Source organism: Campylobacter sp. MG1, assembly GCF_026616895.1.
Taxonomy (GTDB): Bacteria; Campylobacterota; Campylobacteria; order Campylobacterales; family Campylobacteraceae; genus Campylobacter_E.
The window spans coordinates 1-57671 of record NZ_JANYME010000002.1; the positions used below are offsets into that span (position 1 = coordinate 1).

The 57671-nt window shown below is 26.3% G+C and carries 56 protein-coding genes, 1 tRNA gene and 1 pseudogene (1 of these 58 running past the window's edge); 22 read left to right on the plus strand and 36 right to left on the minus strand.

The genetic code is table 11. The features are described 5' to 3' along the window. The 3 genes and pseudogenes from NY022_RS01430 to NY022_RS01440 all read right to left on the minus strand — a co-directional run. Nucleotides 1-688: pseudogene (locus tag NY022_RS01430) on the minus strand (hypothetical protein); the annotation flags it as partial. 119 nt (nucleotides 689-807) lie between these two features. Then, nucleotides 808-1770, minus strand: coding sequence for a tetratricopeptide repeat protein (locus NY022_RS01435; protein WP_267523240.1), 963 nt, complete (start codon nucleotides 1768-1770; stop codon nucleotides 808-810). Nucleotides 1771-1965: 195 nt separating this feature from the next. After that, nucleotides 1966-3480 carry a phosphoethanolamine transferase gene (locus NY022_RS01440; protein ID WP_267523241.1) on the minus strand — a complete coding sequence of 505 codons (1515 nt, stop codon included), beginning with the start codon at nucleotides 3478-3480 and terminating at the stop codon, nucleotides 1966-1968. A gap of 55 nt (nucleotides 3481-3535) precedes the next feature. On the opposite strand from NY022_RS01440, the gene NY022_RS01445 reads away from it, so the two are divergent. The 3 genes from NY022_RS01445 (at nucleotide 3536) to NY022_RS01455 (ending at nucleotide 5856) form a co-directional block, all read left to right on the plus strand. Continuing rightward, on the plus strand, nucleotides 3536-4294 hold the full coding sequence (locus NY022_RS01445; protein ID WP_267523242.1) for an exodeoxyribonuclease III: 759 nt from the start codon (nucleotides 3536-3538) through the stop codon (nucleotides 4292-4294). Next, nucleotides 4291-4671 carry a pyridoxamine 5'-phosphate oxidase family protein gene (locus tag NY022_RS01450; protein ID WP_267523243.1) on the plus strand — a complete coding sequence of 127 codons (381 nt, stop codon included), beginning with the start codon at nucleotides 4291-4293 and terminating at the stop codon, nucleotides 4669-4671. The genes NY022_RS01445 and NY022_RS01450 overlap by 4 nt, the downstream gene beginning before the upstream one ends. 75 nt (nucleotides 4672-4746) lie before the next feature. Next, nucleotides 4747-5856 (plus strand): glycerate kinase, encoded by a 1110-nt coding sequence (locus NY022_RS01455; protein ID WP_267523244.1) that lies wholly within the window; start codon nucleotides 4747-4749, stop codon nucleotides 5854-5856. Nucleotides 5857-6497: 641 nt separating this feature from the next. Here NY022_RS01455 and NY022_RS01460 read toward each other — a convergent pair. The 16 genes from NY022_RS01460 to NY022_RS01535 all read right to left on the minus strand — a co-directional run bounded on the left by NY022_RS01460 (nucleotide 6498) and on the right by NY022_RS01535 (nucleotide 21930). Next, a complete protein-coding gene (locus tag NY022_RS01460; protein WP_267523245.1) occupies nucleotides 6498-7340 on the minus strand; it encodes a 1-aminocyclopropane-1-carboxylate deaminase in 843 nt (280 codons plus the stop codon). A gap of 45 nt (nucleotides 7341-7385) precedes the next feature. Beyond that, the gene (locus NY022_RS01465) at nucleotides 7386-7961 is read right to left on the minus strand and encodes a hypothetical protein (RefSeq protein WP_267523246.1); all 576 of its coding nucleotides are present in this window, start codon (nucleotides 7959-7961) and stop codon (nucleotides 7386-7388) included. After that, nucleotides 7958-10312, minus strand: a complete 2355-nt coding sequence (locus NY022_RS01470) for a type I restriction endonuclease subunit R (RefSeq protein ID WP_267523247.1) — start codon at nucleotides 10310-10312, stop codon at nucleotides 7958-7960. The genes NY022_RS01465 and NY022_RS01470 overlap by 4 nt, the downstream gene beginning before the upstream one ends. Then, nucleotides 10313-11557, minus strand: a complete 1245-nt coding sequence (locus NY022_RS01475; protein ID WP_267523248.1) for a restriction endonuclease subunit S — start codon at nucleotides 11555-11557, stop codon at nucleotides 10313-10315. 4 nt (nucleotides 11558-11561) lie between these two features. Further along, nucleotides 11562-11969 carry a hypothetical protein gene (locus tag NY022_RS01480; RefSeq protein ID WP_267523249.1) on the minus strand — a complete coding sequence of 136 codons (408 nt, stop codon included), beginning with the start codon at nucleotides 11967-11969 and terminating at the stop codon, nucleotides 11562-11564. A gap of 425 nt (nucleotides 11970-12394) precedes the next feature. Then, a complete protein-coding gene (locus tag NY022_RS01485; protein ID WP_267523250.1) occupies nucleotides 12395-14029 on the minus strand; it encodes a type I restriction-modification system subunit M in 1635 nt (544 codons plus the stop codon). Nucleotides 14030-14118: 89 nt separating this feature from the next. Beyond that, complete coding sequence (locus NY022_RS01490; protein WP_267523251.1) at nucleotides 14119-14610, minus strand: pyridoxamine 5'-phosphate oxidase family protein; 492 nt, start codon at nucleotides 14608-14610, stop codon at nucleotides 14119-14121. A gap of 27 nt (nucleotides 14611-14637) precedes the next feature. Further along, complete coding sequence (locus NY022_RS01495) at nucleotides 14638-15417, minus strand: mechanosensitive ion channel family protein (protein ID WP_267523252.1); 780 nt, start codon at nucleotides 15415-15417, stop codon at nucleotides 14638-14640. A gap of 20 nt (nucleotides 15418-15437) precedes the next feature. After that, entirely contained in the window at nucleotides 15438-16958 is a 1521-nt protein-coding gene (locus NY022_RS01500; RefSeq protein WP_267523253.1) for a YifB family Mg chelatase-like AAA ATPase, read from the minus strand. Between the two features lie 11 nt (nucleotides 16959-16969). Further along, nucleotides 16970-17857 carry a homoserine kinase gene (gene thrB, locus NY022_RS01505; protein WP_267523254.1) on the minus strand — a complete coding sequence of 296 codons (888 nt, stop codon included), beginning with the start codon at nucleotides 17855-17857 and terminating at the stop codon, nucleotides 16970-16972. Nucleotides 17858-17866: 9 nt separating this feature from the next. Next, on the minus strand, nucleotides 17867-18283 hold the full coding sequence (locus NY022_RS01510) for a tRNA threonylcarbamoyladenosine biosynthesis protein TsaB (RefSeq protein ID WP_267523255.1): 417 nt from the start codon (nucleotides 18281-18283) through the stop codon (nucleotides 17867-17869). A gap of 8 nt (nucleotides 18284-18291) precedes the next feature. Beyond that, entirely contained in the window at nucleotides 18292-19185 is an 894-nt protein-coding gene (gene lpxC / locus NY022_RS01515; protein WP_267523256.1) for a UDP-3-O-acyl-N-acetylglucosamine deacetylase, read from the minus strand. Nucleotides 19186-19194: 9 nt separating this feature from the next. Beyond that, entirely contained in the window at nucleotides 19195-20550 is a 1356-nt protein-coding gene (locus NY022_RS01520) for a M23 family metallopeptidase (RefSeq protein ID WP_267523257.1), read from the minus strand. 9 nt (nucleotides 20551-20559) lie between these two features. Beyond that, nucleotides 20560-21291, minus strand: coding sequence for a hypothetical protein (locus NY022_RS01525; protein ID WP_267523258.1), 732 nt, complete (start codon nucleotides 21289-21291; stop codon nucleotides 20560-20562). Beyond that, nucleotides 21288-21527, minus strand: coding sequence for a FliM/FliN family flagellar motor switch protein (locus tag NY022_RS01530; RefSeq protein WP_267523259.1), 240 nt, complete (start codon nucleotides 21525-21527; stop codon nucleotides 21288-21290). Before NY022_RS01530 ends, NY022_RS01525 begins: the two co-directional genes overlap by 4 nt. Beyond that, the gene (locus NY022_RS01535) at nucleotides 21520-21930 is read right to left on the minus strand and encodes a hypothetical protein (RefSeq protein ID WP_267523260.1); all 411 of its coding nucleotides are present in this window, start codon (nucleotides 21928-21930) and stop codon (nucleotides 21520-21522) included. Before NY022_RS01535 ends, NY022_RS01530 begins: the two co-directional genes overlap by 8 nt. Nucleotides 21931-22015: 85 nt before the next feature. Here NY022_RS01535 and NY022_RS01540 point away from each other — a divergent pair, with 85 nt between their 5' ends. Both NY022_RS01540 and uvrA read left to right on the plus strand, forming a co-directional pair. Next, on the plus strand, nucleotides 22016-22798 hold the full coding sequence (locus tag NY022_RS01540; protein WP_214118121.1) for a sulfite exporter TauE/SafE family protein: 783 nt from the start codon (nucleotides 22016-22018) through the stop codon (nucleotides 22796-22798). Next, on the plus strand, nucleotides 22791-25586 hold the full coding sequence (gene uvrA, locus NY022_RS01545) for an excinuclease ABC subunit UvrA (protein WP_267523261.1): 2796 nt from the start codon (nucleotides 22791-22793) through the stop codon (nucleotides 25584-25586). Before NY022_RS01540 ends, uvrA begins: the two co-directional genes overlap by 8 nt. 197 nt (nucleotides 25587-25783) lie before the next feature. Here the strand turns inward: uvrA and NY022_RS01550 are convergent, their stop codons facing one another. Genes NY022_RS01550 through NY022_RS01585 form a run of 8 tightly spaced genes read right to left on the minus strand, consistent with a single transcriptional unit; the run spans nucleotide 25784 to nucleotide 33373 of the window. Further along, nucleotides 25784-26095 carry a thiamine-binding protein gene (locus NY022_RS01550; RefSeq protein WP_267523262.1) on the minus strand — a complete coding sequence of 104 codons (312 nt, stop codon included), beginning with the start codon at nucleotides 26093-26095 and terminating at the stop codon, nucleotides 25784-25786. Nucleotides 26096-26105: 10 nt separating this feature from the next. After that, the gene (locus tag NY022_RS01555; RefSeq protein WP_267523263.1) at nucleotides 26106-26753 is read right to left on the minus strand and encodes a nitroreductase family protein; all 648 of its coding nucleotides are present in this window, start codon (nucleotides 26751-26753) and stop codon (nucleotides 26106-26108) included. Beyond that, a complete protein-coding gene (locus NY022_RS01560; protein WP_267523264.1) occupies nucleotides 26743-27342 on the minus strand; it encodes a LysE family transporter in 600 nt (199 codons plus the stop codon). Before NY022_RS01560 ends, NY022_RS01555 begins: the two co-directional genes overlap by 11 nt. After that, complete coding sequence (locus tag NY022_RS01565) at nucleotides 27335-29431, minus strand: polyribonucleotide nucleotidyltransferase (RefSeq protein ID WP_267523265.1); 2097 nt, start codon at nucleotides 29429-29431, stop codon at nucleotides 27335-27337. Before NY022_RS01565 ends, NY022_RS01560 begins: the two co-directional genes overlap by 8 nt. After that, the gene (locus NY022_RS01570; protein WP_267523266.1) at nucleotides 29415-30092 is read right to left on the minus strand and encodes a phosphoribosyltransferase family protein; all 678 of its coding nucleotides are present in this window, start codon (nucleotides 30090-30092) and stop codon (nucleotides 29415-29417) included. The genes NY022_RS01565 and NY022_RS01570 overlap by 17 nt, the downstream gene beginning before the upstream one ends. Beyond that, nucleotides 30082-32115, minus strand: coding sequence for an LPS-assembly protein LptD (locus NY022_RS01575; protein ID WP_267523267.1), 2034 nt, complete (start codon nucleotides 32113-32115; stop codon nucleotides 30082-30084). Before NY022_RS01575 ends, NY022_RS01570 begins: the two co-directional genes overlap by 11 nt. Next, nucleotides 32108-32578 (minus strand): RDD family protein, encoded by a 471-nt coding sequence (locus tag NY022_RS01580; protein ID WP_267523268.1) that lies wholly within the window; start codon nucleotides 32576-32578, stop codon nucleotides 32108-32110. Before NY022_RS01580 ends, NY022_RS01575 begins: the two co-directional genes overlap by 8 nt. Nucleotides 32579-32635: 57 nt before the next feature. Then, the gene (locus NY022_RS01585; protein ID WP_267523269.1) at nucleotides 32636-33373 is read right to left on the minus strand and encodes a pyrroline-5-carboxylate reductase dimerization domain-containing protein; all 738 of its coding nucleotides are present in this window, start codon (nucleotides 33371-33373) and stop codon (nucleotides 32636-32638) included. Nucleotides 33374-33522: 149 nt separating this feature from the next. Between NY022_RS01585 and bamD the strand changes: the two genes are divergently transcribed. Next, on the plus strand, nucleotides 33523-34185 hold the full coding sequence (bamD, locus tag NY022_RS01590) for an outer membrane protein assembly factor BamD (protein WP_267523270.1): 663 nt from the start codon (nucleotides 33523-33525) through the stop codon (nucleotides 34183-34185). A gap of 252 nt (nucleotides 34186-34437) precedes the next feature. On the opposite strand, the gene mnmE is transcribed toward bamD, so the two are convergent. From mnmE to rpmH, 6 genes are read right to left on the minus strand one after another with little or no spacing between them, the layout of a single operon-like run. Then, nucleotides 34438-35763 (minus strand): tRNA uridine-5-carboxymethylaminomethyl(34) synthesis GTPase MnmE, encoded by a 1326-nt coding sequence (gene mnmE, locus NY022_RS01595; RefSeq protein WP_267523271.1) that lies wholly within the window; start codon nucleotides 35761-35763, stop codon nucleotides 34438-34440. Then, nucleotides 35763-36389: a protein jag gene (locus NY022_RS01600; protein ID WP_267523272.1), complete on the minus strand. Its 627-nt coding sequence runs from the start codon at nucleotides 36387-36389 to the stop codon at nucleotides 35763-35765. The genes mnmE and NY022_RS01600 overlap by 1 nt, the downstream gene beginning before the upstream one ends. Next, nucleotides 36376-37914 carry a membrane protein insertase YidC gene (gene yidC / locus NY022_RS01605; RefSeq protein ID WP_420707971.1) on the minus strand — a complete coding sequence of 513 codons (1539 nt, stop codon included), beginning with the start codon at nucleotides 37912-37914 and terminating at the stop codon, nucleotides 36376-36378. The genes NY022_RS01600 and yidC overlap by 14 nt, the downstream gene beginning before the upstream one ends. An 11-nt stretch (nucleotides 37915-37925) precedes the next feature. Beyond that, a complete protein-coding gene (gene yidD, locus NY022_RS01610; protein ID WP_267523273.1) occupies nucleotides 37926-38255 on the minus strand; it encodes a membrane protein insertion efficiency factor YidD in 330 nt (109 codons plus the stop codon). Nucleotide 38256: 1 nt separating this feature from the next. Next, nucleotides 38257-38595, minus strand: coding sequence for a ribonuclease P protein component (gene rnpA / locus NY022_RS01615; protein WP_324287463.1), 339 nt, complete (start codon nucleotides 38593-38595; stop codon nucleotides 38257-38259). Beyond that, nucleotides 38583-38720, minus strand: a complete 138-nt coding sequence (gene rpmH / locus NY022_RS01620) for a 50S ribosomal protein L34 (RefSeq protein ID WP_214116499.1) — start codon at nucleotides 38718-38720, stop codon at nucleotides 38583-38585. The genes rnpA and rpmH overlap by 13 nt, the downstream gene beginning before the upstream one ends. Before the next feature lie 86 nt (nucleotides 38721-38806). On the opposite strand from rpmH, the gene NY022_RS01625 reads away from it, so the two are divergent. Both NY022_RS01625 and NY022_RS01630 read left to right on the plus strand, forming a co-directional pair. Beyond that, on the plus strand, nucleotides 38807-39400 hold the full coding sequence (locus NY022_RS01625) for a hypothetical protein (RefSeq protein WP_267523274.1): 594 nt from the start codon (nucleotides 38807-38809) through the stop codon (nucleotides 39398-39400). Continuing rightward, complete coding sequence (locus NY022_RS01630) at nucleotides 39369-40556, plus strand: hypothetical protein (RefSeq protein WP_267523275.1); 1188 nt, start codon at nucleotides 39369-39371, stop codon at nucleotides 40554-40556. Before NY022_RS01625 ends, NY022_RS01630 begins: the two co-directional genes overlap by 32 nt. Nucleotides 40557-40590: 34 nt before the next feature. Here NY022_RS01630 and thiD read toward each other — a convergent pair whose 3' ends face one another. Further along, on the minus strand, nucleotides 40591-41379 hold the full coding sequence (gene thiD / locus NY022_RS01635) for a bifunctional hydroxymethylpyrimidine kinase/phosphomethylpyrimidine kinase (RefSeq protein WP_267523276.1): 789 nt from the start codon (nucleotides 41377-41379) through the stop codon (nucleotides 40591-40593). A gap of 95 nt (nucleotides 41380-41474) precedes the next feature. Here thiD and mraY point away from each other — a divergent pair, with 95 nt between their 5' ends. From mraY to NY022_RS01700, 13 genes are all read left to right on the plus strand, one after another. Next, the gene (gene mraY / locus NY022_RS01640; protein ID WP_267523277.1) at nucleotides 41475-42521 is read left to right on the plus strand and encodes a phospho-N-acetylmuramoyl-pentapeptide-transferase; all 1047 of its coding nucleotides are present in this window, start codon (nucleotides 41475-41477) and stop codon (nucleotides 42519-42521) included. A 5-nt stretch (nucleotides 42522-42526) separates the two neighbouring features. Continuing rightward, complete coding sequence (murD, locus tag NY022_RS01645) at nucleotides 42527-43714, plus strand: UDP-N-acetylmuramoyl-L-alanine--D-glutamate ligase (RefSeq protein WP_267523278.1); 1188 nt, start codon at nucleotides 42527-42529, stop codon at nucleotides 43712-43714. Then, a complete protein-coding gene (locus tag NY022_RS01650; protein WP_267523279.1) occupies nucleotides 43707-44093 on the plus strand; it encodes a hypothetical protein in 387 nt (128 codons plus the stop codon). Before murD ends, NY022_RS01650 begins: the two co-directional genes overlap by 8 nt. Nucleotides 44094-44139: 46 nt before the next feature. Beyond that, nucleotides 44140-44215, plus strand: a tRNA-Phe gene (locus NY022_RS01655). Between the two features lie 102 nt (nucleotides 44216-44317). After that, nucleotides 44318-45085 carry a 16S rRNA (adenine(1518)-N(6)/adenine(1519)-N(6))-dimethyltransferase RsmA gene (gene rsmA / locus NY022_RS01660; protein ID WP_214117348.1) on the plus strand — a complete coding sequence of 256 codons (768 nt, stop codon included), beginning with the start codon at nucleotides 44318-44320 and terminating at the stop codon, nucleotides 45083-45085. Further along, on the plus strand, nucleotides 45075-46979 hold the full coding sequence (locus tag NY022_RS01665) for a ribonuclease J (protein WP_267523280.1): 1905 nt from the start codon (nucleotides 45075-45077) through the stop codon (nucleotides 46977-46979). Before rsmA ends, NY022_RS01665 begins: the two co-directional genes overlap by 11 nt. 9 nt (nucleotides 46980-46988) lie before the next feature. Continuing rightward, on the plus strand, nucleotides 46989-47912 hold the full coding sequence (locus NY022_RS01670) for a KpsF/GutQ family sugar-phosphate isomerase (RefSeq protein WP_214117346.1): 924 nt from the start codon (nucleotides 46989-46991) through the stop codon (nucleotides 47910-47912). After that, nucleotides 47912-48676 carry a pseudouridine synthase gene (locus tag NY022_RS01675; RefSeq protein WP_267523281.1) on the plus strand — a complete coding sequence of 255 codons (765 nt, stop codon included), beginning with the start codon at nucleotides 47912-47914 and terminating at the stop codon, nucleotides 48674-48676. Before NY022_RS01670 ends, NY022_RS01675 begins: the two co-directional genes overlap by 1 nt. Beyond that, the gene (locus NY022_RS01680) at nucleotides 48676-49842 is read left to right on the plus strand and encodes an amidohydrolase (RefSeq protein WP_267523282.1); all 1167 of its coding nucleotides are present in this window, start codon (nucleotides 48676-48678) and stop codon (nucleotides 49840-49842) included. The genes NY022_RS01675 and NY022_RS01680 overlap by 1 nt, the downstream gene beginning before the upstream one ends. Before the next feature lie 152 nt (nucleotides 49843-49994). Beyond that, nucleotides 49995-50996, plus strand: coding sequence for a Fe(3+) ABC transporter substrate-binding protein (locus NY022_RS01685; RefSeq protein ID WP_267523283.1), 1002 nt, complete (start codon nucleotides 49995-49997; stop codon nucleotides 50994-50996). Continuing rightward, entirely contained in the window at nucleotides 50987-52582 is a 1596-nt protein-coding gene (locus tag NY022_RS01690; RefSeq protein ID WP_267523284.1) for an ABC transporter permease, read from the plus strand. Before NY022_RS01685 ends, NY022_RS01690 begins: the two co-directional genes overlap by 10 nt. Beyond that, nucleotides 52579-53196, plus strand: coding sequence for an ABC transporter ATP-binding protein (locus NY022_RS01695; protein ID WP_267523285.1), 618 nt, complete (start codon nucleotides 52579-52581; stop codon nucleotides 53194-53196). The genes NY022_RS01690 and NY022_RS01695 overlap by 4 nt, the downstream gene beginning before the upstream one ends. Before the next feature lie 533 nt (nucleotides 53197-53729). Beyond that, complete coding sequence (locus tag NY022_RS01700; RefSeq protein WP_267523286.1) at nucleotides 53730-54455, plus strand: hypothetical protein; 726 nt, start codon at nucleotides 53730-53732, stop codon at nucleotides 54453-54455. Nucleotides 54456-54995: 540 nt separating this feature from the next. Here the strand turns inward: NY022_RS01700 and NY022_RS01705 are convergent. Next, nucleotides 54996-55703, minus strand: coding sequence for a transporter substrate-binding domain-containing protein (locus NY022_RS01705; RefSeq protein ID WP_214117787.1), 708 nt, complete (start codon nucleotides 55701-55703; stop codon nucleotides 54996-54998). A 232-nt stretch (nucleotides 55704-55935) separates the two neighbouring features. Here NY022_RS01705 and NY022_RS01710 point away from each other — a divergent pair, with 232 nt between their 5' ends. Further along, entirely contained in the window at nucleotides 55936-57498 is a 1563-nt protein-coding gene (locus tag NY022_RS01710; RefSeq protein WP_267523287.1) for an amidohydrolase, read from the plus strand. Nucleotides 57499-57512: 14 nt separating this feature from the next. On the opposite strand, the gene NY022_RS01715 is transcribed toward NY022_RS01710, so the two are convergent. Continuing rightward, nucleotides 57513-57671, minus strand: the final stretch of a protein-coding gene (locus tag NY022_RS01715; RefSeq protein WP_239803086.1) for a substrate-binding periplasmic protein. Its footprint extends 549 nt past the window's final position; the window shows 159 of its 708 coding nt (coding positions 550-708); the start codon falls outside the window, past its right edge — the gene reads right to left on this strand; the stop codon is at nucleotides 57513-57515.

The window sequence follows — 57671 nt, forward strand, 5'->3', positions numbered from 1 at the left end:
CTGTAAATAATTTAGTAGCTGGGTTTAATGGAGTAGATGGGATAACATTATCAACTGGTTTATCTTCAGGTTCTACTGGAGTTGGTTCAGGTTTAGGTTCTACTGGAGTTACTACATCAACTGGTTTGTCATCTGTGTTATCAGGGGTAGCTACATCAACAGGTCTACTTTCAAGAACAACAGGTGTTTCAACATTATTTGCAACAACATTATTAGCAAATAAATTACCACCAATATATTCATCTTTAATCATTACATCAGCATCAATATTTCTATCTAATACATCAGCATAAATTTTACTTTCGCTACCTGATTTATCAAACATAATATCATTTAAAGCTACACCATTACTAGCAACACCAGAATCTCCAGCTGCGGTAGCGTCTAATTCAAGATTTCCATTATTCATAAGATTATTGATTAAATTATTGATTTGATCATCAATAGCAGCCTCATTTTCAAAACTTTCACTTGTTAAAATACTATTATCAATCTTAGCAAGATTGTCACCTTCTAAATGAATAATTTTACCATTAACTAATCTAATATCGACACTAGCATTAACACCAATAGTTTTGATTATATCGCCAACTGATATAATACTACCATTAACTAAAGCTTTTTCGCCATTAGCATTTAAAATTTTTACATCACCTGTAAGTTTTACAACTTTCCCAGCTTCTGCCATAATTTCTCCTTAAAATAAATTTTATTGAGATATTAAAACAAAAATAAATTAATTTGAAATTTCACTGAAGTTCATTTTTATAAAAATATAAAAATATTTAGAGTATTAAACTCTAAATATTATTTTTCACAAGATTTTGTAAATCCTAATTCGCAAGATTTTTGAAAGTATTTTTTAGATTTTGATAAATTTTTATCTATTTTCATGCCTTGAGTATTTAAACCTTCTTCATATATATAACCTAATCTAGCACAAGCAAAACCATCATTTAATTTATCACAAGAATATTCAAAATTTTTTACACTATCTTCTACTTTTTTTAATTCCATATACAAAATACCTAAACTAGTACATGATTCTTTATTGTCTAATTTACAAGAAATATTATAATATTTTTCTGCCTGTTCTACATTATTTAAATATCTATAAAAATTAGCCAAAGAATAACAAGCTACTGAATTATTTTTATCACATTCTTCTTCGCTTATTTTTGTAAATTCATCAATATTTTTTAAGGCTTCTGTTGATATAACATAGCTATTTGACCCTTGTTGACAACCATACACATCGCCTAAACTACAAGCTCTTAAATAGAATTTAAGTCCATCAATAGGATTAATATTTTGTGCTAATTCTATACAAGAATTTGATACACCACCTTCACAAGCTTTTAACAATTCTTCTTGTTTAAATTTTTTATACTCTTTTTTATATAAATATGCATAATCATCACAAGCCTCAAAAATATCTTTATCGCACGCTTGTTTAAATAATTGTTCAGCTTTTTTAATATTTTTACTAGTACCTAAACCAAGAAAATACATTTTTCCTAAATTTGCACATGAAATATCATCTTTTAAATCGCAAGCCATATTGTAATATTTATAAGCATAAGTATAAGATTTGTTAGTTCCTAGTGCAAGCTCATTCATTTGTCCTAATCTATAACAAGCTTTAGCATCATTATTTAAACAAGCTTTTTTAAAACTTGGATAAGCTTTTTTGAATTCCCCTTTTTGAAATAACGCCTCACTAGCAAATAGTGTTAAAGTAAAAGATAATATTAATAATAATTTATTCACTTAAGCTCCTTAATTAAATTTGTAACCATTATATAATCTAAAAATTAAAACAAGGGTTGCATCTGTAGGAGTATAGTTGAAAAATGATTAACGATTATAAAGCAACCCTTAAAAAACAAGGAATGACAAAATTATACAAAATAATTATTAAAATTTTATTAAAATAATAAATTTTATATAAAATTTTAAGAATAATTATTTATTTTTATTTAATTTTGCATTAAAAATATCATATTCACTATCATAATCTTTAGTAGTAATATTAAAAAATCCTAACAAAGAACTAAATAAATTATCTTGAGATAATTCTAAATTAAGTTTATCCTTATTAATATATTCTTCGTTTTGCCACAAAATAGCTGGTATATGAATTTGCTCTTTTGGTGCTAAATAATATGGCATTCCGTGTAAATAAAATCCATTTTCACCTAAGCTTTCTCCATGATCACTTAAATAAAATAATACTTTTTTATCTGCCTTATCATTTTGTAAAATTTTTATTAAATTCGCCACTAAAAAATCAGTATATAATAATGTATTGTCATAGGTATTAATCAGTGCCTCTTGTGAACAATCTTGTAATTTATTTGTATTACAAATGGGCTGAAATTTAGCAAATTCATTAGGATATCTAAGATAATAAGCTGGTCCATGTGAACCTTGAATATGAACTACTATTAAAGTATTTTTATCCTTTTTATTAGCTAAAATTTGTTTTGTATCATCAATTAACCAACCATCATAGTTCTCACTTTTTATAGTTGATTTTATACCATTACAAACACCTTTACAACCACCAGAATTATTATCAAGCCAATAAACATCTATGAAACGATTTAAAACACTTAAGACATTTTTATACGCCTCATTTTTGTTAAATTCAGTTCGCTTATGTTTTGAAAACATACAAGGTAAAGATTGTGCAGTAGCTGTCCCACAGGAAGTAAAATTTGTAAAATAATTAACATCTAAATTTTTAGTATAAAAATTAGTATCATTTTTTGTATAACCACCTAAAGAATAATTTTTTGCCCTTGCAGTCTCACCAACTACTAGTATAAAAGTCTTACTAAACTCATCATCTAACATTTTTGCATCTTGGCTAATCTCATTTAAAATTTCAGGTGATTTAAATTTTAATTTGACTACTTTAAAAAATGAATAATATTGATAAAATGGAAAATTATAATACCTTATAATATCATTAGCTCTTAAAAATGGTATTAATGATTTTGAATTTATAAAAATCAAAGCAAATAAACTAATAATTGATATTAAAATAATAAAAATTTTATGTAAAATTTTATTATTTTTAATCCTTACAAAAAATAAGAATAAAATAGGTATAATACAAGTAAAAAATATATAAATTATCATATTAAAAGAAAATAAATCACTAATCTCTCTACTATCAGTAGCCATTGCATTAACAATCATATCAGAATCAATTATAACGGAATAATTATACACAAAATACGATATAAAACTAATAGTAATTATTAAAATAAAAGTAAAAAAATATGCTAAAATTCTAAAAAAACATAAAATATTTATAACTACAAAAACTAATAAAAAATAAATAATATAAATTGATATTAAAAATACAAAAGAATTAGTTTTAGAACTTACAAAAAATAATAAATTATAATTCATAAAAAATATATATAAACTTAAAATAAAATTAAAAAATAGATGATTTATCTTTAACATTTACAACCTTTTTGTATATTAAAAAATTATATATAACTAAATTTAAGGAATAGTTTTGAGATTAATATCATGGAATGTAAATGGTTTAAGAGCTATTATGGGAAAAAATGGCTTTGAGTTTTTAAAGGATTATCCTTGTGATTTTTTAGGAATACAAGAAATAAAAGCTAGTTCTGATAAATTTCCAAAAGGACTTGATGAATTAGGATTTAAAAATATAAAATCAAATTCAGCTAAAAGAGCGGGATACTCTGGCGTTATGAGTTTTTTTAATTTTGATTGTGAAACTAAATTTGCTGAATTTTTTCCCGATGATGAAGGGCGGGTTTTAGAACATAATTTTAAAGATATAGTTTTATTTAATATATATTTTCCGAATGGACAAAACGGAGATGAAAGATTAAATTACAAAATGAAATTTTACGATGATTTTTTAGTATATCTTCAAAATTTACTAGCTAATGGTAAAAAAATTATTATTTGTGGAGATGTAAATACAGCTCACCGTCCAATAGATTTGACCCACCCAAAAGCTAATGAAAAAACGAGTGGATTTTTACCGATTGAGCGTGAGTGGATAGATAAATTATTAAATTCAGGTTTTGTTGATACATTCCGTTTTAAACACGGAGATATACCTGAAAAATACTCGTGGTGGAGCTATAGAGCTGGTGCTAGAAATAGAAATGTTGGTTGGAGAATTGATTATTTTTTTATATCAAACAACTTAGCGCCGTATTTAAAAGATGCTTTTATTTTAGATAATGTATTAGGTTCTGATCATTGCCCTATAGGAATTGATATTGATATATGAATGCAAAAATACTTGAATTTATAAACTCTATTAATGTATGTGTAATTAGCACAAATGAGCCTTACTCGGCTAGTGTTTTTTATATTTTTGATGAAAATAATAATTCTATTATTTTTATATCTAGTACAAATTCTAGACATATAAAAAATATAAAAACACTAGCCGTTGCAATATATCATCAAAATCCTATCAAAGGCTTACAAATCATAGGAGAATTAAGTTTAGCCACACAAGAACAAAAAGATATATACATTAAAAAATACAAAATGGCTAAATTTGCACTAAATCATGAAATTTACGCTATAAAATTAAAATATCTAAAATACACGGATAATACATTAATATTACCTAAAAAGTTGGAATTTAATTATGAATGAATTTATCTTAGACATAAGTGCTACATTAATTTTTAGTTTTTTATTAATTTATATTTTCATTAAAAAGGCAAAAAAATGAATATTTTAGTAATTTGTGATAGTTTTAAAGGCTCACTTAGTTCAAAAGAGGCTAATGAAAGTATATCCAACTCAGCTAAAAGACTAGGTTTTAATGTAAAAAGTTTAGAAATTTCTGATGGTGGTGATGGATTTTTAGTAGCTGTTAATCAAAAATTAAATGCAAATAAAATAACATTAAATTTAAAAAATGCAGCCAATACCGAAAATTTAGAAGGCTATTATTTATTAGACAATAACACAGCATATTTTGAAATGGCTGAATTTGCTGGGATAGCAAAACTTAAAGAAAGCGATAAAAATCCACTAAAAACTAGCACAAAATCATTAGGAATTGCTATACTTGATGCTATTAACAAAAATACAAATAAATTTATAATAGGTATAGGTGGTTCGGCTACAAATGATGCTGGTATCGGAATGCTAAGTGCTTTTGGCTATAATTTTTTAGATGAATTTGATAATATTTTAGAACCAATCGGAAAAAATTTAATCAAAATAAAAAAAATTGATGATAAAAATATAGATTTAAGATTAAAAAAATGTACTTTTCACATAGCAAATGATGTAAATAATCCATTATATGGTCTAAATGGTGCAGCTTTTATATACGCTAGACAAAAAGGTGCAAATGATAGTGATATTATTTTTTTAGATGAGGGTTTAAAAAATTTTGCAAATATTTGCGAAAAACATTTTGGCAAAGACTTTTCTATGTGTGCTGGAGCTGGTGCTGCTGGTGGATTAGCTTATGGTTTTTTAGAATTTTTAAATGCTAGTTTTTGTTCTGGATTTGAATTTTTAAAACAACTTTTAAATTTAGAAGAATACATAAAAAACGCTGATATTGTAATAACTGGAGAAGGTTCATTTGATAATCAAAGCTTAATGGGAAAAGTGATTGGCTCAATAAATAATTTATGTGAAATTCATCAAAAAAAATTAATAATTTTTTGTGGTATTAATAAAAGTGATTTTAAAAACTGCTTTTCTTTAAAAGAAAATTATAAACAATATAATCAAACTGAATTAATGCAAAAAAATATAGCTCAAGAATGTTTAAGTAATTTATCATATAAAATTTTAAAAAATATAAAAAATTATTAAAAAACATAAAATGAAACTTAAAGTTTTTTAAACTTTAAAAAATAAAGCATAATTATTAATTTTTAAAAATTATAAAAAACCTTAGAATAAAATTATTTGCGTAAAAAAGTTAAATGATATGATAAAAAATTATTTAAGTAAATATAAAATTATTAAACAAAATGTTTATTTAATATTAAAATCAAATTTATAACTTTTATTAAAATAAACTAATCAAAATATTTTTAAATATAAAATTAATTAATAATTTTTTTGTATCAAAATATTTCATAAATAAAATTTATTATCAATATATTTACTTAATTTTTTTATTGATTTGATCGTAAATTTCTCATTTCAACTATAAATTCCTCAAAGCTTTGTGCTTTAATTTCTCCACGTAAATGAGCTTCTTCTAACTCTTTAGCTTCTTTTAATGCTTCTAAAAATTCATCACTCTTATAGTATTATTCTAAATGTTTATCAAATTCACTTTTTTGTTTTATTATTTTAATAGGTTCATTAAAAGCTTTTGCTAATTATTTTAATGCTTTTAAAAAATATGGATTGTCATTTAATGTAATTGTTACTTTCATCTTATCCATTTTAAAAAATATAAATATTATAAATAAAATAATACAAATAATTTTAATTATAAAATTCTAATTATAGTCTAATTTGCATAAATATCGCTCTTTCATAGTGCTAGAACCAATAAGTCCGCCTTGATGAATATATAAAATATTATCCTTAAAAATATCCAAATTCTCATAAATAGCCATTAGCCCAACACTATCATAAAGCAAATCAAATTTTATTTTTGTTATATTTTCTGTAAGTATAAAAAGCTCTTCATAAAGCTTTGCAAAATGATATTTTTTATTAGTTTTTAATAATTTTAAATTTGATTTAGGATTTAATTTTTGAATTTGCTTAGCAAAATATTCTTCACCACTCACACAAGAAGTGGTAAATACTCTAATCTCTGGTAAAATTTGACTTAAATATTTTTCTAAATAAATAGCACTTGTATAAGTTCCGCTTGGCAAAAACACATCGCAATTAAATTCTTTACATACACTAGAAATTTCATTTGCCATATCAAAAAAACCAAACCTTGCAAAATCATTACAAACGCCCTCATCTATCAAAAAACTATCGCTATCACTTTTATGTAAATTCATAGCAAAATCCTTAGGGCTTAAACCAAAATCATTAGAATAATAAATATTTGCGTTATTTTTAATAGCATTTTCTAAATTTCCACAAATTTCACATCTTCTAGCACATACAAATGAAAATTTATAATTATTTTTATTAGAAAATAAAGCCAATGCTTGCATAGCATTTGATTGACTTGAACCATAACAAATCAAGTGCTTATATGGTAATTTTATACTTTTTAAAAATGCTAATTTTCTGGCTTTATTTCCATTGATTTCACCTAATAAATCATCTCTTAAAACTATAAAATTTTTATTAAAAATATGAAAATTTGTAAACATAAACCAGCCTTAAAATATTAAAGCCTAAAAAATAGGCTTTAGTTATTATATATTTTGATTTAAAACAAAAATTTTTATATCATCATAAAGTTTAGTTTTACCTTGCCAAAAAGGCACTTTATAATAATCTTGCACCTTTTTTTTATCAGATAAATTAATTAAATCCACAAGTCTATTTCCTTTATTTAAATCTATTTCACTTTTTGCATCAATATATATCTCTTTTAATTTTATAAAATCAAGCCCAAAAAGCTCTGCATAATCTTTAATCTTTTCATCTAGCCTACTAGCTTTAACCTTATTTATCTCGCTAATCAAATCCATATAATCGCTAATATCATTAGAATTAATTATATCCAGTGCTATTTCTTGGTCAGCCTCGCTTAAAATCGCTAGACTTTTTATTAGTTTTTCTTTATTTTCGGCTGTTTTATCACGCTTAAATTTTGCAAATAAATCCTGCATATAATCATAATTTATCTCAAATCTATTTTCATTAAAGCTTAAATCTGTTTCATAATGCTCTTTAAACTCATCTTTTAAAACCCCACTTTGAATGCTATCTTGATACCTTACTTTTAATATTTCATAAGTATTTTCATCTAAATTTGAAACTATCATTTATAACTCCTTTTATCAAAATCATAACCTTGAATTTTCGCCGCTCTTATATACCACTCAAGCTCGTTAAACAATCTTCTAAACTCTTTTATATCTTCTTCATCACTTGGCAAAGAAGCAAAGCCGTGTATAAAAAGCGTATTAATCTTCGCATAAATTTCGTTGATTTTTTCTACGTAATAGCCTATTTTTGGCACAAAAATCTCGCTTTCATTAGCACCTGAATAAAGCTCTAAAGCCTTTTTTATATTTTCTTGCATAGCAACAGGCTCTTTAAAATACACTATATTTCCATAAGGTTTAAGCCCATTTAAGACCCTATTAGTCCTAGAAAACGCCTGAATTAAATTTGCATATTCTAAAGTTTTATCTAAATATAAAGTATTTACATATTTTGAATCATAACCAGTTAGCATTTGATTTACAACGATTAAAATATCTAGCTTATCATCATCTTTTATACTTTTATAATGCTCTTTGTGTGCTAATCTTGCTGCAATGTCCTTTTTAAATTCTCCATCATCAATTCTTAAACTTTTATGAAACATAGCATTATAATCGCTTATAATCTCATGCAATGCTTTTCCTTTATCCACTACAAATGCGTAATTTTCATCAATATTTGTATCAAAAAGTGTCGTAATTTTTAAATCATGCAATCCTTTATTTTTATAATCTTTAAAAATTCTATAATACTCTATCGCATCAGGTATCGAGCTTACCGCAAAAATAGCATGAAAATACCTATCAAATTTATAGCTTTTATGAGATTTTGAAAATCTAGAAAAATCACTTAAAATCTCTTTTACTACATTTATTTTCCATTGTGTATTTTCAAAATAATCCGTCTCTTTTAGTTTTGCTTCGGTTGTTTCATCATCAAAATCATACCAACTAGCATCATTTAATATTTTTGCTTTTTTATCCCTAATATCATCATAATTAATCTTTTGAACTAAATTAAACCTTAAAATATTTTCATCTCTTAAGCCATCTTTTATAGTGTAACGATGAAGCTCATTTCCAAAAATATTTTTAGTTTCATTGTCAAATTTTGAATTCTCTTTAAAAATCGGCGTCCCTGTAAAACCAAAAAACATAGAATTAACAAAGACTTTTTTAATATCACTTAACATTTCTCCTGAAGTTGAGCGATGTGCTTCATCTATTATAAAAACTATTTTTTTAGTATCTTTACTCATTGATTTTGATAATTTTTGCATTTTTTGAATAGAAGTTATTATTAGCTTTTCTCTTTCTTTAGGGTTTAGCTTACGCTTTAAATCCCTTATGTTTTCGGTATTTAACACCCCATCATCATAGCTAAAAGAACAATATTCTTTAAAAGATTGATCATTTAACTCAACCCTATCTACTAAAAACACCACTTTATCCACATTCTTAAGCTCATTTACAAGTTCAGCTGCTTTGTAACTTGTCATAGTTTTACCTGAGCCTGTGGTATGCCATATAAAGCCACCTAAATTAAAATCTCCTAAATGATTTTTAACAACTTCTAAAATCATTTTAGCCGCATAATATTGATAACTTCTTAGAATTATTAAACTTTTATCAGCACCTTGGACTATTGAATATTTGCTTACTAATTCGTGAGCTAGTGGTATTTTTAGCATTGAATTAGCTAAATCTATATAATTTTTTAAATGCTCATTATTTTTTTTCGCCCAACAAAACCTAAATGACTTATTAAACTCACTATCATTAGTATTAGCAAAATACCTACTATCATTAGGGGTCATTATTACAAAAATTTGCACCAAATTCATAAGCCCCTTACTAAATAGCCCTTCATTTTTGTATTTTTTGAGTTGATTATAAGCTTCTTCTAAATTTTTATCATCTTTTTTAAGTTCTATATGATAAAGTGGCAATCCATTGATAAGCAAAAGCACATCACCACGCCTATCTTTTAGCATATCATCAAGCTTTTTAAATTTCGGTTGTCTTGCGATTTGATAAATAGTGCGACCACTTGCAATTTCATCTTTATTAAAGATTATAAGAGTTATTTCTTTACCATTATTTTTAGTATCACTTGGATTATCCCTTGTGATTGTTATAGTGCCTTCTTTTAACATTCTTGCTATTTCATAAGGAGATTTTCTAAAATGCTCTAGGATTTTATTTATTTCCTTTTCGCTTAATTCTACGCCGTTTAGCTTAGCACTCTCGCTATTGTTTGCAAAGACAATTTTAGCAAAATTATCCACTAAATCCTGCTCACTTGGGCTCATTAAAACATTAGCAAAACTATCATTTTGCCAACCATTTTTCTCTAAAGCTTTAATTAAATCGTTTTCAAACTCTAATTCACTTACAAAACTATACATTTATTCTCCTTTAAAAATTTTTTCTAATAAAGCAAGTTTTATTTGCTTTAATTTGCTTAATTTTTTTTCATATAAATTTATACTTTCATCTAAAGCTTTAAACAATTCCCCGATTTTTTCTTGCTCTTTTAAACTTGGGAGTTTTACTTTTATACAACTAAATTTAGAAATTGAAAGCGTAAATCTAGTATTACCTTGAGCTAAGTTATAACATTGTTGCAAAAAATTATTATGCTTAAAAACTTGTCCTGCAAAAGTATTGTTTAGATTAATTTTAGGTCTTAAACGCATTAAATGATAACTATATAAAACATTATTTAAATTTTCTAAAATAACAGATGAATGCGCTATATCGTCAGGGGTTTCAGATGATGGAGTAAATAATATATCTCCATATTTCAAATCAAAACTTTTTAATTCATTTTCAGTAGCTGAAGTAATTGCAAAATTAAAATTATTAGTAATATAACTATTTTTATAAACATCCATATAATTTAATAATTTAACAATTTTTTCACCTTTTACAATGATTTTATCTACACTACTAGTTTTTAATTCTCCTATATTTCCTAATTCAAATTCCTGCCATTTTTCGCTAAAAGTTTTAAAGCGTAGTTGTGGGTGAATTTCGTATGTTTTAGTAAAAAGTTTATCAAGTAAAGCCTTTTTGCTTTGCTTTAGCTTTGAGATTTTTAATTCAGTTTTATTTATACTCTCATCTAAATTTTTAAACAATTCTCCGATTTTCTCTTGTTCTTTCAAACTCGGGAGTTTGATTGATAACTCCATAGTTTTCCTTGGCGATATATTAAACCTTGAAATACCTTGAGCAAGTTTTATCATTTGCTGTCTAAATGATTTACTTCTTAAGCTATATGATAAAAACTTAAAATCTATATCAACTTTTAATCTATAACCAAAACAAAAACTATTTAAATAAACATTATCTAAGTTATATAACCAAACTGAACTCATACCTACTTCTTCTGGAGTTTCTGAAGAAGTAGTAAAAAATACATCTCCATATTTAATTTTATTTTGTGAGTTATCAATTTCTATTTTTTCTAAATTTTCAATATCTACAAATGAATTATTAAAAATATTTAAATACGGGATATATCTTGCATTTCCATATCCAAAATCTTCTTTAGTTTTACCACTTAATCCTGTAAAAGTTTCTCCTATATTTCCTAATTCAAATTCCTGCCATTTTTCGCTAAAGCCTTTAAATCTTAGTTTTCTCATAGCCTTATCCTAAGATTTTTATAAGCTCATTTATGGCTTTTTGCTCGTTTATATCAGCATCTAGTTCAGCTAAAAGCTCACAAACTTTCGCATTGCTTTGCTTTAAATCATTTTCAATTTCGCTTAAAGTATCTTTATAAATATCATTTAAAGCCCTTAGTTTGTTTGCTATCTCATCACACATTACATTAAACATATCTAACAAATTGCTTATAATAGGCTCTATCCAAATGGTATTTAGCAAGGTTTTTATCTCATCTATATTTAGCTCATCTTGTTTTTTACTTGATTTTATATCAAGCTCTTTTGCGTAAGTATTGTATGATTTTTTAGCGTTTTCATAATCTTTTAGTTTTTCGTTAATTTTGATTATATTTAGCTCATCAATATCTAATGTGGCTTTGCTAATCATCTTATATTCAGCTTTTATTAACTTTTCATCTAAATCGCCGTTGTCTTTAAAGTAGCTTTCGTCTAATTCATCTTTAAGCTCGTTTAATTCTTGATAGATTTCTTCTTTATGATTTGCTAGGTTTGATAATTCTTGTAATTCGGAGCTAAAAAATTCGTTTTTGATAATCTCTAAATCTAAGGTTTTGCTAAATTCTTTTAAGCTTGTTCTTTGAATGCTATCTATATCGTTTAAAATCCCCCCCCCCGTTCTATCAATTAGTTTTTGATATATTTTGTATTTATCAAAAAGCTCGTAATTATTTGCAATTTGTTCTAGTGGTTCATTTAAGGTATTTTCAATTTTATTAATATCAATTAAGTCTAAATTATCAATTAAATTTATTTTTAAAAAATCTTTATAATTATTTAGCTCGGTTTTATAGTTTAGCTCATAGTTTTTATATCTTTTGAGTTTAAAATCTGCTCTTTTAAATTTGAAAAATCATTAAATCTTAAATACTCATCATCATAGTTTGCAAAAATATCATTTTGTAAGCTTTTTAAACTATCAAAATATTTTTTATCTAAATCCTTTTTAGGTATGCCACCAAACATTAAAGCATTAAAATCTAGCTCTAAATCATCAGTTTTATTTATGTATCTTGTTATGTTTAGATTATAATTATTATTAATTACTTCATCTTTGCTTACAAGTCTTGCAAAATTTGTTTGATTTTTCCTTGCTACTATACAATCAAAAATCTTTTTTATATTTGATGCTTGGAGTTTGTTTTTCTTGCCATCTTTTATGAATTCATTACTTGCATCAATAAATAAAATATCGCTAGTTCTATTTATATCGTTCGTTAAAAACATAACTATGGTTGAGATACCAGTGCCATAAAAAATATTTGCTGGTAGCCCTACTATTGCATAAATATGGTTATTTTCAATTAAATTTTTTCTAATCTCTTCTTCAGCTCCACTTCTAAATAAAACCCCGTGTGGTAAAACTATCCCCATTAATCCGTTGTTTTCTAAATGATAAAGTGAATGCTGTAAAAATGCAAAATCAGCCTTTTTATTAGGTGCTAAACCATATCTAAATCTTGGATCACTTGTAGCATTATCTCTTTGCCAATTAGCTGAATATGGAGGATTTGCTGCTATTGCATTTACCCTTAAAGCATCACCATTTTCACAAGGCCAATCTCTTAACAAAGTATCGGCGTTTTTAAGGCTTATAAGATTTACAGGAGTATTTGTCATAATTAAATTCATTCTTGCTAAATCATAAGTTGTTTGCATTAACTCTTGCCCATAATAATGTATCTTTATATCTTCTTCATAATGCTTTTTAACGGCTTTTCCCATGGTAATAAGCAAACTTCCAGAGCCACAAGTTGGATCATAAAGCTTAATTTCCTTGCAAGTATCTTTTAAATAATTAGCTATTACTTCAGAGATTAGAACTGATACTTCGTGTGGAGTATAAAACTCACCTGCTTTCTTACCTGCATTACTTGCAAACATAGATATTAAATACTCATAAATATAACCAACTAAATCAAAATCTTTTTGTATGCTAAAATCTAAATCCTTGAAAATAAAAGCGATTTTTTCAATTTTTGTGCTAATTGCTGAATTGTCCTTGCCTAAAATATTGATATTATTTCTTAGTTGTCTAAAAATATTTTCATAGGTTGGATTATTTTTAGCACATTCTTCAAAAAAATCTAAAGCTTTACTTAGCGTTTCAACTTTTAATCCAGTCCTATCGTCAATCCAAGCTTTATAAGAATATTCATAAGGTATAAAATATCCATTTTCGTTACAACAAAGTTTAACTAATAATTCATCTTTAATACTTTCAAAATCAAATTCTTTTAAATCTTTCGTAACAGCCTTATAATCATCTAAAGTAACACCTTGTTTTATCATAAAGCTAAACAAATTATCCGATAAAAATTTATAAAATAAAAATCCTAAAATGAAATCTTTATAATTATTTGCATCTACCTCGCCCCTTAGCTCTTCAGCTGTTTTCCAAATTTTATTTGCTAATTCTTGCTTAGTCATCATTCTCCTTTAAAATTTTTATTTTAATAATATTAATTTATTATTAATAAAAAATATATAATTAAAAAATCTAAATTTATCTTGGTATTTTATTTATTAAATTTATGTGGAGAATTAATATTTGCTAAATGTGTTTTATTGTTTTCATCTATATCATAAGCCATACCAAAACCTTTAACAAATCTACCACTTTTAATAATTAATTTAACAAAATGAAAATCTTGCATATTATAAAAAATATCTATGTTTTCATCATTTTGTTGTTCTTTTAAAAGAGAGAATAATCTATTAAAATCATCATCTCTATTTAAGATTTTTGCATTTACTTTATACCTTAATCTAATTCTTGCAAAAATCGTTTTAGCCTTGCTTTCATCTTGCAAAAACATAATTTCTACTTTATTAGGATTAAATTTTAAAGCATTAAAATGCTCCACAACTTCGCTTATAAAAATATACATATCATTACCATCAAAAATAATAGGAGCATAAGAACTAATTGCATTACCATTATTGTCAATACTTGCTATTACCACGCTTTTAAAACTTTTTTTAAAAGTATCAATATCTAAATCTATCATTACAATATTACTCTTTTTAATTCTAAATTATTTACAAAGCAATGCTTCGTTAATTTGCATTAAAGCTCTATCATAGTTTATATTTTCAACCCATATTTGAATACTAATTTCTATATCAGCATCATTAATGTTTTTTACTCCGATAAAAATAGCTGGTTCTTTTAAAACTAAATCACAATTATTTAAAATGTTTAATAATTCTTTTCTACTCTCGCATAATTCTTGTGGTTTAATAATTTTTGACAAATCAATCCTTCTAATTTTTTCACGAGAATAATTATAAATATTATCGCTTACAACCTTTGAATTTGGCACTATTATATTTATATTATCATTAGTTCTAAGAGTAGTAGAAAACAAACTAATATTACTAACAAAACCCTCTCCAGCCCCTAATTTAACATATTCTTTTAATTTAAAAGGTCTAAAAATTACGAGTAAAACTCCAGCTGCAATATTTGATAGTGTTTCTTTAAAAGCAAATGATATAGCAAATGATGTCGCTGTAAATAAAGCTACAAAAGATGTAGTATTTACACCTAAATTATTAAGCATAGCTAATATCCCAAATACTAAAATAGTTATTTTTATTAACTTAACTAAAAATATAACTAATGTTTCATCAATTCTAGCCTTTGTTAATGCTATATCTAATGCTTTTCCAACTATTTTCATAATAATAAAAGCAATTAAAAGAATAATCAAAGAACCTAAAATTTTAAAACCATATGTTACAAATAATGTTTGATAATCAAAACTATTTATTGGAGTATCAATCATTTTATTTAAGACACTTTTTTCTTCCATAAATTTCCTTAAAACATAAATTATCTTTTTCTATATCTAAAAGAAAGCGCTATTTTAATATCCTTGCTATTTATAATAATTCTTTCATCAAAATCAGCAATACTCCTAGCTACTTTTAAAACCTTATTAGTAGCTCTTGCACTAAGCTCATAAGTGCTTATGGCTTTATTTAAAATGTTTTTTGCGTCATCATCTAAAATACAAAATTTTTTAATATCTTCATCACTTAATTTTCCATTAAATTCATCTTGCTTTCTTATAGATTTTTGAAAAATAAATGCTTTTAAAATATCATTAGCTAATTCTTCGCTTGAGTATAAAGCTGTAGCATTAGAACCAACCTCATCCATAGCTACATATAAATCAATTCTATCATAAATAGGCTGAGAAATTTTGTTCTTATATCTTATAATATCTCTTTCATAACAAGTACAAGTTTGTTCTTTTTTGAATAAATTTCCACAAGGGCAAGGATTAAGTGCTGATATAAATAAAAATTTAGTTTTATATGTAGTTTTTGAATTTACCCTAGAGATATTTATTTTATTATCTTCTAATGGCTCTCTTAAACTTTCTATAATTTTTTTATCAAAATATGCAAATTCATCAAAAAACAAAACGCCATTATTAGCAAGTCCTAACTCACCTATCTTTGCATTTTGTGTCCCTCCACCTAAAATTGAGCTGATTGTACTAGAACGATGGGGAGAACGAAAAGGTCTTTGTGGTGTAAAATCAAGACTATCTTTATTAAAGCTTTTATAAGCATTAGTTTCTAAAATTTCATCAATACTAAGTGGTGGCATAATATAACTAATCCGCTTAGCACACATACTTTTACCACTTCCAGGTGAGCCTTCTAGCATTAAATTATGCATTCCAAGTGCGGCTATTTTACACGCTAAAATAGCTTGATTTTGACCTTTAATATCTTTAAAATCAAATGGATAGTTTGTGTTTTTGATATAAGTTTTATCATTAATTTTTAATAAATTTAAAAATATACTCTCATCATAATGAATTCTAAATTTATCTTTATTACTACTTTTAAAAAATTCTATAGCTTCATCTAAATTATTTACTGCGTAACATTCTAAATTATATATCAAACTAGCTTGTTTGCTTAATTCTTTAGGTATCAATACCTTTGAATTAGGCTTAAAACTCGCTAAAAACAATAAAATAGAAAACATAATAGCTGTGCTTTTTACACTTTTATCAAGTCCTAATTCACCGAATACAAAAAAATCATTATCAATATTTTCATCATTATAAAAATATATAAGCAAAGCTATTGCTAAATCAAAATATGAGCCATTTTTTGGAGTATCTGATGGACTTAAATTTATAGTAATTTTCTTAGGTGGTAAAGAAAAATCATCTAAATTTGCAAAAGCTGCTTTAATCCTATCAACACTTTCTTTTATGCTAGTGCTAGGTAATCCAACTATGCTAAAAGCTGGTAAGCCTTTAGTAATCATAGCCTCTATATTAATTTCATAAAGTTTATCTATAAAAATAGCTGATTTTATTGAATTCAAAAACCACCTTCTTATAAAATTTCAAAACCTGTATTATTAAAATCTAATGTCAAAACTCTCATATCTTTAAAATTATCACTTAAAATTTTATTTAACTTATTAGCGTCATCGTTATAGCAAAGATTAAAAAAAGTTGAGCCTGAACCACTTAAGTTACTCATCAATGCACCATTTTTAATAGCTAATTCTTGAACCTTAAAAAGTTCTGGGATAGCCATCATACGACCTCTTTCATGTAGTCTATCCTTAGCGGCTACTTTTAGCATATCATAATTTTTACTCATAAAAGCTGCTGTTGTTAAAGAACTATGAGCTATATTAAAACAAGAATCTTCTAAACTAAGTTTGGTTGGTAAGGCCTTACGACTAGCATTTGTTGATATTGCTTTATTAGGGATACAAACTACAGCTTTTATAGAATCTGAAATTGTTGTTCTAATGTAATTTACTTTTAAATTTTCAACCAAAGAACATACAAAACCACCTAAAACAGCTGGACTAATATTATCAGGATGATTTTCGTAATCTAAAGCTTGATTTAAAATCATATTTTTATTAATACTTAAACCTGCAAAATAATAAGCACTTGCTATAGCTGCAACTATTATTGAACTAGAACTACCTAATCCTCTACTCAATGGGATATTATTAACAAATGAAAAACTAAAATTGTCTTTCTTACCAGTTAATTTATAATAAGTTTCATTAAAAATTATTATAAACAAATTATGCTTTTTTAAATAAATATTATCATCACCCTCGCCCTTAATACTAACCCTAAAAAATGAATTTTTTTTAATAATTGTCTCATTATAAAAATTTAAAGCTAAACCTAAACAATCAAATCCTGCACCTAAATTTGCACTTGTAGCTGGGCTAATAATTTTTAATTCTTTCATATTTATCTCCTAAATAGCAGGTAAAAAATAATTTGGCAAATTACTTTCTAAGAATTTGAAATTATACTCATTTGGTATAAAAAACTCATCTTTAAAATTATCATTTTTAATTAATTTGATTTTATCATCAGCAAGGGTAAAATATAAGTTATTGTTAGCTTTTATTAAATTATTCTTTGTAAATGTAAAACCACTAATTGCTTTTAATGGTATGTTTTTAACAAGGGCAATTGTGCTTAAAAATACATAAACAATTTTTAAAGACATATATGAGCCTGGTCCATTAGCGTAGGCTAATTCGCTAAAATTATATTTATTTAATAGTTCTTGCATAATTTTTGGCAAATCTTCACTGGTTTTATTTATGATTTTGATTTCTTCTTTTAACAAATTATTACCATCATATATTCCAATGAGATTTGCCATAGGCACTACTAAAAGTTTAATGTGAATGCCTTTAATAAATCTTTGTTTGTATCATCACTAAGAGTTACTAATTCATAAGAATTTGGATTGTTTAGCAATTCAATAGTTAGTTTATGATTTAAATCATGGCTACTTGCGTAAGCTTTATAGTTAGCAAAAGTTGCTTTACCTAACATATATAAATCACCAATCGCATCAAGGATTTTATGTCTTACAAATTCATTACTAAATCTTAATCCTTCAGGATTTAATATGCCATTATCATCTAAAACAACAGCGTTTTCTAAACTACCACCTAATGCTAATCCTTTTGATTTTAAATACTCAACATCTTTTAAAAACCCAAAAGTCCTAGCACTTGCAATTTCATTTATGAAATTTTGTTTATTAGCCTTGTAAATATAGTTTTGAGTATTAATTGATGGGTGCTTAAAGTTTATAGTAAAATCATAAGTAGGAGCATTTGTAGGACTAAGACTTGCAAATTTATCTCCTTCTTGAATTTTTATTTCTTTTTTAACAACAAATATTTGTTTTTTAGCGTCAAGTTGTTTAATACCTGCTTCATCAAGCATAGCACAAAAACCAGCCGCTGAACCATCTAAAACAGGTGCTTCATTTGCATCAATACTTATTAATAAATTATCAATTCCATAAGAGCTAACAGCACTCATTAAATGCTCAATTGTAGATATATAACCATCTTTATCTCCAATTACCGTAGCCATTTGAGTATTGATTACGCTTTTATAATTTGCTTCGTAAAATTTATTAATATCTGTTCTATGAAATACCACTCCACTATTAGCACCTAGTGGGCTAAATTTTATCTTAATAGCACTACCTTTATGTAGTCCAATTCCAACATTTGAAACTACTTTTGCAATCGTTGTTTGCAACATTTTCATTCCTTATTTTTTATTTATTATATCTTTTGCTTTATTTATTATAGCAAAAATATTGTCATTCATCCATTTAGAATCCATCCACTCTTCAGGTCTTACCTCAACGCCTTGAACTAAAACACCAAAATGCAAATGGTCTCCTAATGCTAAACCACTAGTTCCTGTATTAGCTATTATCGTATTAGACTTTAATTCATCACCTAATTCTACATTCTTCTTAGAACAATGTCCATATAAAGTATAAAGTCCTAAACCATGATCAATTATTAAATTTAACCCATAAATTCCATTATCTTGTGCGAATACTACTTTACCATCATTGCTTAATACTATAGGCGCCATTTTTGTGCTAGCTAAATCAAGTCCCATATGATAGCTTTCACTAATTTGATTTCCATCATATTTATAATATCTATGATCACCAAAATCAGCAACCTTCATACCATTTTTTAATGGAGAAAACGGAGTTAAATAAAAATCACTAATAATTTCATCTGTTAAATTATTAGTAGCTTTATGAATTAAATTTTCATTTTTCTTTCTAAGAGTTGCATTTACATAATCAAAAATTAAAGCATTATCATTTAAATTCTCTTCTGCATTAATTTCATATAAATCTTTAATCTTTCCATTAATAAAATTATCATTAACGCTTATAGTAGATTCTCTATATGCTTTATTTTTAATATAATATGGAATTTTTTCTTTAACTATATTATTAGCCTTATCATTAGCAATTATTCTAGCACTAAAATCATTATCTCTTATATCCCACGCAATAAGTGCTATATAATAATTATCTTTTAAAAATGGTATAGCTTTAAATACACGAGAATTTACATCTATATATAATTCACTTAAATTTTCATCATGCACATAAAAAACAACACTAGCAGCACCACCTTTAGTAATACTATATGAATTAGCTAAAATACTTACTTGTGGTCTAGTATTATCAATAACTACGCTAACAACTTTTTCAGTAGTATTACCCATAAACCAATTCCAAAAACTACTATCTTTAGCTTTTATATAAAGAGTATATTTGCTTATATTTTCCCCAAATTTAGGTTTTGGTAATTCTATTGTGACATTAACTAAATTAGTATTTACATTTTGATTTAATAAAATATTTTTATTAGGTTCATTATTTTTAGAATACTCAACTAAAATATTACTTAAATTTAAATTATCATTTACTTCAAAAACTATCTTATCTCTAGTATTCCAATAAATAGTATCATTTATATTTACATTCGGAGAAATTCTTTCAAATAAATTTGAAAACGCAATAAAACCAAATATTATTACAAAAATAATAAATAACAAAAATACTGTTATTTTCCCTCTTCCCCTTCTCAACTTTTCTCCTTATAACTTGCTAATCTTTTCTTTATATGAGTTTAACGCATTTTCTTTAATATAATTCATTTTAAAACAATCTATATAACTATTTTTTTCACTATCATTTAAATTAATATTATTTTCTCCGATAATAAATTTATATATCATCTTATCATACGAAACCACTATAAATTTATTATATTTATCTAAATTTTTATAAGATATTATTTTAATCCTATTAGTATTTAAATTAAATGTTTTTGATATTATATTTTGCAATTCGGCATATTTTTTTTTCTTATACCTAATTACAAAAAATAACAAAACTACGATAGCAATAAAAGCAAAAAAATAATCAAAATAAGATTTTTCATTACTTATATTAGAATTTACAACTAAATTTTCTGGAACTAATCTAATTTTTAATTCAAAATTTTGATTATTATTGTCTAAAAAAACTCCTAATTTTTGATTGCTTTCAAATTTAATAACAGTATTAGTATCTAGTAAATACATATACATATCACCAATAAAAGGCAAATTCAAAGGTATTTTACTTGATTCTGATATTAACATATCCTTAAACACTAAAGCCACAAAGTCTTTTTCTTTAAAAACCTTTATATTATTATTTTTATCATAAGGAGAATCTAATTTAAAAATTAAATCAAGTTTATCCTCACTTCTAATTAAACTATAGTCTATAACATTACTTGCAAATAAATTTATACTAAAAATAATAAAAAATATCTTTTTCATATAAACTCATTAGTATAAATTTTATTACACACAATGGCTAAATTATCATCTTTTAAAAACAATTTACCTTTAGCAACTCTAACATTACTTACATATAAATCAGCACCATTATTTAAAGAATTATCTAAATTTATAAAACTATCAATATCTAAATCTAAAAAATTTTCAACACTAATCATTGTACTAGCAACATCTATAAATAAATTTAGTTCAATATCTAAAATTTTATCAATCATAATGCTTCTTAATTAATCCCATAAAAAAATAATTATTATTGACTTTATAACACAACTTATGTTCATAAATTAAACTATAGTCTAACCCTTTATAATCTGGAATTCCAATACTACAATTATCAAAGTCTTTCTTAATAAATCCTACAAGCTGATTAGCAATTTCTTTAGACAAATCACAAATAACTTCATCATCTAAAAATTTATCACCTAATAATACAAACGCTAAATCTTCTAAACATTCATATTGAAAATTTAAATAAAAAGCATATTCAATATTATCTAATTTTAAACAAATATGAGAAACATAAAACCTATTTACATCTACACAATCAATACTTTTTAAATCAAAACCTAAAGTGTGTATAAAAAAATTATCGATAGAATACTTAGTAGCATTAAGCATTAATCTTTCCTTAAATAAGTTTTAATTATTATAAGAAAGAAAAGTGTAAGCTAAGTTAATTAAGATTACGCCTTAGGAGTTTTTTATGATAGAAGAATATACATTACTTACTTATATTATTTTTATTTTAGATGGGCTTTTAGTTGGTTTTACTGCAGGACTTTTTGCAATAGGTGGCGGAACTGCTGTTGTGCCTATTATGACAACTTTTGTTGGGTACTCGCCTAAGATTGCTGTTGGAATTAGCGTTATGCAAATGGTTTTTTCATCTTTTTATAATTCGTATTTAAATTATAAAAAAGGCACATTGCAAGTAAAAAATGCTTTATATCCTGCTTTAGGTGGTTTAGTTGGTGGTTTTAGCGTTGGTTTTATTATGAAATTTGCAAGCAATTTAATGATTGCTTATATTATTTGTTTTTTAATTATTTGGGCTATTGTTAAACTTTATTTTACTCCTGCAAATCCAATTGAACCTGAAAAGAATTCAAAATTATTACAATTTTTCGTAGGTTTAATAATAGGTGCAATTGCTACAAGTGGTGGAATAGGTGGTGGAGCATTACTCACGCCTGCTTTAGTTGCAATTTGTAATTTTAATATTAAAAAAGCTGCTTCATTTAGCGGTCTTTTTGTAGCTTTTGCTGGAAGTGCTGCTTTTGTTTCTATGGCAATTACAAATCATGTTGATTATACTGCTGGTGCAATAATTGCTATTTCAAGTTTGCCTGGAGTTTGGGTTGGTAATTGGCTGTTTCATAAAATTAGCAATAATACGCAAAAAAAACTTTTCATAGGATTTTTATTATTTGTATTGACTTTATCAATAATAGAAGTTCTAAAACAACACGGAGTATTTAATGAATAATGAAATTCAAGTTATAAACGCAAGTGAAAATAACTTAAAAAATATAAACCTAACACTACCTAAAAATAAATTAATAGTTTTTACAGGGCTTAGTGGTAGTGGAAAATCAACTTTAGCTTTTGATACGCTTTATGCAGAAGGACAACGCCGTTATATAGAAAGCCTTAGTGCTTATGCTAGGCAATTTTTAGATAAATTTAGAAAACCAAATGTAGAAAAAATAGAAGGCTTAACCCCTGCTATTGCAATTGATCAAAAATCAACTAGCAAAAACCCACGCTCAACCGTTGGAACAATTACTGAAATATATGATTATTTAAGACTTTTGTATTCAAAAATCGGAGTTCAGCATTGTCATAAATGCGGAGAAAAAATCAATAAAATGGATACAGAAGATATAATAAACGAAATGACAAAATTTAGCGAAAAGGCAATGATTTTAGCTCCTTTAGTAAAAGAAAAAAAAGGCACATTCGCACCACTTCTTGAAAGCCTAAAAGCTCAAGGTTTTATAAATATTTTAATAAACGGCACACTAACACGACTAGATGAGCCAATAGAATTAGCTAAAACTAAAAAGCATACTATTAAATTAGTAGTTGATAGGCTAAGAATTAGTGATGATAATAAAAGTCGTTTAGCTCAAGCTGTTGAAAAAGCTTTAAGTTTAAGTTATGGTGAGTGTGAGTTAGAATTATTAGAAAGTAATAAAAATATTCATTATTCGCTTCATAATGCTTGTTTTAAATGTAAAATTTCATTTAATAAACTTGAGCCTTTAAGCTTTTCATTTAATAGCCCTAAAGGAGCTTGTTCTTTATGTGATGGTTTAGGCATTAGAATGAGTATTGACCAAGAAAAAATCATAAATTATGAAAGAAGCATAGAAGATGGTGCAGTTCGCACTATGATGGGCTTTAATAAAAGTTATTATTCAAAGTTACTTTTAGCATTTTGCGAAGCAGAAAAAATCCCTACAAATAAGCCTTATGAAGAATTAAGTGAATATCAAAAAAAGCTTATTTTATACGGAAGTGCAACAGAATTTAGCTTTTTATGGAATAAACATAATATCAAAAAAACTTTTGATGGAGCTATTAAAATAAGTTATGAAATCTTAAAAGATGATAAAGATTTTAATGAATACATAACAGAAAAAACCTGCCCATCTTGCAAAGGCTTTAGATTAAACGAGCAAAGCTTAGCTGTGTTAGTAAATGGCAAAAGCATAGCTGATGTTATTAGCACACCTATTGAAGAGATTTGCGAATTTTTTAAAATAGAGAATTTTAATAATTTAAATAAGCAAGATTATGAAATATCTTATCCTATTATTAAAGAAATCAATGAAAGATTATTTTTCTTAAATGATGTTGGCTTGGGGTATTTAACACTAGGTAGAGATGCAAGGACAATTAGTGGTGGAGAAGCTCAAAGAATTAGGATTGCTTCTCAAATTGGAAGTGGATTAAGCGGGGTTTTATATGTATTAGATGAGCCTAGCATAGGTCTTCACGAAAGAGATACGCAAAAACTAATAAATACTCTAAAAAGCTTGCAGGCTAAAGGAAATACCCTAATAGTAGTAGAGCACGATAGAAAGACAATTGAGAGTGCTGATGTAATCGTTGAGATTGGACCTAGGGCTGGAACTAGTGGTGGGGAGATTATCTTTAATGGCACTTATAAAGAATTGCTTAAAAGCAAATGCGAAACTGCATTGTATATAAATCGCAAAAAAGACATAGACCTTTATAAGGCTAGAAAGAGTGATGAATATTTAGAATTAAGTGGAATTAATCAAAACAATATAAAGGATTTAAGTGTGAAATTCCCACTTAGGAATTTAGTTTGTGTAACAGGAGTAAGCGGTAGTGGTAAAAGCTCATTAATGTTGCATTCACTTCTACCTATTGCAAGAGCAAATCTAAATAGAGCAAAAGCAGTAATTAATGATATTACATACAAAGGTCTTGATAAATTAGATAAAGTAATTTTCCTAGATCAAAGTCCAATAGGAAAAACTCCAAGAAGCAATCCAGCAACATATACAGGGCTTATGGATGAGATTAGGAATTTATTTGCAAATGTTCCTGAAGCACAGATTAGAGGATATAAAATCGGTCGCTTTAGCTTCAATGTTGCAGGTGGAAGGTGTGAAAAATGTAGCGGAGAAGGTGAGCTTAAAATCTCTATGCACTTTTTACCTGATGTAAATATTACTTGCGATGCTTGTGGGGGTAAAAGATACAACCATCAAACACTAGAGATTAAATATAAAGACAAAAATATAGCTGATGTTTTAGAAATGAGTGTAGCAGAAGCTTATGAGTTTTTTGCAAAACACCCTAAGATTAAGCAAAAATTAAAGACCTTAATGGATGTAGGGCTTGATTATATAACCTTAGGTCAAAACGCTACAACCTTAAGTGGTGGGGAAGCTCAAAGGATAAAAATATCTAAAGAATTAAGTAGAAGTGATACAGGAAATACACTTTATTTACTTGATGAACCAACTACGGGGCTTCATTTTGCAGATACGCAAAAATTAGTAAAAGTGTTGCAGCATTTAGTAGATGCTGGAAATAGTGTTTTTGTAATTGAGCATAATTTGGATTTAATCAAAAACGCTGATTATATTATAGATATGGGTCCTGAAGGCGGTTTTAGGGGTGGTAAGATAATTGCGACAGGTAATCCATTAGAACTTGCTAAAAAATATGCTGATAAAAGCTATACAGCAAAGTTTTTGGCACAAGAATTTAAAGAAATGAAAAAGGAGTTTTGATTTTCAAAACTCTTTAAAATTATTTAAATATTTAAATTTATTTTTAAGAATGCACTAAAGTTTTGCGAAACTTTAAGCAAAGACAAATTTTAATTGCAAGGCTTAGTCTAAAAAATAAAACCACTAAATTAATAATAAATTCAACAAAAAAGTAATTTTTAATAATAATTCATTTAATTATTACAAATATTAACACCTCAAATTTCTTTACTATTACCTTCCTTTAGACGCTTTTTAACCGATTTTACCTTATATTTTAGATTATCATTTCTACTTTTGTGAATGTCAAATTTGGCTACTAAATAAACTCTATCTTTATTAATTAATTTATTTGCTTTATTTAAAATTTTTAAAGCACTTTTTAAATCATCAGTTTCTACGCTAGTTCCCATTGCACCTAATTTGTGTTTTATATTTTTCTTTCTTAAATACTCAATAATTGGTGCTATTTCTTCACTTTTACTATCATCGCTCATAGAAAAAATACAAAAATCCATTGTAACACTCATTTTTTCTCCTTTAAATAAATTTAATTATTTCTTCGTTACTTGCTCTTGTAGTTTTAAAATTATTTACATTATCGCTACTTTTTTTACCTATTGCAATGCCACATATAATTTTGCCTTCAACCCCATTTTCTCTAATGGTATCGCAATATTCAGCAATACTACCTAAAACACAAGTACTAAATCCTAAATATGTAGCCGCATTTAAAAAATTAGCTAGAAAAATACCACAATCTAACAAAGAACCTTCGTTTAAACCATTATCAATATGTAAAATTGCTAGATTTTTAGCATTAAAGAATTTAAAATTCTTATGCCATTGCTCTAGCCTTTTTTCTTTCTCATCTCGCTTTATATTAAGTGCTTCATAAAGCTTAATTCCTGTCTGAAATCTTCTACTCTTATAAGGCTCAAACCAAATATCAGGATATAATTTTATATCTTGGCTTTTAATATTATTTTTTACAGCATTTAATAAATCATCGCTTAATTTAGCAAGGCTTTTACCGCTAAAAAAGCTTAGTTTTGCTGGTTGCATATTTGTTGCACTAGGGCTTAATTTTGCAAGTTCTACTATATTAATTAATTCATCTTTACTTAATTCATAATCAATAAAGTCTCTACAAGAAAATCTATTTTTAAGACATTCTTTAAAATCCATAAAACCTCTTTAAAATAAGCATTACAGCAAAGTATCCTAAAATTATACCTGAAAAAATATTAATACCTTTTAGCACTTTTGCCGAAAATAAATGGGTATATTTATAAACAAAAAATGCAAGACAAAAAATCCAACTAAAAATACATATCATAAGTCCCAAAAACAAAAATAAAGGATTACTACTGGTATCTAATATCGTTGCAACACTTAGCCAAAATGTAATTACATAAGGATTACTCATGTTAATAGCAAGACCTTTAAAATAATTTATTATTATGCTATCTTTCATAATCTTTTCTTTTATTTCTAATTTACTCGTTCCAGCTTTTACCATACAAAAACCCATATAACTTAAAAAAAGGCATCCAAAGATACTTAAAACATCTAAAAAAGTTTCATTTTTAATAAACCCTAATATACCATAATGTAAAAACACTAAGTATAAAAAATCTCCAGTGCAAGCACCTAAACCTAAAGAGTAAGCATTTTTAAAAGATTTAACAGCATAACTAATAATTAAAATATTTATAGGACCAAAAGGAACGCATACTCCTAGCCCTAATAATAATCCTTCAATAAATTCATTCATTACCTAACTCAAGACCTACCTTTCCATCTTTTATCTCGCTTACAACTACATTTACAATATCACCTTCGTTTAAATTTAGACCTTTAATTTTACGAGAATGTAAAAGTCCATCAATGCCGTCTTTAATACTAATGAAAACTCCGAAATTTGTACTTTTCTTAACAACTCCACTAAAAGTATCACCTATATTAAAATCAATTTTTGGACTTGATTTTTTACCTGACTTACCTTTCGGTTTTAAAACTTCATTTAATATATAATCCTTAGCATCGCTTACTAAAAGACCACTAATTTTTACTTCATTTTTATCTCTATCTAAATCTATGCTAACGCCAAATTTATCTATGATTTCTTTAATAGTTTTACCACCTTGACCAATAATTTCTGGAATATCATTAGCACTTACGCTAAATATTTCTAATTTAGGTAAAATTTCTTCATTAATAACAATCTTAGAATTTGCTTCTTCCATTAAATTAAGAATATGAATTCTTCCTTTTCTAGCAGCTTCTAAAGCTTGGGTTAATATTTCAGTGCTAACCCCACCTAATTTTATATCCATTTGCATAGCAGTTATTCCATCAACACTACCTGCTACTTTAAAATCCATATCCCCATCGTGATCTTCTAAGCCCATAATATCAGTTAATACAGCATATTCACTATCTTCAATTATAAGTCCCATAGCAACTCCAGCTACTAGTTTTTTACTAGGCACTGCTGCAGCACGAAGAGCTAATGAGCCACCACAAACACTAGCCATTGAGCTACTTCCATTACTTTCTAATATTTCTGAAACTATTCTAATAGTGTGAGCATAATCTTTACTAACTGAAGAACTTAAAGCTCTTTTTGCTAGATTTCCGTGTCCTAATTCTCTTCTTGAAGGTGCTTTTAAAGGACTTGCTTCGCCTACACAAAAACCAGGAAAATTATAATTAAACATAAATCTTTCATAGGTAGTTGATTTATTATTTAATAATTCAATCGCTTGAGCGTCATTGTCGCTACCTAAAGTACAAACCACTAATGCTTGAGTTTGACCCCTTGTAAATAAACAAGAGCCGTGCGCATTTGGTAAAATATTAGTCAATATACTAATAGGACGAACCTCATCTAAAGCTCTCCCATCAGCTCTTCTTCTTTCTTTTAAGATTTGCTTTCTTACTATATGTTTTTTAATACGATTTAATTCATAATCAAGTTCAGCTTCACTCCAATTATTATTTATAAATTCTTCATCTAAAACAACTTTTTTTGCAATAGCTTTAAGCTCACTTGCTCTTTCGCTTTTAGCCATTTTATTAATTGCAAATTTTATATCTTCTAAATAGTTTTTTTCTAAATATTCATATACTGCTAGATTTTCACTATCAGCTTTGTAATTAAACTCATAAGATTTTTTATATTCTTTAAAAGTATTATAAAAATCATTACTTATATTTAAAATACTACCTTTTGCAAATTCTAAAGCTTGTAATAACTCACTCTCACTCATCTCATTCATTGAATTATTAGTCTCATTTGCTTTCATTTCTATCATTAATAATTCATCTTTAAGACCACTTACAAACAAATCAAGACTTGAAAGTTCTAAAGAATTTAAATCAGGATTTAGAACAAAACCATTTTCATCCTTAGCAACCCTAACCCCAACTGCTGGATATACAATTTCAATATCACTTAAAAATAAAGCTGCACTTGCTGCATAAAGTGCAAGTGGCTGAATATCAACATTTTCTTCAACCGAAAGAAGCATAACAACGATATGAGTTGGATGTAAATAACCCTTAGGAAATAATGGGCGTAATGTTCTATCAATTATTCTTGAAGTTAAAGTCTCATAATCACTTGGTTTTGTTTCTCTTTTCACAAAACCGCCTGGAATTTTACCTGCTGCATAAGTTTTTTCTACATAGCTAACGGTTAATGGTAAAAAATCTTCACTAACACACTCATCTTCTCTAGCAACACTTGCTAACATAACCGTTTTACCACAAGTCATTAAAACACTTGCATTTGCTTGTTTGGCAACTAAATCAAGTTCAAATACTAATTCTTTATCGTTAATCTTAATTATTTTTTTCATTTATCTCCTTTTGATATGGCAAATAATAATTGCTCGTTTCTAAAATCTCACACGCATATTCACTTGATATTTCAAGTGGTTGCTTGTAGTAATAATCTTTATCTATAAAATGTTCTATTTTTTCTAAATAATATACTTTATCAAATAAATCAGTATAATAATCATACGCATCGCATGGCATCAAAGCACTTGCATATTTTATACTCTTTACACCTAAACCGAGCAAACTTTTATGGCATAAATTTAATGTTAAACCACTATTTGACCCTTGGTCTAAAATCAAAATATCTTTTTCCTTTAAATCACTAAGAGGTAATGAGTGCCTATATTTTGCAACCTTACCCATTATAGCTTCATCGTACAAAACTTTACTAATAGACATAATATAATCTTCTTTTATTGAAAACGCTTCAATTAATTCTGATATAAAAACTATATCTTTTGTCTCACTAATTTTTGCTATTTGACATTCATTATTTGGTGCATAAATACTCTTATTAAAAAGCATATCATAATACAAATTTAATTCGTTTGCAATAGTTTCAACAAAAGGAATATTTTTTATGCTATTTCCTATTATTATATGATCTTTTAATTCGTCGCATTCAGCTAAAACTTGACAAAATTCACTAGCTGCTTGGATTGGATTATCAAAAATCATCATCACCTCTATCTAAAGATACATTATATTTTGCACCACCTATAGGATAAAGATTAAATTTCAAATAGATTCCTCTATCTTTCTTAGATTCTATACCTCTTTGTGTTAATTTTGAACTAATATATTCTTTATATTCAATACTGTAATTTATACATTTTCTTTTTAATGTAATTCCAAAAGAATAATTATCAAATTTATTTGATTTTAAGTTATACCAAACCTTAGAATTAAAAATACTATAAGGTAAAAACTCATATTGTACTTTAGCACTTAAAAATTCATCATAGACATTTTTTATTTTTTTATCTTTTTTATTATAAAAATATCCTAAACCTAACCTAAATTTATCATTTTTATAATTACTCTCTGCAAAAAAACTATTTAAATTTTTATCAGTAAAAGAATATTCAACCGTATTATTTAAAGAAAATTCAGGTGTTACATAATATTTAAATTGATTATTCAAAGCATCTATTTTCGTATCTTTAGTTTTTAACGTAAAATTATGCTTAAATTTTTTATCTAATCCTTTATAAACTAATTGTGAAAATTCTATATCAAAACTTAAATCATCATATTCATCAACAACAAAAAATTCATTTTCTTCTTCTTTTTCACCAGTTATAGCTGTTGCTCTAATCCCAAAATTTATATTATGTAAATAATCATCATATTGTTTAAATAAATTTGTAAAAAGTGAAACTGAACTTGAGGTATTAACTATAAAATCATTATTTTTATGATATTCATCATATAAATTAAATTTAACATCTAATTCTTCTTTAACAACCAAATTAACATAATCATTAAATAAACTTTTTTTAAATTCTACAGGAGTATTAAGAACAACCCTATTAAGAGTAGAACCTTCTTTTCTATAATAATTACTATAATTTACATCTACTTTATATGTAATATATTCATCAAATAAAGAATCATAAAATCTATGATATTGCAAACTTGGTAATTCTTGCAAAGTATCATTTTGACTAATTTTTGAAGTATCTTGATAGTGTTTTATATATACACCATAATAATCTTTATTATTACTATAAAAATAATTAGCCTTTGATGTAATAATAGCATCATCATTATTATCTAAAAATGTTGATAAATTTAAAAAATCAACATCATTTAACTTTAAAAAATCTACATACAAACCCTCTTGATTATCAGCATTATCATTAAAAATTTTATCTCTTTCATAATGAAAATTATATCCATAGTGATTATTGTATTTTAAATTTTCTTTAATAGCATATTTTTGAAACTCTTTAAAATACCCAGTTGTAAAATAACCACTAGAATATGGGCTATCTACAAAACGAAAATTTGCATATAATCCATAACCACGATTAGTTCTAATCTGAGGTCTTAACTCTAAATCCATCCTATGATTAATAGCCCAAAAAAATGGCTGTTCATAAAAAAAAGCTTCGCTACTTTTTATAGCTATTTTTGGCACTAAAAAACCGGTTTTTCTACTATCATCGGTATTTATTGTTAAATAAGGCATATAAAATACTGGTACGTCTTTAAATTTAAGCACCATATTGTATAAAGTCAAATCTTTAGTTTTACTATTAAATTTGCCCTTACTAAAATCAATTCTCCAATCTGGATTATCAACATTACAAGAACTTACACTGGCCTTATTAACTATAAATTCATCATTTAAATATTGGCTATCCTTACTTTTTAACCAAATTTCCATAAAAGAATTACTAACAAAAAAATTATCAAAATTTGAACAATTATTATCAAGTTTAATTTTTGCATAAGAAGATATAGAATTTTGTTCTTTGTTCATAACAAAAACATCACCAAATAATTCTAATTCTTTCGTAACCTCATTATAAATACCACTATTTGCTCTAGCAAAATAATCATTTTTATAAAAAACTATCCCATCATTCGCATAAATTAGATTATCTTTTTTTATAAATTCTTTTGAATTTATTTCAACTTGATTTGCATATACTAAAGATAAAAAAGATATTAATATTAAATTTTTTTTAATCATCATTAATCACTACCGATTTACTCATTGTATCAGCTAAATGTCTATTTGTACTATTAAAAAATACTGATAAAAATAAAATACCAAATAATGTTATCTCACAAATTATAAATACTAAAGCTCTATATAAAGATGACTTATAATCTATACTTTTAAAATTATCGATAGAAACAATTTTTGTTTTTGTTATAATATTGCCTAATGTAGCAAATTTCAAGTAAAAAAATAAATATAAATATATAAATTTAATAACTATAAAATACATAGACAATGATGATATAAATTGCGAAATCTGTTCTTCATTCAAACCACTAACAATATCTTTAATATCTGTTGTATTATGTAAAATAACAAATAACAATATGCTTAAAATAATATTATCAATAAAAGTAGCTATTAATCTTTTACCTAAAGAAGCTAATTTCTTATTTTCTTTTTGTAGCTTATCTAATATAAATTCATCCATCAAAATCCCTTAAAAAAACGATGATTATAGCAAATTAAAATTTAATTTTATTTAATCTTAGGTTGCACTTTCTTTAATTGCTTTTATAAAAGCGTTTCTTATACCATATTCTTCTAATTTATTAACACCTTTTATACTTATACCAGCTGGACTACAAACATTTTCTTTAATTATAGCTGGATGATTATTATTGATTAAACTCTCAAAACTACTAAACAAAGCTCTAGTAAGTTCATAAGACTTTTCATTTTTCAATCCTATACTAAGTCCACCATTAGCTATAGCTTCAGCCACAACTGCCAAAAATGCCGGAGCACATCCATTTATAGCGGTTGCTAAATCAATCTCTTTATCACTATCACATTTTATAGCATTGCCTAATGCGTTAATTATACTTAAAGCAATATCTTTTAAACAATTATTTTCATCACTTAAAACATAAGTAGTACATGATTTGTTAAATTCAGCAGCAATATTTGGCATAATTCTGGCATAAAATTTAGCATTCATCACTTTTAAATCATCTAATTTTACTCCTGCACAAGGACTAATAATTATTTTTGCACATTTACCTATAAATTTATTTGCTACTTCTTCTAAATTATAAGGTTTAAAACATAATATACATATTTTGTTTTCAATATCAAAATTATCATAAAGAACATAATTTTTTATATCATCACCCACCCTATTAATATTTCTTAATACAAAACAAACATTAAAATTAAATTTCGTTAAACCTTTTGCAATAGCCTTAGCCATATTTCCATTTCCTAATATATATATATCTTCCATTTTCTATCCTAGTTTAAATTATTATCTATAGTATTATAAATTTATTATTGAAAAATTATTAAAATTTTAATATTAAATGATTAAAGTTTTTATTAGAATTAAGCATTTAACATAAAACCTTATAATCACCACACGAAAAAGGAATTAATATGAAAAAAACTACATTATTTTTGTTTATTTTTATTGTGTTTTTTAGTGCTTGTGCTAAAAACAAAAAAGATATGTTTAGTGATTATAATTTAAGCGATAAAGCTTGGCTTGAAAAAATAATATCAAATATAAAAGATGATGATTTAGAAAAAGCTGATAGCAATTATGTATCACTTTATAGTGAACATATAAATAGTCCTTTGTTAAGTTCTGCTATGCTAATATTATCTAATGCACACGCAGATGCTAAAGAATACTTATTAGCAAATTATTATCTTGATGAATACAATAAATTATATGGAGGTAAAAAAAATAGCGACTGGATTAATTATCTAAAAATTAAAAATAATTTTTATGCATTTAAATTACCTAGAAGAAATCAATATTTAATGCTAGAAACATTAAAATCAATAGAAACATTCAAAGTAGCTTATCCTAATTCTAAGTATCTAGAACACATTAAAACTATAGAAACTAAATTAAACCTAACGCAACACATGCTAGATATTGATATAAGAAATTTATACAAAAGAATGAATCACGATGTAAGTGTAGATATATATAACGAAAAAATTAAAAATAACAATCTAAACGAAATTCAGTTCATAGAGCCAAAATCACCTTGGTATAGAAAAATATTTGAAAGTAGTTACATATTTTAAACTAATTTTATAGTTATAATAATAACTATAAAATTATTATTAAAGCCCCAAACAAGCGTTAAACTTTCAAGGTCTAGAACCTTAAAAAAATTGTGGAAGGAAAGCATTAAAGGCTGCAATTCACAAATTTACATTTGCATCACAGAACACGGTTGCTTAAACTTAATCACTAAATAGAATTTGTTAGACCGAATATTATTAAACTCGCTTTGTCTAGAGCAATATAATTTTACACAAAAAATTTAATACTTATTATTTACCTAAACAAAAATTTGAAAACATAGCATCAAATAAGTCATCACTTGTATTTTGTTTACCAAAAATAGCGAGATTTTTTAAACTTTCATTTAAATAAAAAGCACAAATTTCTAATTCATAAAAATTATCAATAGCTAAGAAAATATTATCACTTGCTTTTAAGAATGCACTAATCAAATCTGTATTTGTAAGCACTAGCTCATTATCAATATATGAATTTAAATAATCTTTAAGTGCGGTTTCTAAATTTTTTATATCACCATTTAATGCTGAAATTTTAATACCTTCTATATCATTATTTTGAACTAAATCAATTTTATTAATAACTATAAAATATTTTTTACCACTATTTTTAATATATTCTAAAATTTGATTTTCTTCATCACTGCATTTTTTTGAACCATCAAAAATAAATAAAACAATATCAGCTTTATCAATAGCCTCATAGCTTCTTTTAATACCCATCTCTTCAATTATATCACTACTTTGTCTAATACCAGCAGTATCAACTAATTTTATAAAATGTCCATGATAATTTAAATATTCTTCAATACTATCTCTTGTAGTTCCTGCAATATCACTAACAATAGCTCTATTAAATGATAACAAAGCATTCAATAACGAACTTTTACCAACATTTGGTTTGCCAACTATAGCTAAATTAAACCCGTCTATTAACCCACGCTTTTTTTGACTTCTTAAAGCAATACTTTCTAATTCTTTTGCATTTTCTCTTAATCTTTGTAAAGCATTATCAAAAATATCGGCTGGTAAATCATCATCAGCATAATCAATTGCTGTTTCAAGATAAGCTAAAGTTTTTATAATCTCATCTTGAGTTTTTATAATTAATTCTTTAAAAGCTCCATCAATATTTTTTGAGATTATTTTTCTAGCACTTTCACTTTTAGCAGCAATTAATTCGTTTATTAAAAGTGCTTTTTCTAAACTCATTTTATTATTTAAACATGCTCTTTTACTAAATTCACCCGCCCTTGCAAATCTAGCTCCTAATTTATTTAAAATCATTAATAAATTTTGTGCATTTGTAAAACCACCATGAATTTGAAATTCAACACAATCTTCACCTGTAAAAGAAAAAGGTGCTTTAAAATAAATTATTAAACCCTCGTCAATAAAAGAATTCTCATAATATAACTTACAAAAATGTGCATATCTTGGATTTAATTCTAATTTATTAGCATTTTTGGCACTTAAAAGTTGCTTAGCAATATCTAGTGCTTCATCACCACTTAATCTAATAATATTAATAGCGCCATTACCACTAGCAGTAGCTAATGCTACTATTGTATTAGCCATTATTTTTTATAATCTCCATAAATAGCTATATAGCGACCTACTGAACTATCTTTAATAACTACATTTTTATGAGAAAATTCTGTTAAAAATTCTTCATAAATTAAATTTAGCAATGATATTTCAAGAGGTCTTGTTTGGGCTTTACCTAATTCCTTAACCTTTGTTCTAACATCATTTAAATGTTTTTCAACATCATTTTTTAAATTAGCTAACACCCCACATATTTCAACCCTAGCATATAATGAATATTTTATATTAATATAATGATTAACGATAATATCTAAAGACTTATATTTATGTGCATCCTTACCTATAATATTTTCATAAGTATCACATATAAACTCTACATTAACACTATTTTCATTAGCTTGAGTAACTAAAATATCATTAATAGAAAAATAATCATTACAAAATAATTCTTTTAATTCAATAACAATATTATCTAGTATTGATTTTGAAATTTGTTTTTTTATATTAACATCTATAATGGCATCTTTTTTAAAAAAACCTAAAAATCCCTTGCTTGGATATTGAATAATTTCATATTCTAACTCCCTTACAGAACAATTAGCATCTTTGCTAGCTTTTATTAATGCATCCTCTAGAGTTTTATCAACGACTCTCATTTTTAGCCTCTTTGTTAGCAAAAATTCTATTTATAAATAATTGCTGAACTAAAGAAAAAGTATTATTAATACACCAATATAAAGTAAGACCTGCTGGGAAATTTATAAAAAATATCACAAATACTAAAGGTAAAAATTTAATAATCTTAGCTTGCGTAGGGTCTTGTATAGTCATAGGTGTTATTATTTGTTGTAAAAACATAGTTGCACCCATGTATATTGGCAAAATATAATAAGGGTCTTGAACTGCTAAGTCATTTATCCATAAAGCCCAAGGAGCTGCTTTAAGCTCGATTGCATTTAATAAAACCCTATAAATAGCAAAAAATATTGGAATTTGAATTAGAATAGGCAAACACCCACCTAATGGATTTGCTTTATGTTTTTTGTAAAGTTCCATCATATGCATTTGCATTTTTTGCGGATTGCCTTTATATTTTTCTTGAATTTCTTTTACTTCTGGTGCTAAAATTTTTAACTTTTGCATAGATACCATACTTTTATAAGTTAATGGGAATAATATAATTCTTATAATAATTGTAAGGACAACAATAGCCCAACCCCAATTTCCTATATGAGAATATAAAAAGCTCAAAAAAGAAAACATAGGCTTAGCAATAAAAGTAAACCATCCATACTCAACTACATTAGTTAATCTTGCATCAACAGACTCTAAAATTTTATGTTCTTTAGGACCTATATACCCATTAAAAGTATCATTGCCTTTAGCTATAATATAACCAACTGATAAATCATTTAAATTTTTTAAAACTACTTTGTAAGGCTTTTCTAAATTATAAAATGCACTTGTGTAATATCTATCAGAAAATGCTGATATTATTACATTTTGTTCACTTTCTTGAACACCTACTTTAATATCGCCATCTTCATAATCTACTTTAGTATCATCATTTTTATATACCATAGCCCCATGAACTGTATAACTATCAGCTATAACATTAGGTCTTTCACCTGGTGTGATAACATAATCTCTATCTTTATTATCGCTAAACATAACTTTTACTTTATAAAAGCCATTATCATCAAATTGAATTATTTTTGTAACTACAACTCCATTTATATCTTTAGTTAAAACTAATTCTTCATTTGCATTAAGCGATGTTTTATTAGCACTAAAAGGTACTTTATTAAATAAGTCATTAAATTCGCTATCATAAAAACTCATGGTAAGTGGGAATAATGATGCATTATTATTTATTAAATTTATACCTTTACTATCATCACTTAAAAATCTTTCATCTTTTAATTCAAAACTTACAATTTCACCCTTATCACTAATATCTGCAACAAAATGACTACTACTAACACTTGCTATAATATTTTCTTTATCTTTACTTTTGATGTCTAATTTTGGATGATTATCAACTAATTGTTTTTCGCTTGTATTTTCAACAGGTTTAGTTACAACTGGTTTTGGAATAAAAAAATCATACGCCATAAAAAATATCAATGACAGCACAACGGCTATTATTATTCTTTTTTGCTGAGACATATTATCAAACATAATTATTTCCTTTACTTAAATATTATTCTTACTATATAATAATTTTGTTTATCTTTTGGAACAAAAATAATTTTTAAATTTTTAATTTTATTTTGAACATTAAATAGTATTTTAGATTTATCTTTAATTTTAACTAATGGATAATCAAAACCACCGGCAAAAAATTGATTGCATTTTAATACTCTTATGAAGGTTAAAAATAAAGCTTTAAAAAAATTATTATATCTAAACTGTAAAAGAGCATATTGAGAACAAGTAGGATAATATCTACAAGATTTTGGTTTCAATGGACTTAAAAAATATCTATAAAAATTAATTAACCTCATAGCTAAACTAGACATTTCATACCTTCAAACAACCTAATTTTCTAAGACTCCACTTAATATTTCGCTCTAATTCTAAATAACATAATTCACTAAAACCTTTTTTTGCAACAAAAATATAATACCCACTAATCAAATCAGGATAAAGCCGTAAAAAAATAGCTCTCATTAATCTTTTAGTTCTATTTCTTACTACGGCACACCCTACCTTTTTACTAGCAATCACTGCAAACTTTCTATCTTCACTGTGTTCATAATATATAACACAATTTTTAGCAAACCATTTTGCACCATCTTTATAAATTCTAGTAAAATCCTTCTGATTATTTATACTAGAAAAATCTTTTATATTGCTAATCTTCTTCTACCTTTAGCACGTCTTGCATTAATTACTTTACGACCATTTTTAGTTTTCATTCTTACACGAAATCCGTGAGTTCTCTTACGAGGTGTATTATGTGGTTGATAAGTTCTTTTTGGCATTTTTCTTCCTTAAATAAAAAAATTAAACGGATATCATATCATAATTAACTTAATTTTTTTTAAGTATTTTAGTATAAAATAAATTTATGTGTAAAAAAAAGTATTTAAATTATCTAAAATTGTTTGGATTTCACTTTTATAATGATACTTTAAAATTAAACTATTCTTACAATATGAACGATATAAATAAGTGTAAAATATGTGATTTATATAAAATAAAAGATAATTTCTACATAAATTCAACAAAAAAAGCAAATATTTTTATATTATCTTGGAATAATCTAAAATTAAACGACAAAAATGAATTTGAAACAATACTAAAATCTACACTAAATTTAGAATTAAAAAATATATATTTTACAAGTGTAGTAAAGTGTTCAAATAATTTTGATACTAAACATTTAAACAAGTGTTATTATTATGCTTTGAATGAATTTATTATAAGTGAAGCTAAAATTTTAATTTTATTAGGATTTAATTTAAAAAATATATTAAAATTGGATAATATTAACATCGGAGAGCAAATTTTTTATAAATTTAATAAAAAAACAATAAAAATTTTGCTAAATTATGATTTTTATTTTATAAAACAAAATCCTAGTTATAAAAATGATTTTATAAATAATTTTAAAAAAATAAAGGAAAATTATGAAAAAAATTTTACTAATATCGCTAATTAGTATAAATTTATTAGCATCTAAACAAACATTAATTGATATAGAACCAGCAAAAGTTTTTTATGTAAATTTTGAAAAAGAAAATTGCAACGACAAGTGCTTAAGAACTTTATTACAAAATGGACTTTATATTAGCTATTTAGCTAGATTTGATTCGAATGATGAAACATTAAATAAAATATACAAAAAATTAATAAATGGTATAGATTATTTAGATGAACTTAATGTATTAGATAATAAAACAACTATGAACGATAATATTAAAATAGCAATAATAATACCAGAAAAAGTAATAAAATCTTATTCACAAAATATAATATCCCCAGTAATAGCTTATTTAATATCAAAAAAACAAAATGTGTATGTTAAAACTTATTTTACACAAGATGAAAATGAGCAAAACATAGAACCTATAATAGACGAATTAAATAATTATTCATTAATAATTACTGGATATCAAAACGATGGTATTAGAATTTTAAACAAATATATAAATAATATACCAGTATTTAATCCACTTGCTAAAGCTAATAATTTTGAAAATATTAGTTCAAATTATACATTCGGAAGCATAGATTATAATGAACAAGTAGCACAATTATTAAATATAGCTAACGAAAAAATAGCTGTATTTAAAGACAATAGTAAATTAGCAAATGATATTTCAAATAAAATATCAAACCAAACTAATATATCATACGAAAGAACTATTGATAGTAAAAATTTAAATGTAAATTCTGTTATATCAGGTAGCCTTAATAATTCTAGTATATTTTTTAATATCCCTTTAATAAAAACAACACTTGTGGCAACTCAAATAAGAGCTTTAGGTATAAGACCAAGAATGTATTTAAGCACACAAATTAATTACCACCCTATGTTTTTGAATTTAAGCCAAGAAAATGAGCGTTCTATGTTTTACTTTGCAAACTCAATAGGCGAAATAAACGATAATATAGAATATTTAAATGACATATTAGGACAGAAAATAGCTTATAATTGGATTGCATATTCAACAAGTGTGGGGCTTGATTATTATTATAATAAATTGTATTCAAAAGAAGAAAATAGGCTTTTTAAAGATGATTTTTTAGGTAATTCAATACATTTTAATGTGCGTATAATGAACTCAAAGAATTCAAAATTTTCAGAACAATAGAGAACTTTTCTTTCATAAAAGCTCTCTAAATAATTTAAGATAAAAGTCCATGCATATGATTTAATGGGCCTCTGCCACTTCCTAAGTTTGGAGCAAATTCCATTGCATTTTGTGTATATAATTTAGCATCTTTTACAGCTTGTAGTTTAGAAAGTCCATTAGCTAAATTAGCAGCTATAGAAGCACTTAAAGTACATCCTGCGCCGTGATCGTTTGTGGTATTTAAAGCTTTTCCGTAAAGCTCGTAAAAGTCTTTTCCATCATAAAAATAATCTATCGCTAAATCAAAATATTTTCCACCTTTAGCAATCACGCTTTTAGCACCTAAGTCTATTAATTTTTTAGCAGCATCTTTTAGTTTTTCTTTAGAATTAATCTCAAATCCACATAAAAGTTCAGCTTCTAATTTATTAGGCGTTAAAATATCAGCGAATTTGATAAACTCATTTACATAAAGCTTAAAATCTTCATCTCCTATTAATCTAAAACCACTTTTAGCAAACATAACAGGGTCAATTACTATATTTTTAGGTTTGTATTCTTTAAATTTTTCAATAGTTAATCTTATTAAATTGGCATCTCCCATTAATCCTGTTTTTAGTGCTTTTGGTGGAATATCTTTAAATACTGCATCAAATTGAGCTGATACAATATCTTCATTCATAACACAAGCTCCATAAACACCTTGAGTATTTACAGCATATACTCCTAAAACTACTGCCATTCCGAAAGTTTTATGCATAGTAAAGGTTTTTAAATCAGCCTCAAGTCCGCTACCCCCACTGCAATCACTCCCAGCAATCGTTAAAACTGGTTTTAACATCTTAACTCCTTGTTTATAATAAAATCAGAAAAATAATACTAAAAAATTATAAATTTATTGTAAAATCAAAGTTTTTCAAAATTTTAAGGTTTCCCATGTTTAATATTGATATAAATTTATTTTCTTACATTAGTGTTAGAGCTTTTTTAGCTTTTTGTTTGTCATTTATAATTTGTATTTTTATAATGCCATTATTTATTACTTGGGCAAAAAATATAGGTGCTAATCAACCAATTTTAAATGATGCACCACTGAATCATCAAAAAAAATCTAATACCCCTACAATGGGTGGTATAATATTTTTATGCGCTACACTTATTTCATCACTAGCATTTATTAAATTTAATGTCTATAGCGTTAGTGCATTTTTGTGCCTTATAACATTTGGTGCTATTGGAATAATTGATGATTTAGGCAAGGTATTAAAAAAGGCAAATAAGGCTGGGTTAAAACCACGCTCTAAAATGATTTTAATGTTAATTGCGTCTTTAATAACAATATTACCTATTATGATATATGGGAATTTTAGCACAGAACTTTTTGTCCCATTTTATAAATATCCTATAATTGATATGAAGTATTTTGCTTTATTATTTTGGGTATTGGTGTTAATTTCTAGCTCAAATGCTATTAATCTAACCGATGGACTTGATGGGCTTGCTTGTGTGCCTAGTGTGTTTTCATTATTTACATTATCAGTGTTTTTATATCTTAGCTCAAATGCTGTTTATGCTAATTATTTATTGTTACCTAGAGTAAGCGGGAGTGAAGAATGCGTTGTAATTGCACTTGCATTAATTGGTGCTTTACTAGGATTTTTATGGTATAACTGCCATCCAGCACAAGTATTTATGGGAGATAGCGGCTCTCTTACATTAGGAGCTATTGTTGGATATTTAGCGATAATTTCAAAAAATGAGATTTTATTAATTTTAATAGGTTTTGTTTTTGTTCTTGAGACTATTAGCGTTATTTTACAAGTTGGAAGTTTTAAAATATTTCATAAAAGGATTTTTAAAATGGCTCCAATTCATCATCATTTTGAGCAAATTGGTTGGAGTGAAAATAAAATCATAGTTAGATTTTGGCTAATTGCATTTATTTGCAATGTTTTAGCGTTAATTACTATTAAATTAAGGTGAGTTTTATGTTATCAATGTTTGGATATGGAAATGTTGCTAAGGCAATTACAAGCACTTATAAAAAGGGTGAATGGTATATATATGATGATAAATTTAGCGTTTGTAGTGAAGATGAATTTGGTAATAAGCTTTTACCTACAAGCTATTTTAATCCTGATAAAAGTAGTATAGAAGTAGTTAGTCCTGGAATTGCGCCTAATCATATTTTATGTAAAAGTGCTAAGAATTTAACAAGTGAGATTGATTTTTATAACGAAGCTTTAGGGCTTAGTATTTGGGTTAGTGGGACTAATGGTAAGACTACTACAACTGAAATGATTTCTTATTTGCTTAATATTGAAGCAGGAGCAAATATAGGAAAACCAATTGCATTAATGAATCTTAAAGCACCTTTAGTTGTCCTTGAGATGAGCTCTTTTGCCCTTCATTATACTAAGGTTGCAAGACCTGAACTTTATGTATTATTACCTATTTGTGATGATCATATTTCTTGGCATGGAAGCTTTAATAATTATGAAAAAGCAAAACTTGATTTAATTTTTAGAATGAATAAAACAGCAAGTATTATTGTGCCTAAAAAATATGAAGAGTATTTAAAGAATGCAAATTGTATTAAATATTTTTATGAGAATTCTAGTGATTTAGCTAAGCTTTTTGATATTGATTTAGCTAGATTAAATTACAATGAGCCGTTTTTATTAGATGCGTGTTTAGCGTTGGCTGCTTGTAAGATTATTAGTGGCAAAATTGAATATGAAAAAATATCTAAGTTTAAAATTGGTCGTCATAGGGTTGAGATTTTTAAAGATAGTAAAAATAGAATTTGGATTGATGATAGCAAGGCTACTAATATTTCAGCTGCACTTGCTGCTATTAATAGTTTTAAAGAGCCTTTACATTTAATTGCTGGTGGAGATGCTAAAGGTCAAGATTTAAATGAGTTTTTCTCAAAATTAGATAAAAATATAAAGCTTTATTTAATAGGTAAGAGCGATTTTAGTGATATTGCTAAAAAGCACGGATTAAACCCAATTAGAACCAATCTAAAAGAAGCTGTAAGTATGATTTATAAAGATTTAACAACTAAAGAAATAGCATTATTAAGTCCTGCGTGTGCTAGTTTAGATGAATTTAGTTCTTATGCTGAGCGTGGGGATTTGTTTATAAAATATATGAAAGATTTAGATGTTTAGCTTTTTAAGACTTGCAAAAAGTGCTTTAATTACAAGTGAGTATAGTGTGAAAAATAATAAATTACTTTATAAAAATAAAGAATTTATAATCCAAGATGAATTAAAAAATTACGAAAATACTTATTTTGTAGTTGCTATTGATAGAGTGATTTTATTTAAAAATCAAAATGAAAATAATTTTGATAAGGCTAAAAAAAGACAAATAAAAGCGATAAGTCTTAGTTTTTTAGTAATGATTTTATGTTTGATAATTTTATTTTTTCAAGAATTTGAAATAGGAATTTCATTTTTAAGTATTGCTAGTATTGTAGTTTTTATACTTTCAATACTTAATTATTCGTTTTTAAAACAACAAATTTTCGCATTAGAAAAAATTTAAGCATAATTTAAGAATTATCATATATAATAACGGCTTTTACTTCGGTGGTTGGATAGCTCAGTCGGTAGAGCAGCAGACTGAAAATCTGCGTGTCGGCAGTTCGATTCTGCCTCTAACCACCATTTTAAATTCTTCCAATTTTATTATTTCTTATTTGGTTATTTAAAATAATAATTTAAAAATAATTTTTCTATACATTAAATATTTTTTCATATACTCCCCAAATGATTAAGGCAAAAAAGAAATTCGGACAAAATTTTTTAAAAGATGAGTTAGTAAAACAGCAGATCATCCAAGCGATACCCAAAGATTTAAAAGCAAAATTAATTGAAATTGGGCCTGGCTTAGGTGATTTAACTGCTCCAATACTTAAAAGCGGTTTTAAATTAACAAGTTTTGAAATAGATGATAGTTTAATTCCTATTTTAAACGAGCGTTTTAATAAAGAGATTTTAAGTGGAGATTTTACGCTAATAAATGCTGATGTTATGAATGTAAAAATTAGCGATGAGCCTTATTTTATATGTGCTAATTTGCCGTATTATATTAGTTCGCAAATTATTATAAATGCTTTATTTGATGATAACTGCATAGGTATGCTTGTGATGATTCAAAAAGAATTAGCAGATAGATTTTTTGGTATTGATTATTGTGCTTTAAGTGTTATTACGGATTTACTTTGTGATAAAGTTAATGTTTGTGAAGTGCCACCTAGTGCATTCACTCCTATGCCAAAAGTAAATTCTAGTGTAATTAAGCTTATTAAAAAGCCTAGTTTGTTGGATAAAAAAGATTTAAAAGCTTTTAATTCTTTTATCAAGATAGCCTTTAATCAACCAAGAAAAAAAATGCTTAGTTCATTTTCAAATAAAACAAAGGTAAAACAAGCATTAGATAAGCTAGAAATTGATGAAAACAAAAGAGCTCATGAAATATCTGTTAAATCATTCTTAGAACTTTTTAAATTACTAAAGGATGAAAATGAATATTGAAGATTTAGAAAAAACAAAAGTAGCAAGAAGTTATGAAAACGCTGAAAACGAAGATGAACTTTTAGAAGAATTAGAAGAAGAAATTGACGATAAAAAAGCTAAAAAGAAAAAAAAGCGTAAGAAAAAAATCTTACCAGCTTCTTTAAAAGGTGATTTAGATTGGCAAAAAGCTTTAGCTGAATCAATGAAAGAAAACGAAAAAGCTCAAGAAAAAAGGCTATATCCTTGGATAAATTACAAAGGTAATGCAAGTGTTAAATTTACTCCATTAGGCGGACTTGGTGCTATTGGTGGAAATATGAGCGTAATTGAGTATGAAGATGAAGCTATTATCATTGATGTTGGAATGAGCTTTCCTGATGCTGATACTTTAGGTGTTGATATTGTAGTTCCTGATTTTTCTTATGTTAGAAAGATAAAAGATAAAGTAAAAGCTGTTCTTATCACTCACGCTCACGAAGATCATATCGGTGCAATGCCTTATTTTTATAAAGAATTTGATTTTCCGATTTATGCTACGCCGCTTCCACTTGGAATGATTTCAAATAAATTTAGCGAACACGGGCTTAAAGATAAATGCAAATTATTTAGACCAATTACAAAAAGACAAATTTATGAAATTGGCTCTTTTAAAGTTGAGTTTATGCATATAACTCATAGTATTATAGATAGCTGTGCATTAGCTATAAATACTCCTGCTGGAACTATTATTCATACGGGAGATTTTAAGATTGACCATACTCCAATAGATGGTTATGCTAGTGATTTACATCGTTTAGCTTATTATGGCGAAAAAGGTGTTTTATGTCTATTTAGCGATAGTACTAATAGTTACCGCGAAGGTGTAACTAAAAGTGAAAGCACTGTGGGGGCTACATTTGATTTAATTTATTCACGATGCAAAGGTCGTGTGATTATGAGCACATTTAGCTCAAACATTCATAGAATCCATCAAGCAATCACACACGCACTTGTATATAATAGAAAAGTTTGTATTATAGGTCGTTCTATGGAAAGAAATCTATTTACAGCAATTGAACTTGGATATTTAAAATTTGATAAAAAGATTTTCATAAGTGCTGATGAGCTTGATAAGTATCCTGATGAAGAGATATTAATAGTAACTACAGGCTCACAAGGTGAGAGTATGAGTGCATTATATAGAATGGCTACAAGCGAACACAAACATGTAAAAATTAAGCCAAATGACCAAGTAATTATAAGCGCTAAAGCAATTCCTGGTAATGAAGCAAGTGTGTCAGGTGTAATTGATTTATTAATGCGTCATGGAGCAAGTGTTGCTTATCAAGAATTTAGTGAAATTCATGTAAGCGGTCATGCAGCAAGTGAAGAGCAAAAGCTAATCTTAAGGCTTGTAAAACCTAAATATTTCTTGCCTGTGCATGGAGAGTATTCTCATATTAGTAAGCACAAAGCTAGTGCAATTGCTTGTGGTGTGAATGAAAAAAATATATATTTATTAAATAACGGCGATCAAATGGAGATTAGCTGGAATAAATTAAGAAGATTAAAAACCGTTAAAACAGGTAAAACTTATATAGATAATCAAGTAGATAGAGAAGTGCATGATGATTTATTAAATACTAGAAAAAATCTTGCAGAGCATGGAATAGTGCAGCTTAATCTTCATATTAATATGGGTGCAAGGACACTAAATCACGCACATATAATCAATTTTGGTTTAGTATCAAATAAACTAGCTCAAGATTTTGCAACTGATGTTAGCAATTATATTAAATTATTTATAGCTGATGCAAAAGATACTTTATTAAAGGATAAAAAGGCATTTGAACCTGCACTAAGAAATGCACTTAAGAAGTATTTTTTCAAAAAATATAAAAAATATCCGTATTTATTATTAAATATTCATTAAGGATAAAATATGCTAGAAATTGCAAAAAACATTCTAAAGCGAGAAGCCTTCGCTTTAGAAGAAGCGTCAAATTCTTTAGATGAGAGTTTTTGTGAAGTTGCTAAAATAATTAGCGAATGCAAAGGGAATTTAATCATTGTTGGAGTTGGTAAAAGTGGTATCGTTGGACGCAAAATTGCAGCTTCGTTTGCTAGTTGTGGGGTAAGGTCATTTTTTATTCATGCTAGTGAGTTAATGCACGGAGATTTAGGAAATATTTGTAAAGATGATGTGGTGATTTTAATTTCTTTTAGTGGTAAAAGCGAAGAAGTGTTAAAAATATTACCATTTTTAAATGATAGAAATGCTACTTTAATTAGCATTTCTCAAAGCAATTCTCCATTAGCAAATGCTTGTAGTTTCAATATTGCTACAAATTGTAATGAAGCAATCACAAATCTACCAGCACCTACTAGCTCAACTACTCTAACTCTAGCTTTAGCTGATGCGCTTTTAGCTTGTGTTATTAATTTAAAAGATTTTAGCGTTAGTGATTTTGGTATAAATCATCCGGGTGGAGCATTAGGTAAAAAGTATTATGTAAAAGTTAGTGATTTAATGCATAAAAACAATCTACCGATAATAAGCAAAAATGCTAGTTTAAAAGACGCTATTATTTGTATGAGTAAGGCAAGTTTTGGTTGTGCTTTATTGGTTGATAATGAAAAATTAGTTGGATTTTTAAGTGATGGGGATTTAAGAAGAGCTATGGCTAAGGATGATTTTTCTTTAGAGCAATTAGCCTTAGAATATGCTAGTAAAAATCCTAAAACCATAGAAAAATCAGTTTTAGCACATAAGGCGTTTTCTTATATGAAAGAAAATAAAATATCAATTTTAGTAGTTCTTGAGAATGAAAAAATAATAGGATTATTACAATTATTGGATGAGTGATGAGACTTAATAAATTTATAGCACACAATAGCAAGTATTCAAGAAAAGAAGCTGACAAATTAATAAAAGAAGGCTTAGTAAAGATTAATAACAAAGTTTGCTTAGAAGACTGGAGTGAAGTTGAAGCTAGTGATAAAGTTTTTGTAAAAGGTAAAAGAATTTATAAAAAAAGTGAATTTAGCGTCATCGTATATCATAAAGATAAAGGCGAATTAGTAAGCCACAAAGATGAGCGTGGAAGAGCCTTGATATATGATAATTTGCCAAGAGATTTTAGACATTTTAATCCTGTTGGAAGATTAGATTTTTCATCAACGGGCATACTTTTATTAGTAGATAGTCCTGTAATAGCTGATTTTTTAATGCAAAGTAACTTAGAGCGTGAATATTATCTAAAAATCAAAGGCACTATAAGCAAAGATGTAATTAATGCTATGGAAAATGGACTTGAGATTGTAAATAGCTTAAAAGGAGCACACCCAAAAAGCAAAATCACAAATCTTAGTCTAAAGCCTTTTTTAGAATATGAGATTTTTGGAAGTAGTGGCGGATATACAAAACTAAGAGTTATTATTGATGAAGGTAAAAATAGAGAATTAAGACGCTTTTTTGCTGAATTTGATTTAGAAGTAGTGGAACTTAAAAGGGTTGCTTTTGGTAGGGTTGATTTGGGTGTATTAAAGCCTAAAAAATATAGATTTTTAACCAATAGCGAATACGAAGATTTAAGAAGCTTTTTAAAAGAAAATAAGGTGTATTATTAATGAAAGAATTAAATAATTTACATAAAGAATTTATAGAGTTAAGACATAACATACACGCAAATCCAGAGCTAGGATTTAATGAGTTTAATACCGCAAAATTAGTTGCAAATAAACTAAAAGAATTTGGTTATGAAGTTTATGAAGGCATAGGAAAAACAGGTGTTGTAGGAGTATTAAAGAAAGGAAATTCTACTAAAAGCATAGGTCTTAGAGCTGATATGGATGCACTTAGTATAGAAGAATGCACAGGACTTGATTATGCTAGTAAGAATGGCTGTATGCACGCTTGCGGACACGATGGGCATACGGCAGGATTATTAATGGCTGCTAAGTATTTAGCAAGTGCTAATTTTAATGGAACTCTTAATTTATTTTTTCAACCTGCTGAAGAATGCTGTGATAATGAAATGTTAAGCGGTGCTATGAGAATGATAAAAGATGGAGTTTTAGAACGCTTTAAGGTTGATTATATTTATGGAATTCATAATATGCCAATTTCACAGATGAAAGGCTATGAAAATAAGAAATTCTTTATGAAAAAAGGCGTAATGATGGCAGGTGTAAGTGCTTATAAAGTAGATTTTATAGGCTTAGGCGGACACGCATCGGCTCCACATTTATGTAAAGACCCAATAAGCGTTGCAAATAATTTTGTAAATGCTTTATATACTTTTAAATCTTTAGAATTAAAAGATAGCGTTGTAAATGTTACAGGCTTTCTAGCAGGGACTACAAAAGCATTTAATATAATCCCAAATGAAGCTAGTGTTATGATAAATGTAAGAGGTCTTAGCAATCAAGAGCTTGAATTTATTGATACAAGAATTAAAGAATTAGCAACAAACTTAGCAAATGCTTTTAATATAAAAGCCATAGTAAAAAGAGCTGAAAATATAAAAGCTACTATCAATAACGATGAAGCACACGAGTTAGCAAGACTTGCTGCGATTGAGAGTTTTGGTGAAGATGAATGCGAGTTTGAACACCCACATTTAATGGGTAGCGAAGACTTTTCTGCATTTTTAGATGAGGTTAAAGGAACATATGCTTTTATAAATAACGGAGATAGTGCAAATCTTCATCATCCAGAATATAATTTCAACGATGAAGTATTGCTACTAGCTAGTAAGTATTTTGCAAATTTAGTATTAAATTATTTAAAATAAAATATTTTAATTTAATATATATTATTAAAATAATTATGATAATAAAACACAAGCAATGATAAATATTATTAATTGTAATTATTTTTTATGAATATGAAAATAATTACTAATTTTTGTTAAAATGCGAACTAATTTCAAATTAAGGAGAAAAATTGAAAAAGTTAGCTTTAACAATTCTAACAAGCAGTGTGCTTTTAGCAAATGGTGTGGTGAATGTCTATACTTCAAGGCATTATGATTCGGACAAAATCGTATTTGACGCATTTACAGCAAAAACAGGTATCAAGGTTAATTTAGTTCAGGATAAAATTGACCCACTTATTACTAAACTAGAGCAAGAAGGCAAAGATACTCAAGCTGATTTGTTTATGACAGTTGGAGCTGGAGATTTATACAAAACAAAATCAAAAGGCTTATTACAACCTTATTCATCAAAAATAGTTGATGAAAAAGTTCCTGCAAAATTTAGTGATAAAGACAAAACTTGGGCAGGAGTAACCTATAGAGCTAGAGTATTTGTGTATGACCCAAAACAAATTAACGAAAAAGACCTTAGCACTTATGAAGCATTAGCTGATGAGAAGTTTAAAGGCAAGGTTTTAACTCGCTCTTCAACAGCTTCATATAATCGCCATTTAATAGCATTTATGATAGCAAAAGATGGGCTTAACCAAACTCAAGATTGGGCTAAAAAATTAGTTGCTAATTTTGCAAGAGAGCCAAAAGGCAATGATAGAGACCAAGCAAAAGCAATTGTAAGTGGCACAGGGGCAATTGCTATTATGAATAGCTATTATCTAGGTAGAATGTCAGTATCAAAAGACCCGATTGAACAAGAAGTATTCAAAAATCTTAAAATATTCTTCCCAAATCAAAACGATGGTGGAACGCATATAAATATAAGTGGAGCAGGTATTACAAAATATGCTAAAAATGTAAAAGAAGCAACCGCTTTAATGGAGTTTTTAGTAAGTAAAGAAGCTCAAGAGATTTTAGCTCAAACAAATTACGAATTTCCAGTAAATAGCGAAGCAAGTCCTGCTGATGTGGTTAAATCATGGGGTGAGTTTAAAGCAAGTGAAATTGATTTTAACGAGATAGCAAAAAATCTTGAAACCGCTCAAGTAGTAGCTGATAAGGCTTTATGGAAGTGAGAAGATTAAGCGATTTTTTAGCTTATTTGATATTATTTATAATATTAATTCCTATTTTTTATATTATATTTTTTATAACACAGCCGATTAAAGAAAATACGGCTGTGCTATTTGATAGCTACTTAGTAGAATATCTAAAAAATACAGGAATTATTGTGCTATTTACCCTGATTTTTTCTACGATTATTGGGGTATTTTTAGCTTATTTTGAGAGTTTTTATGAGTTTAGATTTAGGAAATTTTTTAAGTTTTGCTTGGTTTTACCTTTTGCAATTCCTAGCTATTTGTTTGCCTATGTTTATGCTGATTTTTTCTCTTATTTTTCTTGGTTTAATATATTTTTAAGAGATACATTTAATATTAAAATCCATTTTGATATGATGAATATTTATGGAGTTATTTTTGTATTTTCAATATCGTTTTTTCCTTATACTTACATACTTACAAGGGGATTTTTAGCTAGATTTGCTTCTAGTTTAATTTATAGTGCAAGAAGTCTAGGTAAAAATGAATTTGAGATATTTTTTAAAGTCATTTTGCCTTTATCAAGACCTGTTATTGTAGCTGGTGCAAGTTTGTGTGCTATGGAGACACTTAATGCTTATGGAGCGCCGAATTATTATGGTCTGCATGTATTTAGCACAGGTATTTACAAAGCTTGGATTGGATATGGGGATTTAAATGCTGCTATTAAATTAGCTGTGATTTTATTATTAATAGTATTTTTTATCTTATTTATTGAGAAAATCACTCAAAGACCTTATGAATTAGGTTCAAAACAATATGCACTAACAAGGACACAACTTAGCAAAAAAGCCGAAATAATTGTGCTTAGCTTGTTTTTTATAATTTTATTTATTAGCTTTATTTTGCCTGTTATTCACATTTTAATATGGTTTAAGAGAAGTTATTTTGATGTTGATTATGCTAATTTATTTGCACTTAGTAAAAATAGCTTTTTTTTAAGTATAGCTTCTAGTGTGATTATTTTGATAATTGCTTTATTTTTAGCGGCAAATCAACGCTTTAAAAACAATAAATCAAAATTAATAATAAGCTCTTTAGCAAATATGGGCTATAGCATTCCTGGTTCTGTTGTGGCTGTTTGTATGCTTGTTATGTTTATTTTCATAGATAGAAGTTTGGCTTCTTTTTATGCTTACTTAGGAATTAATAAGAGTTTGTTTTTAACCTTAAGTCCTGTGATTTTGATATTTGCTTATGTTGTTAGATTTTTATCATTAGGTTTTAATTCAATTAATTCAGGGCTTAATAGACTGCCTAGCTCACTAACTAATGCAAGGCATAGCTTGGGGATAAATCCTTTTAAAGGCTTTTTTAAGGTTGAGTTTGTTTTGATAATCCCTAGTTTGCTTAGTTCATTTATATTGATTTTTATTGAAGTGATTAAAGAATTGCCTTTAGCAAGTTTGCTTGCTACGAGTGAATTTAAAACCCTTTCGTTTGAGATGGATAGATATGCAAGTGATGAGCAGCTTGCTATGGTTAGTGCTCCTGCACTTGTGGTTGTATTAACTTGCTTTATATTATTAGTTATATTTAATTTGATTAAGGAAAGAAAATGAATTATTTTGAGTTTAAAAATGTGAGTTTTGGATACGAAAAGCCACTTTTTACAAATCTTAGCTTTAGTTTAAAACAAGGAGAAAAATTAGCCATACTAGGAGAAAGCGGCAGTGGTAAAAGTACAATTTTAAAGCTAATTGCAGGATTTAACGAGCTAAAACAAGGAGAAATCTTTTTAGATAATGAAAATATTAGCAAAATTCCAGCTTATAAAAGAAATATAGGATTTTTATTCCAAGATTATGCTTTATTTCCACATTTAAATGTATTAGAAAATGTTATGTTTGGTATAAAAGATAAAGATAAAAAACAAATTGCCTTAGATATTTTAAATTCTTTAGATATAAAAAATCTTTTTAATTCTTATCCTAAGACTTTAAGCGGTGGTCAGCAACAACGCGTCGCACTTGCAAGGTGTATTGCTCAAAAGCCTAAATTATTGCTTTTAGATGAGCCTTTTTGTGCATTAGATGCTAATTTACGCTCTAGTGTTAGGACATTTGTTTTGGATTTTTTGAACAATTTAAACTTAACTTGCATTATGGTAACTCACGATTTAGCTGATGTGAATGCTTTTAAATCTTCAGTTTTAAAACTTTCTTGTAATAATTAGTTCTAAAAATTAGACATAGATTAAATTATAAATTTTAAGTTCTGTTTTCTTAGATTTTTAATACCTTATTAAACGCTAAATAAATTTAAAACAAACAATTTAAAGTTTTATAAACAAAAAAGTATAAAAAATCAAATCATAAGATTTATTAATTTAAAAATATAAAAAAATAAATAGTGAATTTTACACTCATTTATATAATAAAATCAAGCTTTAAAATACCATAGTAACAAATATAAAAATGCTATTGTTTATAATAAATCAAATGATTTGTTTAGATAATTTTAATCTTTATGTATTAAAGCTTTGTTTTAGATAAGATGCCTAAATAAACTAATTTATCCACTATTATCTTATATTACCCTACCCTAAAAAATCATTATGATTTACAAATAGCTTATAAATTCGTTTTAGCTTTTTTAAATCAATAATTCAAATGTCATCTATATAAAATTTACAATATATTTAAAATTTTAAGCTTCTTTTAATGGGGGGGGGTAAAATTAATCAATATTTTTAGTATAAGGAGATTTATGAAAAAATTTTTATTTAGTACAGTTTGTGCCTTAGCATTAATTGGTTGTGGCGATAGCAATATAGATATTGTAAAAAACGCTACTTTGGATATAAATAAAACTATGACAATAGGTGCAGCGATTGATGGCTCTAAACAATGTGAAAGTGTAAAATGGGAGGATACTAGTAAAGATGGGCAAAATATAGTAACCGCAACTTGTGAAATTAAAAAAGAAATTTTAGAAAATGAATTTAAAGAAGAGCAAAAAGCTTTTAATTTCAAAAAAAATTTTAATGAATTAAAAATTACTTCAGAATATTTAACTATCGCAAAGGATTTAAGAAATAAATGTAAGAGTGATTTAAAACTTCCAGATAATCAAGGAATTTTAGAACTTACTAAAAAACATTGTGAATTACATAAAAGAACTAAACTTGAATTTTCTATATTAGTATGTAAAGAAACCATAAGTGAAGAGATAAACAAATTTAATTGTACTCCTAAATATGATTCTTATTATTTAAGTAGTCTTTTAACACCACTTGCGTATTATGTTGCAGTAGGAGAAGAAATTGTTTTATTTGAAACTCCTAAAGAAGTAAAATCAAGAATTTATAAAATTAATTTTTTTGTAAATACTGATAAAAGCGTTGATGTTAAAGATGCATTTGTAATTAATGATGGCGAAGAGGACAAAGTATATTACTACGATAGCTTATTAAGTAAAATTTATAAAAGATAAGAAAATAATAAAAATTAAAATATAACTAAAAATAAGCCTTTCATTATTACCTAGTTTGAAGTAAAAAAGCACCCTACTTCAAACTAAGCTAATCAAAAAAACATAAAAATACTTTGAAAAAAACTAAACTATGAAAAATATAAATCTAAAAAATTTTTAAAATAAACTTTCAAAATTTTATATATATGAGAAAAATATAATACTTAAATAAAATCATATTATTATGATAAATTTACACACAAAATAATAAATTAGAAATTTATAAAATGTAAATATCCTATGCACGATTTAGCCAATGTAAATGCCTTTAAATTTAAAAATTAAATATATAAATTTTACCTTTAAAAATATTGCTAATTTTTATCTAATTTATTTAAAAGTGCTATAAATTAATTTTTATAATTTTAATATTATATAAATTTAGCAACATTTGTGAATAAATCACAATAAACCCAAGCATCAATTTTATATACTAAAAATTTATTAATAAATTATATTTTATAAATAAAATATTTATGCCTAAATACTAGGCATAAATATTTAGTCTAAATTATATTTTTGTAACAATTTTAAATAAGTTCCATCGTTTTTAAATTTGTTAATTACATTATTAAAATCATCTCTTAATTTAGTATTGCCTTTTTGAAAAGCTATGCAAGTTCCAGCTATTGGAGTTTTTGCGAATACTTCAAAATCATCATAATTTTTAGTATAACTCTTAGCAACAGCAGCTTCTAATACAAAACCATCAATTTTGCCATTTAAAGTAGATAATACAAGTGGAATGTATTCAGAATTTAAAAACGGAACTACGCCTTTAATATTAGATATTTCATCAGCTTGCAAAGTTCCTATTTGTGCGCCTAAAATAGCTCCTTTTTCAAGGTCTTTTAAAGAATTTAGCTTTTTATTACTTTTTAATTTGATATAGTGGTTTTCACTTTCTATTATTGGATTTGAAAACTCAACATTTTTAGCTCTTTTAGGTGTGTAACTCATACCTGATGCAATAATATCAATCTTTTTTGATTTTAAAGCTAGTATTAAACCATCAAAAGACATTGGAATAATCTCAATTTTTATATTTAACTCCTTAGCAATTTCTCTTACTAAATCAATCTCAAACCCCACAATTTCATCATTTTCCATATACTCAAATGGTGGGAAATCAGGCGATAAACCAACTTTATAAATCTCTTGTGCGAAAAGCCCTAAAGCTAGCAATGTAGCTATAAAAATTTGTTTCATAATAATCTCCTAAAAATTAATAAAAATAAAAAATGTAAAAAATAAAAAAATAGAATAAAAGAAGTGATAAGTTTTAACGCAGATTTGATTTATTTATTTGTAATTTTTCCATTTGTCCTCCTTAAAAATATTACTTATAATAATCAAAAAAGTAAAATATGTTAATTATAATATGTGTAATTTTAAATTAAATATAAAAAATGTAACATTATGTAACATAAAGGAATAGATTATGAAAATAGGTTTTGTTAATGCTAAAGTTTTTACAGGTAAAAACGAAAATGATTTTATAAGCGAATTTAGTATAAAAAACTCCAAATTTTGTGAAATCAATAATGTAAATAGAAATGATTGCAATAAAATCATAGATTTAAAAAATGCCTGCGTTATTCCTGCATTAAGCGATACTCACACGCATCCAACATATGTATCACAAATAATAGATAGTCTAGCTTGCACTAAACCTTATGTGGCAAATATTCCACAATTAATAGAATTTTTAAAAACTTCACCAAATTATGGTAAGGAAAATAAATGGATTAAAGGTTGGTGTTATGATGAATCAAAACTAGATGAAAAAAGAGCTCCTACTATAAAAGATTTAGATTTGATAAGCTCAACACAACCAGTTTTTATATTAAGAAGTTGCTGTCATTCTTGCGTTTGCAATTCTAAAGCATTAGAACTAGCAAATATTACAAAAGACACAAAAGAGCCTAAAGGTGGAAAAATAGGCAGATTTGAAGACGGCACTCCTAATGGTATTATGTATGATTTAGGTGCATCTATGTTAATTCGCAATGCAATGGAAAAAGAAAGCTTAGAAGATGAAGCAAAAAAATTAGTAAAATTAGGCGAAATTTATGCAAGTTTAGGAATAGTAAATATTAGTGATATGATGTGTTATTCTAAACCTTTAAAAGCTTATGAATTATATAAATTAGCAAAAAATATGGGTTTAAAACAAAGAGTTAGTTTATATCAAGTTTATAAAGACGCTAAAGAATTTGGCTTATTTAAAAGCCTAGAAGATATTAAAACTAATGGAATTAAATTCTTTGTAGATGGCACTATATCATCACAAACTGCATTTACTCATAAACCTTATAAAAATAGCGACAATTATGGGGATTTAGTATGTAATATTAATGAAATTAAAGAAGCCATTGATTTTGCAAAAAATAATAATTGCCAAATAAGTTTTCATCTAATGGGAGATAAAGCTATAGATATAGTAATTGATAATCTTACAAGCTATGAAAATTGGTTAAAAGATTATCCTAGCGTTAGATTTGAGCATGCTTCTATGCTAAATTTAAAACATATTGAAAAAATAAAAAAGTTAAAAATAAAAATTGCTATAAGCACACAACCAATATTTCAATACGCTGAATATACAAGCTATGAAGATGCGTTAGAAGATGATAGATTTAATTCAATTTGTGCTTTAAACACATTAAAAGAACATTTAGATTTAAGCATTTCAAGTGATGCACCAGCTACAATTCATCACGAGCCTTTTAATTTATTTGTAAGTATTAATGCAGCTGTTGTAAGAACTAATCCTAACGGCAAAAACTATAATAAAAATGAAGAAATATCAGTTGAAGATGCAATTTTAATGCTAACTAAAAACTCACAAAATATCCTAATGCTAAAAAATTGCACAACTATTGAAGATGGTAAAAGTGCTGATTTTATTGTCTTAGATAATGATATTTTTAGTATTGATAAAACAAAAATAAAAGATATAAAAGTTCATCAAACTTGGCTAAAAGGCGAAAGAATTTACTAATCCTTTTTCAAGGATTAGTTTAAATTATATTTTTCTAATAATTTTAAATAAGTTCCATCTTGCTTAAATTTCTCAATAGTTTTATCAAAATCATCTCTTAATTTTGTATTACCCTTTTTAAAAGCTAGGCTCATTCCTTCAATACTAGAAGTAGCAAAAACTTCTAAATTTGG

Excerpts from the sequence above, each read along its gene's own strand:
- NY022_RS01600 (WP_267523272.1), bottom strand. The coding sequence starts at position 36,389 with ATGAGAGTCGTTGATAAAACTCTAGAGGATGCATTAATAAAAGCTAGC.
- NY022_RS01550 (WP_267523262.1), bottom strand. The coding sequence starts at position 26,095 with ATGAGTGTTACAATGGATTTTTGTATTTTTTCTATGAGCGATGATAGT.
- NY022_RS01455 (WP_267523244.1), top strand. The coding sequence starts at position 4,747 with ATGAATATTTTAGTAATTTGTGATAGTTTTAAAGGCTCACTTAGTTCA.
- NY022_RS01525 (WP_267523258.1), bottom strand. The coding sequence starts at position 21,291 with ATGAAAAAGATATTTTTTATTATTTTTAGTATAAATTTATTTGCAAGT.
- NY022_RS01450 (WP_267523243.1), top strand. The coding sequence starts at position 4,291 with ATGAATGCAAAAATACTTGAATTTATAAACTCTATTAATGTATGTGTA.
- NY022_RS01690 (WP_267523284.1), top strand. The coding sequence starts at position 50,987 with ATGGAAGTGAGAAGATTAAGCGATTTTTTAGCTTATTTGATATTATTT.
- yidC (WP_420707971.1), bottom strand. The coding sequence starts at position 37,914 with ATGTTTGATAATATGTCTCAGCAAAAAAGAATAATAATAGCCGTTGTG.
- NY022_RS01485 (WP_267523250.1), bottom strand. The coding sequence starts at position 14,029 with ATGACTAAGCAAGAATTAGCAAATAAAATTTGGAAAACAGCTGAAGAG.
- NY022_RS01555 (WP_267523263.1), bottom strand. The coding sequence starts at position 26,753 with ATGGATTTTAAAGAATGTCTTAAAAATAGATTTTCTTGTAGAGACTTT.
- NY022_RS01470 (WP_267523247.1), bottom strand. The coding sequence starts at position 10,312 with ATGTATAGTTTTGTAAGTGAATTAGAGTTTGAAAACGATTTAATTAAA.
- NY022_RS01705 (WP_214117787.1), bottom strand. The coding sequence starts at position 55,703 with ATGAAACAAATTTTTATAGCTACATTGCTAGCTTTAGGGCTTTTCGCA.
- NY022_RS01695 (WP_267523285.1), top strand. The coding sequence starts at position 52,579 with ATGAATTATTTTGAGTTTAAAAATGTGAGTTTTGGATACGAAAAGCCA.
- NY022_RS01680 (WP_267523282.1), top strand. The coding sequence starts at position 48,676 with ATGAAAGAATTAAATAATTTACATAAAGAATTTATAGAGTTAAGACAT.
- NY022_RS01490 (WP_267523251.1), bottom strand. The coding sequence starts at position 14,610 with ATGATAGATTTAGATATTGATACTTTTAAAAAAAGTTTTAAAAGCGTG.
- NY022_RS01650 (WP_267523279.1), top strand. The coding sequence starts at position 43,707 with ATGTTTAGCTTTTTAAGACTTGCAAAAAGTGCTTTAATTACAAGTGAG.
- NY022_RS01565 (WP_267523265.1), bottom strand. The coding sequence starts at position 29,431 with ATGAAAAAAATAATTAAGATTAACGATAAAGAATTAGTATTTGAACTT.
- NY022_RS01710 (WP_267523287.1), top strand. The coding sequence starts at position 55,936 with ATGAAAATAGGTTTTGTTAATGCTAAAGTTTTTACAGGTAAAAACGAA.
- NY022_RS01495 (WP_267523252.1), bottom strand. The coding sequence starts at position 15,417 with ATGGAAGAAAAAAGTGTCTTAAATAAAATGATTGATACTCCAATAAAT.
- NY022_RS01440 (WP_267523241.1), bottom strand. The coding sequence starts at position 3,480 with ATGTTAAAGATAAATCATCTATTTTTTAATTTTATTTTAAGTTTATAT.
- NY022_RS01700 (WP_267523286.1), top strand. The coding sequence starts at position 53,730 with ATGAAAAAATTTTTATTTAGTACAGTTTGTGCCTTAGCATTAATTGGT.
- NY022_RS01535 (WP_267523260.1), bottom strand. The coding sequence starts at position 21,930 with ATGCTTAATGCTACTAAGTATTCTATCGATAATTTTTTTATACACACT.
- NY022_RS01465 (WP_267523246.1), bottom strand. The coding sequence starts at position 7,961 with ATGATAGTTTCAAATTTAGATGAAAATACTTATGAAATATTAAAAGTA.
- rsmA (WP_214117348.1), top strand. The coding sequence starts at position 44,318 with ATGATTAAGGCAAAAAAGAAATTCGGACAAAATTTTTTAAAAGATGAG.
- NY022_RS01630 (WP_267523275.1), top strand. The coding sequence starts at position 39,369 with ATGAAAAAAATTTTACTAATATCGCTAATTAGTATAAATTTATTAGCA.
- rpmH (WP_214116499.1), bottom strand. The coding sequence starts at position 38,720 with ATGCCAAAAAGAACTTATCAACCACATAATACACCTCGTAAGAGAACT.
- NY022_RS01560 (WP_267523264.1), bottom strand. The coding sequence starts at position 27,342 with ATGAATGAATTTATTGAAGGATTATTATTAGGGCTAGGAGTATGCGTT.
- NY022_RS01675 (WP_267523281.1), top strand. The coding sequence starts at position 47,912 with ATGAGACTTAATAAATTTATAGCACACAATAGCAAGTATTCAAGAAAA.
- yidD (WP_267523273.1), bottom strand. The coding sequence starts at position 38,255 with ATGTCTAGTTTAGCTATGAGGTTAATTAATTTTTATAGATATTTTTTA.
- mnmE (WP_267523271.1), bottom strand. The coding sequence starts at position 35,763 with ATGGCTAATACAATAGTAGCATTAGCTACTGCTAGTGGTAATGGCGCT.
- NY022_RS01460 (WP_267523245.1), bottom strand. The coding sequence starts at position 7,340 with ATGTTTACAAATTTTCATATTTTTAATAAAAATTTTATAGTTTTAAGA.
- murD (WP_267523278.1), top strand. The coding sequence starts at position 42,527 with ATGTTATCAATGTTTGGATATGGAAATGTTGCTAAGGCAATTACAAGC.
- NY022_RS01570 (WP_267523266.1), bottom strand. The coding sequence starts at position 30,092 with ATGATTTTTGATAATCCAATCCAAGCAGCTAGTGAATTTTGTCAAGTT.
- mraY (WP_267523277.1), top strand. The coding sequence starts at position 41,475 with ATGTTTAATATTGATATAAATTTATTTTCTTACATTAGTGTTAGAGCT.
- NY022_RS01585 (WP_267523269.1), bottom strand. The coding sequence starts at position 33,373 with ATGGAAGATATATATATATTAGGAAATGGAAATATGGCTAAGGCTATT.
- thrB (WP_267523254.1), bottom strand. The coding sequence starts at position 17,857 with ATGAAAGAATTAAAAATTATTAGCCCAGCTACAAGTGCAAATTTAGGT.
- NY022_RS01540 (WP_214118121.1), top strand. The coding sequence starts at position 22,016 with ATGATAGAAGAATATACATTACTTACTTATATTATTTTTATTTTAGAT.
- NY022_RS01670 (WP_214117346.1), top strand. The coding sequence starts at position 46,989 with ATGCTAGAAATTGCAAAAAACATTCTAAAGCGAGAAGCCTTCGCTTTA.
- uvrA (WP_267523261.1), top strand. The coding sequence starts at position 22,791 with ATGAATAATGAAATTCAAGTTATAAACGCAAGTGAAAATAACTTAAAA.
- NY022_RS01480 (WP_267523249.1), bottom strand. The coding sequence starts at position 11,969 with ATGATTAGCAAAGCCACATTAGATATTGATGAGCTAAATATAATCAAA.
- NY022_RS01580 (WP_267523268.1), bottom strand. The coding sequence starts at position 32,578 with ATGGATGAATTTATATTAGATAAGCTACAAAAAGAAAATAAGAAATTA.
- NY022_RS01575 (WP_267523267.1), bottom strand. The coding sequence starts at position 32,115 with ATGATTAAAAAAAATTTAATATTAATATCTTTTTTATCTTTAGTATAT.
- NY022_RS01475 (WP_267523248.1), bottom strand. The coding sequence starts at position 11,557 with ATGAGAAAACTAAGATTTAAAGGCTTTAGCGAAAAATGGCAGGAATTT.
- lpxC (WP_267523256.1), bottom strand. The coding sequence starts at position 19,185 with ATGTTGCAAACAACGATTGCAAAAGTAGTTTCAAATGTTGGAATTGGA.
- NY022_RS01530 (WP_267523259.1), bottom strand. The coding sequence starts at position 21,527 with ATGATTGATAAAATTTTAGATATTGAACTAAATTTATTTATAGATGTT.
- NY022_RS01665 (WP_267523280.1), top strand. The coding sequence starts at position 45,075 with ATGAATATTGAAGATTTAGAAAAAACAAAAGTAGCAAGAAGTTATGAA.
- thiD (WP_267523276.1), bottom strand. The coding sequence starts at position 41,379 with ATGTTAAAACCAGTTTTAACGATTGCTGGGAGTGATTGCAGTGGGGGT.
- bamD (WP_267523270.1), top strand. The coding sequence starts at position 33,523 with ATGAAAAAAACTACATTATTTTTGTTTATTTTTATTGTGTTTTTTAGT.
- NY022_RS01510 (WP_267523255.1), bottom strand. The coding sequence starts at position 18,283 with ATGGCAAATCTCATTGGAATATATGATGGTAATAATTTGTTAAAAGAA.
- NY022_RS01625 (WP_267523274.1), top strand. The coding sequence starts at position 38,807 with ATGTGTAAAAAAAAGTATTTAAATTATCTAAAATTGTTTGGATTTCAC.